General features: G+C 72.7%; 40 protein-coding genes (1 of these 40 running past the window's edge). 19 read left to right on the top strand and 21 right to left on the bottom strand.

All coding sequences use genetic code 11. From position 1 onward, the window contains the following. The coding region (locus I3F54_RS17605) for an AAA family ATPase (RefSeq protein WP_240119756.1) at positions 1–2,719 on the top strand (2,719 nt) is incomplete at its 5' end. A gap of 19 nt (positions 2,720–2,738) precedes the next feature. Here I3F54_RS17605 and I3F54_RS17610 read toward each other — a convergent pair. The 5 genes from I3F54_RS17610 to I3F54_RS17630 all read right to left on the bottom strand — a co-directional run bounded on the left by I3F54_RS17610 (position 2,739) and on the right by I3F54_RS17630 (position 8,280). After that, a complete protein-coding gene (locus tag I3F54_RS17610; RefSeq protein WP_240119757.1) occupies positions 2,739–3,566 on the bottom strand; it encodes an ABC transporter permease in 828 nt (275 codons plus the stop codon). Then, positions 3,563–4,588, bottom strand: coding sequence for an ATP-binding cassette domain-containing protein (locus I3F54_RS17615; protein ID WP_240119758.1), 1,026 nt, complete (start codon positions 4,586–4,588; stop codon positions 3,563–3,565). Before I3F54_RS17615 ends, I3F54_RS17610 begins: the two co-directional genes overlap by 4 nt. A gap of 182 nt (positions 4,589–4,770) precedes the next feature. Then, the gene (locus I3F54_RS17620) at positions 4,771–5,817 is read right to left on the bottom strand and encodes an endonuclease/exonuclease/phosphatase family protein (protein ID WP_240119759.1); all 1,047 of its coding nucleotides are present in this window, start codon (positions 5,815–5,817) and stop codon (positions 4,771–4,773) included. A gap of 184 nt (positions 5,818–6,001) precedes the next feature. Beyond that, positions 6,002–6,637, bottom strand: coding sequence for a TetR/AcrR family transcriptional regulator (locus I3F54_RS17625; protein WP_240119760.1), 636 nt, complete (start codon positions 6,635–6,637; stop codon positions 6,002–6,004). 53 nt (positions 6,638–6,690) lie between these two features. Beyond that, entirely contained in the window at positions 6,691–8,280 is a 1,590-nt protein-coding gene (locus I3F54_RS17630) for an MFS transporter (protein WP_240119761.1), read from the bottom strand. A gap of 165 nt (positions 8,281–8,445) precedes the next feature. Between I3F54_RS17630 and panB the strand changes: the two genes are divergently transcribed. The 3 genes from panB to I3F54_RS17645 all read left to right on the top strand — a co-directional run bounded on the left by panB (position 8,446) and on the right by I3F54_RS17645 (position 13,708). Continuing rightward, positions 8,446–9,321 carry a 3-methyl-2-oxobutanoate hydroxymethyltransferase gene (gene panB / locus I3F54_RS17635; protein ID WP_240119762.1) on the top strand — a complete coding sequence of 292 codons (876 nt, stop codon included), beginning with the start codon at positions 8,446–8,448 and terminating at the stop codon, positions 9,319–9,321. Positions 9,322–9,879: 558 nt separating this feature from the next. Continuing rightward, positions 9,880–11,820, top strand: coding sequence for a protease pro-enzyme activation domain-containing protein (locus tag I3F54_RS17640; RefSeq protein WP_240119763.1), 1,941 nt, complete (start codon positions 9,880–9,882; stop codon positions 11,818–11,820). 133 nt (positions 11,821–11,953) lie between these two features. Beyond that, positions 11,954–13,708 (top strand): NAD+ synthase, encoded by a 1,755-nt coding sequence (locus I3F54_RS17645; RefSeq protein ID WP_240119764.1) that lies wholly within the window; start codon positions 11,954–11,956, stop codon positions 13,706–13,708. A 23-nt stretch (positions 13,709–13,731) separates the two neighbouring features. Here I3F54_RS17645 and I3F54_RS17650 read toward each other — a convergent pair whose 3' ends face one another. Beyond that, positions 13,732–14,355, bottom strand: coding sequence for a DUF305 domain-containing protein (locus I3F54_RS17650; RefSeq protein WP_240119765.1), 624 nt, complete (start codon positions 14,353–14,355; stop codon positions 13,732–13,734). After that, positions 14,352–15,059 (bottom strand): DUF3105 domain-containing protein, encoded by a 708-nt coding sequence (locus I3F54_RS17655; protein ID WP_240119766.1) that lies wholly within the window; start codon positions 15,057–15,059, stop codon positions 14,352–14,354. The genes I3F54_RS17650 and I3F54_RS17655 overlap by 4 nt, the downstream gene beginning before the upstream one ends. 145 nt (positions 15,060–15,204) lie before the next feature. On the opposite strand from I3F54_RS17655, the gene I3F54_RS17660 reads away from it, so the two are divergent. Beyond that, a complete protein-coding gene (locus I3F54_RS17660) occupies positions 15,205–15,639 on the top strand; it encodes an Rrf2 family transcriptional regulator (RefSeq protein WP_240119767.1) in 435 nt (144 codons plus the stop codon). A gap of 34 nt (positions 15,640–15,673) precedes the next feature. Here the strand turns inward: I3F54_RS17660 and I3F54_RS17665 are convergent, their stop codons facing one another. Next, on the bottom strand, positions 15,674–16,867 hold the full coding sequence (locus tag I3F54_RS17665; protein ID WP_240119768.1) for a globin domain-containing protein: 1,194 nt from the start codon (positions 16,865–16,867) through the stop codon (positions 15,674–15,676). Between the two features lie 301 nt (positions 16,868–17,168). Here I3F54_RS17665 and glnA point away from each other — a divergent pair, with 301 nt between their 5' ends. Beyond that, positions 17,169–18,530 carry a type I glutamate--ammonia ligase gene (glnA, locus tag I3F54_RS17670; protein ID WP_240119769.1) on the top strand — a complete coding sequence of 454 codons (1,362 nt, stop codon included), beginning with the start codon at positions 17,169–17,171 and terminating at the stop codon, positions 18,528–18,530. A gap of 466 nt (positions 18,531–18,996) precedes the next feature. On the opposite strand, the gene I3F54_RS17675 is transcribed toward glnA, so the two are convergent. The 5 genes from I3F54_RS17675 to I3F54_RS17695 all read right to left on the bottom strand — a co-directional run bounded on the left by I3F54_RS17675 (position 18,997) and on the right by I3F54_RS17695 (position 24,597). After that, a complete protein-coding gene (locus tag I3F54_RS17675) occupies positions 18,997–20,016 on the bottom strand; it encodes a TolB-like translocation protein (RefSeq protein ID WP_240119770.1) in 1,020 nt (339 codons plus the stop codon). After that, on the bottom strand, positions 20,013–21,329 hold the full coding sequence (locus I3F54_RS17680; RefSeq protein ID WP_240119771.1) for an MFS transporter: 1,317 nt from the start codon (positions 21,327–21,329) through the stop codon (positions 20,013–20,015). The genes I3F54_RS17675 and I3F54_RS17680 overlap by 4 nt, the downstream gene beginning before the upstream one ends. Before the next feature lies 1 nt (position 21,330). Further along, on the bottom strand, positions 21,331–22,221 hold the full coding sequence (locus I3F54_RS17685; RefSeq protein ID WP_240119772.1) for an alkaline phosphatase family protein: 891 nt from the start codon (positions 22,219–22,221) through the stop codon (positions 21,331–21,333). 411 nt (positions 22,222–22,632) lie between these two features. Next, a complete protein-coding gene (locus I3F54_RS17690; protein ID WP_240119773.1) occupies positions 22,633–23,106 on the bottom strand; it encodes a carboxymuconolactone decarboxylase family protein in 474 nt (157 codons plus the stop codon). 99 nt (positions 23,107–23,205) lie between these two features. Continuing rightward, positions 23,206–24,597 carry an aminopeptidase P family protein gene (locus I3F54_RS17695; protein WP_240119774.1) on the bottom strand — a complete coding sequence of 464 codons (1,392 nt, stop codon included), beginning with the start codon at positions 24,595–24,597 and terminating at the stop codon, positions 23,206–23,208. A 154-nt stretch (positions 24,598–24,751) separates the two neighbouring features. Here I3F54_RS17695 and I3F54_RS17700 point away from each other — a divergent pair, with 154 nt between their 5' ends. From I3F54_RS17700 to I3F54_RS17735, 8 genes are all read left to right on the top strand, one after another. After that, positions 24,752–27,118: a collagenase gene (locus tag I3F54_RS17700; protein ID WP_240119775.1), complete on the top strand. Its 2,367-nt coding sequence runs from the start codon at positions 24,752–24,754 to the stop codon at positions 27,116–27,118. Between the two features lie 62 nt (positions 27,119–27,180). Further along, entirely contained in the window at positions 27,181–28,380 is a 1,200-nt protein-coding gene (locus I3F54_RS17705) for an FAD-binding oxidoreductase (protein ID WP_240119776.1), read from the top strand. Further along, complete coding sequence (locus I3F54_RS17710) at positions 28,377–28,712, top strand: (2Fe-2S)-binding protein (RefSeq protein ID WP_240119777.1); 336 nt, start codon at positions 28,377–28,379, stop codon at positions 28,710–28,712. The genes I3F54_RS17705 and I3F54_RS17710 overlap by 4 nt, the downstream gene beginning before the upstream one ends. Continuing rightward, entirely contained in the window at positions 28,709–30,145 is a 1,437-nt protein-coding gene (locus I3F54_RS17715) for an NAD(P)/FAD-dependent oxidoreductase (protein WP_240119778.1), read from the top strand. Before I3F54_RS17710 ends, I3F54_RS17715 begins: the two co-directional genes overlap by 4 nt. Continuing rightward, on the top strand, positions 30,142–31,047 hold the full coding sequence (locus I3F54_RS17720) for a dihydrodipicolinate synthase family protein (RefSeq protein ID WP_240119779.1): 906 nt from the start codon (positions 30,142–30,144) through the stop codon (positions 31,045–31,047). The genes I3F54_RS17715 and I3F54_RS17720 overlap by 4 nt, the downstream gene beginning before the upstream one ends. Positions 31,048–31,064: 17 nt before the next feature. Continuing rightward, the gene (locus I3F54_RS17725) at positions 31,065–32,066 is read left to right on the top strand and encodes a proline racemase family protein (RefSeq protein WP_240119780.1); all 1,002 of its coding nucleotides are present in this window, start codon (positions 31,065–31,067) and stop codon (positions 32,064–32,066) included. Positions 32,067–32,117: 51 nt separating this feature from the next. Next, positions 32,118–32,789, top strand: coding sequence for a GntR family transcriptional regulator (locus I3F54_RS17730; protein WP_240119845.1), 672 nt, complete (start codon positions 32,118–32,120; stop codon positions 32,787–32,789). 507 nt (positions 32,790–33,296) lie between these two features. Further along, positions 33,297–36,302, top strand: coding sequence for a bifunctional [glutamine synthetase] adenylyltransferase/[glutamine synthetase]-adenylyl-L-tyrosine phosphorylase (locus tag I3F54_RS17735; RefSeq protein ID WP_240119781.1), 3,006 nt, complete (start codon positions 33,297–33,299; stop codon positions 36,300–36,302). 132 nt (positions 36,303–36,434) lie between these two features. On the opposite strand, the gene I3F54_RS17740 is transcribed toward I3F54_RS17735, so the two are convergent. The 3 genes from I3F54_RS17740 to I3F54_RS17750 all read right to left on the bottom strand — a co-directional run bounded on the left by I3F54_RS17740 (position 36,435) and on the right by I3F54_RS17750 (position 39,492). Continuing rightward, a protein-coding gene (locus tag I3F54_RS17740; RefSeq protein ID WP_374205936.1) for an IS5 family transposase occupies positions 36,435–37,309 on the bottom strand; the annotation gives its coding sequence in 2 pieces (ribosomal slippage) (positions 36,435–36,916 and positions 36,916–37,309; 876 coding nt in all). A gap of 43 nt (positions 37,310–37,352) precedes the next feature. Next, positions 37,353–38,258: a phosphatase PAP2 family protein gene (locus I3F54_RS17745; protein ID WP_240119782.1), complete on the bottom strand. Its 906-nt coding sequence runs from the start codon at positions 38,256–38,258 to the stop codon at positions 37,353–37,355. 199 nt (positions 38,259–38,457) lie between these two features. Next, positions 38,458–39,492, bottom strand: coding sequence for a LacI family DNA-binding transcriptional regulator (locus I3F54_RS17750; protein WP_240119783.1), 1,035 nt, complete (start codon positions 39,490–39,492; stop codon positions 38,458–38,460). A gap of 394 nt (positions 39,493–39,886) precedes the next feature. On the opposite strand from I3F54_RS17750, the gene I3F54_RS17755 reads away from it, so the two are divergent. The 4 genes from I3F54_RS17755 (at position 39,887) to I3F54_RS17770 (ending at position 44,972) form a co-directional block, all read left to right on the top strand. Then, the gene (locus I3F54_RS17755; protein WP_240119784.1) at positions 39,887–41,167 is read left to right on the top strand and encodes an extracellular solute-binding protein; all 1,281 of its coding nucleotides are present in this window, start codon (positions 39,887–39,889) and stop codon (positions 41,165–41,167) included. A 100-nt stretch (positions 41,168–41,267) separates the two neighbouring features. Then, positions 41,268–42,218, top strand: a complete 951-nt coding sequence (locus I3F54_RS17760; RefSeq protein WP_240119785.1) for a carbohydrate ABC transporter permease — start codon at positions 41,268–41,270, stop codon at positions 42,216–42,218. Positions 42,219–42,234: 16 nt separating this feature from the next. Beyond that, positions 42,235–43,143, top strand: a complete 909-nt coding sequence (locus I3F54_RS17765) for a sugar ABC transporter permease (RefSeq protein ID WP_240119786.1) — start codon at positions 42,235–42,237, stop codon at positions 43,141–43,143. 149 nt (positions 43,144–43,292) lie between these two features. Then, positions 43,293–44,972 (top strand): alpha-amylase family glycosyl hydrolase, encoded by a 1,680-nt coding sequence (locus I3F54_RS17770; RefSeq protein ID WP_240119787.1) that lies wholly within the window; start codon positions 43,293–43,295, stop codon positions 44,970–44,972. A gap of 191 nt (positions 44,973–45,163) precedes the next feature. On the opposite strand, the gene I3F54_RS17775 is transcribed toward I3F54_RS17770, so the two are convergent. After that, complete coding sequence (locus I3F54_RS17775) at positions 45,164–47,239, bottom strand: carbohydrate-binding module family 20 domain-containing protein (RefSeq protein WP_240119788.1); 2,076 nt, start codon at positions 47,237–47,239, stop codon at positions 45,164–45,166. A gap of 246 nt (positions 47,240–47,485) precedes the next feature. On the opposite strand from I3F54_RS17775, the gene pulA reads away from it, so the two are divergent. After that, entirely contained in the window at positions 47,486–52,888 is a 5,403-nt protein-coding gene (pulA, locus tag I3F54_RS17780) for a pullulanase-type alpha-1,6-glucosidase (protein WP_240119789.1), read from the top strand. 222 nt (positions 52,889–53,110) lie between these two features. On the opposite strand, the gene I3F54_RS17785 is transcribed toward pulA, so the two are convergent. The 4 genes from I3F54_RS17785 to I3F54_RS17800 all read right to left on the bottom strand — a co-directional run. Then, a complete protein-coding gene (locus tag I3F54_RS17785) occupies positions 53,111–53,800 on the bottom strand; it encodes a TetR/AcrR family transcriptional regulator (protein WP_240119790.1) in 690 nt (229 codons plus the stop codon). A gap of 56 nt (positions 53,801–53,856) precedes the next feature. After that, the gene (locus tag I3F54_RS17790; RefSeq protein ID WP_240119791.1) at positions 53,857–54,906 is read right to left on the bottom strand and encodes a PDR/VanB family oxidoreductase; all 1,050 of its coding nucleotides are present in this window, start codon (positions 54,904–54,906) and stop codon (positions 53,857–53,859) included. Further along, positions 54,906–55,826 carry a metal-dependent hydrolase gene (locus I3F54_RS17795; protein ID WP_240119792.1) on the bottom strand — a complete coding sequence of 307 codons (921 nt, stop codon included), beginning with the start codon at positions 55,824–55,826 and terminating at the stop codon, positions 54,906–54,908. The genes I3F54_RS17790 and I3F54_RS17795 overlap by 1 nt, the downstream gene beginning before the upstream one ends. Before the next feature lie 156 nt (positions 55,827–55,982). Further along, positions 55,983–57,671, bottom strand: the 3' portion of a protein-coding gene (locus tag I3F54_RS17800) for a hypothetical protein (protein ID WP_240119793.1). Its footprint extends 228 nt past the window's final position; 1,689 of the gene's 1,917 nt are visible here — the last part of the coding sequence; its start codon lies beyond the right edge, outside the window; it ends in the stop codon at positions 55,983–55,985.

A 57,671-nucleotide genomic window follows, 5' to 3' on the forward strand; every position in this document is an offset into this window, starting at 1 on the left:
CCCCGGCGGCGGCCCCCGCCCGCCCGGTGGGCCGCGGGCCCTCCCCGCCGACCGGCACCACGGCACCGGTCCGGACACCGCCGGTCATCCGCCCGACCACCACGCCCCCGGCGCGGCGGCCGGCCCCCCGGCCCCGCACACCACCCCCCGGGACCCGCACCACGCCGCCGCGCCCCGGGACCCGCGCACCCTCGCGCCCGCCTCCGCGTCCGCGCCCCTGGGCAACCTCCGTGCCCGGCTCACCTCCTTCGTCGGGCGGGAGGACGACATCGAGGCGATCCGGCGGGATCTGGCCGGGGCCCGGCTCGTGACGCTGCTGGGCCCGGGCGGGTCCGGCAAGACGCGGTTGTCGCAGGAGGCGGCCGAGACCGTGGGGGAGGCTGCCCGCGACGGGGTCTGGCTGGCAGAGCTGGCACCCGTCGACGACCCCGAGGCGGTGCCCGAGGCCGTGCTGACCGCCGTGGGTGCCCGCGAGACCGTGCTGCGCGGTGCCGGTGCGGAGGAACTGAGAGCGGTGGCCGAGCGCCACGACGACCCCGTCGTGCGCCTGGCCGAGCACTGCGCGCGCCGCCGGATGCTGCTGATCCTCGACAACTGCGAGCACGTCGTCGACGCGGCGGCCCGCCTGGTGGCGGAGCTGCTGGCCCGCTGTCCCGGCCTGACCGTGCTCGCCACCAGCCGCGAACCCCTCGGCGTGCCCGGCGAGGTGCTGCGCCCGGTGGAGCCGCTGCCGGAACCGGTGGCGCTGCGGCTGCTCGCCGACCGGGGTGCCGCGGCCCGGCCCGCGTTCCAGGCCGACGACGACCCCGACGCCTGTGCCGAGATCTGCCGCCGCCTCGACGGCCTGCCGCTGGCCATCGAACTCGCGGCGGCCCGGCTGCGGATGCTGACCCCCCGGCAGATCGCCGACCGCCTCGACGACCGCTTCCGCCTCCTCACCTCCGGCAGCCGCACGGCGCTGCCCCGTCAGCAGACCCTGCGGGCCGTCGTCGACTGGTCCTGGGACCTGCTCGACGAGGACGAACGCGACGTGCTGAGCCGCCTGTCGGTCTTCGCCGGCGGCTGCGACCTCCGCGCCGCGGAAGCCGTGTGCGGGCCCACCGCCTTCGACGCGCTCGGCCAGCTCGTCGACAAGTCCCTCGTCCAGGCCGCTCCTTCGGGCGGCGGCGAGATGCGCTACCGGCTCCTGGAGACCGTCGCGGAGTACGCCGCCCAACGACTCCACGAGGCCGGCCGGCGGCAGGCCGCGCAGCGCGCGCATCTGACGTACTACCGTGAACTCGCCCGCACCACCGACCCGTTGCTGCTGGGCCCGGAGCAACGCACCGCCATCGAACGGATCGAGCGCGAGTACGAGAACCTGCGCACCGCGCTGCGGCACGCGGTCGCGGAACGCGACGAGCAGGAGGCCCTGTGCCTGGTGCTGTCGCTCGGCTGGTACTGGCAGATGCGCGACCTGCGCATGGAGGCCCGCCACTGGTCGGCGGAGACCATGGCACTCGGCCCCGACCCCTTCAGCCGCCCGGTGCGTCCCGCCGAGCCGGTGTGGGAACGCTGCACCTCCGTGCCGCCGCCGCTGACCGGTGAACTCCTCGCCGAGGCCCGGCGCGGCATCCACCTGATCCACGTCACCTGCATGGACACCGAGCTGGACACCTGGCAGACCCCGCAGGCGCAGGACAAGCTGCGCATCATCGGCGAGACCTACCGCCCCGGCCTGCCGCAGACCTGCCGTGCCCCGGGCTCCGCCTGGTTCTACGCGGTGCTGCTGACCGGCGACATGGAACGCGTCCGCGAGATCTTCGAGGCCTCCATCCGCACCTGCCGCAGCCGCCCCGACTTCGAGTGGGAGCTGGCGGTCTGCCTCGGGCTCCGCGCCAACATCACGGCCAATCGGACCGACTGGGCGGGCGACGCGACCCGCGACGCCGACGAGGCCCTGGAGATCTTCCGCCGGCTAGGTGACGCCTGGGGCACCGCCGAGGCCCTGTCGGCGCGCGGCGAGGTCCGGGAGCGGCGCGGCGAGTACCGCGCGGCCGCCGCCGACTACGAGGAGGCCATCGCACAGGCCGACCGCCTCGGCGCCCGCGCCCAGACGACGGTGCTCACCGCCCGGCTGGGCACCGCCCTGCTGGAGGCCGGCGACGCGGAGCGCGGCGAGGCGCTGCTGCGGCACGTCGTGGAGCAGCGAGACATCGCGCACAACGAGGCCATGCCCGCCGCACGCCTCTTCCTCGCCGGCTGGCTCAGCACCACCGGCCGCACCGCGGAGGCCCGCGAGCACCTCAGGCGGCTGCGGAAGGACTTCAGCGCCGCGACCTTCGCCGTCTTCGACGGCTTCATCCTGGGCTCGGAGGCCTGGCTGGACGTGGTCGACGGCGACCACGAGGAGGCCCTGGCCAAGACCCGCCGGGCGCTGGAGCGGGCCGAGGAGCCGCTGACACGGGTGATCGTGCCGCACATGCGGGCCGTCTGCCTGACCCTCGCCGCGACCGCCCTGGCCGGCGTCGACGGTGGCTCGCGCGCCCGGGACGCCGCCCGCTGCCTCGGCGCCGCCGACGCGGCACTGCCGTCCGGTCACGTCCCCGGCTACCAGGAGCGCGCGGCCCGTGAGCGTGCCGTGGCCGCGGTGCGGGCCGTCCTCGACGGCGAGCAGTACGCCGCCGCCCACGCCGAGGGCGGCGGTCTCACCCCCGAGGAGGCCGCCGCCCTCGTCTGAACCCCGCGGCGGAGCGGCGTCAGTGCTTGGTGCGGAACCTGTGGATGGCGATCGGTGCCATCACGGCGGTGATCCCCACCGACCAGGCCACCGTCACCCACAGGTCGTGGGCGACCGGGCCGCCGATCATCAGGCCGCGTGCCGAGTCCGCGAGCGTGGACAGCGGGTTGTAGTCGGTGAAGGCCCGGAGCCAGTCCGGCATCGAGTCCGTCGGCGCGAAGATCGACGAGCCGAACTGGAGGGGGAACAGCACCAGGAACCCCATCGCCTGCACGGACTGCGCGTTCTTCAGCACGACGCCCAGGGTGAGGAACACCCACATGACCGAGGAGGCGAACAGCGCGGACAGGCCGACGGTGGCGAACAGGCCGGGCCAGTCGTGGATCTCGAAACCGACCAGTGTGGCGACGGCCATCAGCACGGCCGTCGCGAACAGCATCCGCGCCAGCTCCACGGTGATCTTCGCGAACAGCACCGAGCCCCGCCCGATCGGCAGGGACCGGAAGCGGTCCATGACCCCGCTGTTGAAGTCCTGGCTGAAGCCGGTACCGACGCCCTGGGACAGGGTCATGCTCATCATCGCGACCATGCCGGGGATGACGTACTGCACGTACTGGTCCTGGCCGCCGCCCAGCGCCTGCCCGATGGAGCCGCCGAAGACGTACACGAACAGCAGGGTGAAGACGACCGGCATCAGCAGCGCGTCGAACATCGACTCGGGGTCCTGCCGGATCCACAGCAGGTTCCGGCGGACGAGTGCGCCCGTGTGCCGGAAGTGCCCCCGCAGCGGAATGCGGGCGTCGGAGGGGCCGGAAACGTGGGCGGAAGGGGCGGTGGCGGCGCTCATACGGCGACCTCCTGACGGTCGTCGGCGGTCCTGGTGCCCTGCGGGGCGCCGGCGTGGTGGCCGGTGAGGGAGAGGAACACCTCGTCGAGGCTGGGCAGTTCGGTGGAGATGGAGGCGAGCGTGATGCCGCGTGCGGTGACGGCGCCGACGACGGCGGTCAGCTGCTCGTCACCCAGGACCGGCACCAGCACGGCCCCGCGCTCGGTGTCCACGGTGGTCGCGGCGAGCCCGGTGATGCCGAGATCGTCGAGCCACCCGGCGAGCGGCCGCAGCTGGAGCGGATCGGCCGGCCTGACCCGCAGGGTCCGTCCGCCGACCCTGGCCTTCAGCTCGTCGACCCTTCCGCCGGCGATGACCTTGCCCCGGTCGACGACGGTCAGCTCGGACGCCAGTTGCTCGGCCTCCTCCATGTACTGCGTGGTCAGCAGGACGGTCACTCCGTCCCCGACCATCCGTATGACCTCGGACCACACCTCGTTGCGGGTGCGCGGGTCGAGGCCGGTGGTGGGCTCGTCGAGGTAGAGCACGGCCGGTCGCCCGATCATCGAGGCGGCCAGGTCGAGCCGCCGCCGCATGCCGCCGGAGTAGGTGCTCGCCGGGCGCTTGGCCGCCTCGGTCAGCGAGAACCGCTCCAGCAGCTCGTCGGCCCGCGCCCGGGCGTCCTTGCGGGACAGGTCGAGCAGCCGCCCGATCATGTAGAGGTTCTCCCAGCCGGGGAGCTTCTCGTCCACGGAGGCGTACTGCCCGGTGAGCCCGATCGCCCGGCGCAGCTGCCGCGGCTGCCGTACCACGTCGTACCCGGCCACGGTCGCCTGCCCGGCGTCGGGCTCGATCAGGGTGGACAGGATCCGCACGAGGGTGGTCTTGCCGGCCCCGTTCGGTCCGAGCACCCCCCTCACGGTGCCCTCGCGGACGTCCAGGTCCACCCCGTCCAGCGCCTTGGTCTCGCCGTAGTGCTTGACCAGCCCCCGCACGGTCACGGCGTTCCCCGCACCGCTGGGCTCGTTGTCGATTCGCGTCATGACCACGACGCTGCCAGGTGCCGCCGACAAACCACCGACAGGACGCCGACAGCAGGCTGATCGGCACTACAACGCACCGACAACGCACCGGCAGCCTCCCGGCACCGGTCCCGTCCGGTCCCGCCGGCCCGGCCCTGCTCCCGGCCCGGGCCGGCGGGCTCCGCCCGCGGGGTCGTCTCCCCCTACGACCGCGTCACGTCGACCCGGGCGGCGATCGGCAGGTGGTCGCTGCCGGTCGCCGGCAGTGTCCACGAGCTCTCCGGCTCGACGCCCTTGACCATGATCTGGTCGATCCGGGCCATCGGGAACGACGCGGGCCAGCTGAAGCCGAAGCCGCTGCCGGCGGCCCCCTGTGTCGAACGCATCTGGGAGGTCACGGCATTGAGCGAGCGGTCGTTCATGGTGCCGTTGAGGTCGCCGAGCAGGACCACCTTGCCGAGGGGTTCCTGGGCGATGGCCTCGCCCAGCGCGTCCGCGCTCTTGTCGCGCTGCCGGGCGGTGAACCCGGCCTCGATCTTCACCCGCACCGAGGGAAGATGGGCGACGTACACGGCGACCTTCCCGGCCGGCGTGGCGACGGTGGCCCGCATGGCTCGCGTCCAGCCCAGCTCGATGTCGACGGCCCGCACGTCGTCGAGCGGGTACTTGCTCCACAGCCCGACCGTGCCCTGTACCGAGTGGTACCGGAAGGCCGTCGCCAGTGCCTGTTCGTACGTCGGGACCGCCGAGGCCTTCAGCTCCTCCAGGGCGACCACGTCCGCGCCCGAGGCGGCGACGTCGCGGGCGGTGCCGGAGGGGTCGGGGTTGTCGGCGTTGACGTTGTGCGTGGCCACCGTCAGGTCGCCGCCGGCGCCGGTCCTGTCGGTGATCAGCCCGCCGAAGAGGTTCAGCCAGACCACGGCCGGCAGCACCAGCGCGATCAGCGCGGTCGCGGACCGGCGCAGCAGCGCGACGCCCAGCAGCACCGGGATCAGCACACCGCACCAGGGCAGGAACGTCTCGGTGAGGCTGCCGAGGTTGCCGATCGTGTTGGGGATGTGCGAGTGCATCAGCATCACCAGCGCGAGGAGCACCGCGAGCGCCGCCGCCACGATGCCTCGCCGCCAGATCCTCGGGTCGCCGCGCCACGGGCCGGTCAGACGGGCCACCAGGCGCCGGAGGCGGGATCCAGGTCGCTCGTCGCCCGAGCCGCCGTCGTCCTTCTCCGTCATGTACGCCTGCTGCGCCATACTGTCGCCTCACAACCTGCCGTGCACACCGTCGCCCCCCTGTGCCCTTGACCCTAGGGGATGAACGGCTCCCGTCCCGCCGTCCCGCGGCGGCCGTACGAGCAGGAGGACGTCCGAGGCGGTGCGGTGAGTTCCGGATGGACCGTCAACAGGCGTGTTCTGTGACGAAACCCGCACATCCGGGCTATGAACCGGACGGGCCGCCGGGCCGCAGACCGGTCAGGACGGCGTCGACGATCTGCTCCGACAGCCCTTCGGGCAGGTCCGCGTCGGGGCGCAGGACGGACCGGATCAGCATGGGGCCGACGAACATGTCGTTGGCCAGCTCCAGATCGACGTCGGCGCGCAGTTCGCCGTTCAACTGCCCGCGGCGCAGCACCTCCAGACCCAGCCGGCGGCGCGGGGCGATGACGCAGGCGTGGTAGGTGGCCCAGATCTTCGGGCTGCTCTTCATCTGGGTGTGCACGTTGTGCAGGATCGTCGAGGTCCGGCTGGCGACGCCGCGCTGCCGCATCGACTCCAGCAGGACGACCAGGTCGTCCCGCATGGAGGTGCCGGGCAGCTCGGGGTCGTCGGGTTCGGCGGCCCGCAGCACGTCGACGAAGAGTTCCTCCTTGCCGCTCCAGCGGCGGTAGATCGTGGCCTTGCCGACGCCCGCGGTGCGGGCGATGCGCTCGATGGACAGCTCGGCCAGCGGTACGCCGTCCTCCAGCAGCTTCATCGCGCCCTCCAGGATGGCGCGTTCCACCGCTTCGCTGCGGGGCCGACCCCGGGCGGGGGTCGGTACCGCCGCCAGACCCTGGTTGTCGGCGAGGCTCACGTCTGTCGGTCCCTTCGTCGGACGCCGAGTACCATTCTCCCCCGGCTTCGGGGCTACTCCCCGGTGGTCACCAGCTCCGGTTCCCCCTCTCCCGTCTGCGGCTCGGCCAGCCGCCCCGGCATCACCAGCGCGACGACGACCGCTCCGGCCACGGCGACCGCGGCGGCCCCGAGCGCGGTGACGTGCATCGCGTGCAGGAAGGCGTCGTTGGCCGGGCCGATCAGGGCCCTGCCCTGCGGGCCGAGCTTCGCGGCGACGCCGAGGGTGGCCTCGATGGACTCGCCCGCCGACTCCCGCAGGCCCGGCGGCAGCGTGCCGAGCTTGTCCTCGATGCCGCCCCGGTACGCGGCCGAGAGCACCGAGCCCAGGACGGCGATGCCGAGGGCGCCGCCGACCTGGCGGAAGGTGTTGCTCAGCGCGGAGGCGGAGCCGGCCTTCTCGCGGGGCAGGGCCTGCATGATGACGACGCTGACCGGGGTCATGATGTGCGCCATGCCGGTGCCCATGAGGAAGAAGACGACCTCCAGCACCCAGATCGGGGTGCCCGTGTCCAGCACGGCGAACGCGGCCAGCGTCGCGGCGACCAGGAGCATGCCCCCGGTGGTCGTGACCCTGTTGCCGAAGCGGTCGACGAGCAGCCGGGCGCGCGGCGCGAAGATCATCTGGGCGGCGGCCAGCGGCAGCAGGAGCAGGCCGGTCTGCAGGGGTGAGTAGCCGCGCACGCTCTGGGTGTAGAAGACCGAGAAGAAGGTCACGCCCATCAGGGCGAAGAAGACCAGCGCGATGGCGGCGATCGCGGCCGAGAAGACCTTGTTCCTGAAGTAGGCGATGTCGATGGACGGGTGGTCGCTGCGCTTCTCGAACACGACGAAGGCGACCAGCGCCGCGAGACCGGCTCCGATGGTGGCGAGCACCGTCGTGTCGGTGAAGTCGGCGAGTTCGCCGCCCTTGATGATGCCGTAGACGAGCAGGACCAGGCCGACGATGGAGAGCACGACGCCGACCGGATCGATGCGGCCGGGGCTCGGGTCGCGGGAGTCGGGCACCAGCCACAGCATGAGCGCGAGCGCGATCAGCACGATCGGCACGTTGACCAGGAAGACCGACCCCCACCAGAAGTGGTCCAGCAGCACTCCGCCGGTGATCGGGCCGATGGCGATGGCCAGACCCACGCCGCCCGCCCAGATGCCGATGGCCTTGGGCTGCTCGTCGCGCTCGAAGACGTTCATCAGCACCGCCAGGGTGGCGGGCATCACGAAGGCCGCCCCGAGGCCCATCACGGCGCGGAAGGCGATCAGCTGGGCCGGGGAGCCGGACTGGGCGGCGAGCGCGGAGCCGATGCCGAAGACGGCGAGCCCGCCGAGGAGGATCTTCTTGCGGCCCAGCCGGTCGCCGAGCAGGCCCGAGGTGAACAGCAGGCCCGCGAAGACGAGGGTGTAGGCGTTGATCGCCCATTCCAGCTCGCTCTGGGTGGCGCCCAGGCCGGTGGGTGCGGGCGTCGAGATGGTCTTGATGGCGACGTTCAGGATCGAGTTGTCGAGGACGACGATCAGCAGGCTGAGCATCAGCACGCCGAGGATCGCCCAGCGGCGCCGGTGCACCGCTTCCGGTGTGCGGCCGGAGGAGACGGCTGGAGTGGTCATGACGTCGAGTCTAGGGTAATTCCGATACGGAACCGTATCGTATCGAAATCCTTTACTGAGGCCTTACCCGAAGGGGGGGCTGGCCCCGCCTGGCACGAAGTGCCACCATGGACTCGGTCCGGGGACGCCGTCAGGGCGCCTCGAGATGACGTGAGGAGCGTTGCCATGACGCAGCTTCCGGCTGCCCAGACTGCGCAGCACAAGCCACAGGACGGCAGCAAGGCGCTGTACGGGGGGAAGGGCACCCGCCGCATCACCGTCCGTGACATCGCCCTCGCCAAGGAACGCGGCGAGAAGTGGCCCATGCTCACCGCCTACGACGCGATGACCGCGTCCGTCTTCGACGAGGCCGGCATCCCGGTGATCCTCGTCGGGGACTCGGCGGGCAACTGCCACCTGGGGTACGACACGACCGTGCCCGTGACGCTCGACGAGATGACCGTGCTGTCGGCGGCCGTCGTACGCGGCACCGGCCGCTCGCTCATCGTCGGCGACCTGCCCTTCGGCTCCTACCAGGAGGGTCCGGTGCAGGCGCTGCGCTCGGCGACCCGGCTGGTGAAGGAGGCCGGGGTCCAGGCGGTGAAGCTGGAGGGCGGCGAACGGTCCCACGAGCAGATCCGGCTGCTGGTCGAGTCCGGCATCCCGGTCATGGCCCACATCGGGCTCACCCCGCAGTCCGTCAACGCCATGGGCTACCGCGTGCAGGGCCGCGGCGAGGAGGCGGCCCAGCAGTTGCTGCGCGACGCCAAGGCGGTCCAGGACGCCGGCGCCTTCGCGGTCGTCCTGGAACTGGTCCCGGCCGAACTGGCGGCCGAGGTGACGCGCACGCTGCACATCCCGACGGTCGGGATCGGCGCCGGCGCGGCCACGGACGCGCAGGTGCTGGTGTGGACCGACATGCTCGGTCTGACCCGGGGCCGGGTGCCGAAGTTCGTCAAGCAGTACGCCGACCTGCGCCAGGTCATGGGCGATGCCGCGAAGGCGTTCGCCGAGGACGTCGTCGGCGGGGAGTTCCCGGCGGCGGAGCACTCCGTCCACTGAGCCACTGCGGCACCGGGCAGCCCGCCGATCGTCCCCCGTCGGCGGGCTGCCCCCTTTCCGGCGGCCGCGCCCGGCGCGTGCCCGGTCGCCGGGCGCCCCGGGAGCGCAGCGGCCCTGCACCATTGCATGTCACCGGGAACGACGAGGGCCGCGCGCTTCGTCGGGCCGCTTGATCGGTCTCGGCGCGCCGGACGTGCCCCAAAGGGGTTTCCAAGGCCGGAGCGCGGCGAACGCCCCCGGTGGCGCGGGCGACCGCGTGACGGACCGGGTCGCACCCCCTCGACCTGCCCCGATGCACCCCCTGTGTTCCCCGCGTCCGCTGTGTCCCCTGGTTCCGTGTTCCCTCCGCCGGCCGTCCCCGACGGCCTTCCCCCGCCCCGCCGTCGCCGGCCGCGGTCGGTCCTGCGTGCCAAGTCGTCTTCAGGCAAACACTCTTGACGCCCTTTTGGTCAAGGAAGAACTCTTTTTGATCTCCCTATTCCCCTGACATGAACTGTTCATCGAGAGAGTGGCCCCCGTCGAGTGATCACTCGCGACGAACCGCACACAGGGGGTTCTATGAGATCCAACCGCGCCAGGATGCGCGCCGGAGTGAGCCTGGCAGCCACCCTGCCCATGCTCGCGGGCGCGCTGGCGGTCGGGATACCCGCGGCGCACGCCGCGGAGGGAGTACACCGGAACACGCTGGCCGGGACCAAGCCGGCGTGGGCCACCGCCGGGGCGGACAAGGGCGCCACCTCGAACAGCGCCCAGGTCTCCGCCCGGGTCTACCTCGCCGGCCGGGACGCGGCCGGGCTCGCGGCGTACGCCCGGGCCGTCTCCGACCCGTCCTCGCCCGAGTACGGCAGGTTCCTCACCGCCGACCGGGCCCGGGCCCGTTTCGGCGCCTCCAAGGCCCAGATCGACGCCGTCAAGTCGTGGCTGACGTCGGCCGGCCTGAAGGTGACCGGCGTGACGCAGCACTACGTCTCCGTCCGCGGCGACGTGGCCGCCGCGGAGCGGGCCTTCGGCACCCAGATGCACAACTACGCCAAGAGCGGCCGGACCTACCGCGCGCCGGCCGCCTCGGCCACCGTCCCGGCCGACCTCGCCGGTGCCGTGCTGACCGTCACCGGCCTGGACAACGCCCCGCACAAGGCGGACCACAAGGACCAGCTGCCGCCGCCGGACTCCGTGTTCCGCAACTCCGGGCCGTTCTCCTCCTTCTACGGTTCCCGTACGGCGCGTGCGCTGCCCGACGCCTACGGCCGGAAGATCCCGTACGCGGTGAAGGGCTACACCGGCCGGCAGCTGCGGTCCGCGTACGGCGCGGGCCGCTACACCGGCAAGGGGGTGCGCATCGCGATCACCGACGCGTACGCCTCACCGACCATCGCCTTCGACGCGGCCTCCTACGCCAAGAAGCACCGCGACGCCCGCTGGACCACCGGCCAGCTGCGCCAGTCCCTGCCCGGCGGCTACACCCACACCGAGGAGTGCGGGGCGGCCGGCTGGTACGGCGAGGAGACCCTGGACGTCGAGGCCGTGCACGCGGTCGCACCCGCGGCCCAGGTGACGTACGTCGGCGCCGCGTCCTGCTACGACGACGACCTGCTCGACTCGCTCGGCAAGATCGTCGACAACCACCTGGCCGACATCGTCTCCAACTCCTGGGGCGACATCGAGGCCAACCAGACGCCGGACCTCGCCGCCGCCTACGACCAGGTCTTCCAGTTCGGCGCGGTCGAGGGCATCGGTTTCTACTTCTCCTCCGGCGACAACGGCGACGAGGTCGCCCACACGGGCACCAAGCAGGTGGACACCCCGGCCAACTCCGCCTGGGTGACCGCGGTCGGCGGCACCTCACTGGCCGTCGGCAAGCACAACAAGTACCTGTGGGAGACCGGCTGGGGCACCGAGCGGGCCGCTCTCGCCGCCGACGGCAAGAGCTGGACCGACTTCCCCGGCGCCTTCACCTCCGGCGCCGGCGGCGGCACCAGCCGGACCGTCGCGCAGCCCTCCTACCAGAAGGGTGTCGTCCCGGACGCGCTGGCCAAGGCCAACAACGCCGCCGGCAACCGCGTCGTCCCGGACATCGCGGCGATCGCCGACCCGAACACCGGGTTCCTCGTCGGGCAGACCCAGACCTTCCCCGACGGCAGCCAGAGGTACAGCGAGTACCGCATCGGCGGCACGTCGCTGGCCGCGCCGGTCATCGCCGCCGTCCAGGCCCTCGCCCAGCAGGCCCACGGCGGCAAGGCCCTCGGCTTCGCCAACCCGGCGATCTACGCCCGGTACGGCTCGAAGGCGTACCACGACGTCACCGACAACCCGACCGGCACCGGCCTCGCCGTGGCCCGCGTGGACTACGCCAACGGCTACAACGCCGCCGACGGCCTGATCACCTCGGTGCGCAGCCTCGGCAAGGACAGTTCCCTGAAGGCTGTCAAGGGCTACGACGACGTCACCGGCGTCGGCTCGCCCGACCGCGGCTACGTGCAGTCCTACCGCAGGCACTGAGCCCGCACGCGTACGGGGGTGGGCGCCGGCCCGCCCCCGTACCGCGTGCGCCCGGAGGGCACACCGGGGGGCGTGGGGTGGCCCACACTCCGCGCCACCCCATCGCGTCGCTCTGACGATTACACTGGGCGGCGTGCCTCAACTACGTCTCGCCCTGAACCAGATCGACTCGCGCGTCGGCGACCTCGCCCGGAACACCGAGACGATCGTCCGCTGGACCCGGCACTCCGCCGAGCAGGGGGCGCATCTCGCGGCCTTCCCCGAGATGGCGCTGACCGGCTACCCCGTGGAGGACCTGGCCCTGCGGCCGTCCTTCGTCGAGGCCTCGCGCGCCGCCCTGCACGCCCTCGCCGCCCGCCTCGCCGAGGAGGGGCTGGGCGACCTGCCGGTGGTCGTCGGCTACCTCGACCGCAGCGAGGCCGCCCAGCCGAAGTACGGCCAGCCGGCCGGCGCCCCGCAGAACGCCGCCGCGGTGCTGCACCGCGGCGAGGTCGTGCTGACCTTCGCCAAGCACCACCTGCCGAACTACGGCGTCTTCGACGAGTTCCGCTACTTCGTCCCCGGCGACACCATGCCCGTCGTACGGGTGCACGGCGTGGACGTGGCCCTGGCGATCTGCGAGGACCTCTGGCAGGACGGCGGCCGGGTCCCGGCGGCCCGCTCCGCCCGGGCCGGCCTGCTGCTGTCGATCAACGCCTCCCCCTACGAGCGCAACAAGGACGACACCCGCCTCGACCTGGTCCGCAAGCGCGCCCAGGAGGCCGGCTGCACCACCGCCTACCTGGCCATGATCGGCGGCCAGGACGAGCTGGTGTTCGACGGCGACTCGATCGTCGTCGACGCGAGCGGCGACGTCGTCGCCCGTGCGCCGCAGTTCTCCGAGGGCTGCGTGCTGCTCGACCTGGACCTGCCGGCCGCCGCCCCGAACGCCCCCGAGGGCATGGTCGACGACGGGCTGCGCATCGAGCGCACGGTGCTCTCCGCGGACCCACTGCCCGCCTACGAGCCGCAGCACACCGGCGGCTACGCCGAGCGGCTGGACGATGCGGAGGAGGTCTACTCCGCGCTGGTCGTGGGAGTGCGCGCGTACGTGCAGAAGAACGGCTTCCGCTCCGTCCTGATCGGCCTGTCCGGCGGTATCGACTCCGCGCTCGTCGCGGCGATCGCCTGCGACGCGATCGGCGCCGAGAACGTCTACGGCGTGTCCATGCCGTCGAAGTACTCCTCGGAGCACTCCCGCGACGACGCGGCCGAACTGGCCCGCCGGACCGGGCTGAACTTCCGCACCGTGCCGATCGCCCCCATGGTCGACGCCTACATGGCGGCCACCGAGCTGACCGGGCTGGCCGAGGAGAACCTCCAGTCCCGGCTGCGCGGCACCCTGCTGATGGCCATCTCCAACCAGGAGGGCCACATCGTCCTCGCCCCCGGCAACAAGTCCGAGCTGGCGGTCGGCTACTCCACGCTCTACGGGGACTCGGTGGGCGCCTACGGCCCCATCAAGGACGTGTACAAGACCTGGATCTGGCGGCTGGCCGAGTGGCGCAACGAGGCGGCCCGCGACCGCGGCACGACCCCGCCGATCCCGGAGAACTCCATCACCAAGCCGCCGAGCGCCGAACTGCGCCCCGGCCAGGTGGACACCGACTCCCTGCCCGACTACCCGGTGCTGGACGCGATCCTGGAGCTGTACGTCGACCGGGACCAGGGAGCCGACACGATCGTGGCGGCCGGCTTCGACCCGGAGCTGGTGACCAGGACCCTGCGCATGGTGGACACGGCCGAGTACAAGCGACGCCAGTACCCGCCGGGCACCAAGATCTCCGCGAAGGGCTTCGGCAAGGACCGCCGCCTGCCGATCACCAACGGCTGGCGCGAGACGGCGTGAGGGGGGAGGGCCTGCGCCCGGGGCTACGGCCCCGGCGCTGCCCCGCGCTCCCTCAGCATGTCGGACATGAGCTGGATCTCCGACCGCTGCGCGTCGACCATGCGCTGGGCGAGCCGCTTCTCCGCCCCGACCGTGCACCGCGCGACACAGCCCTCGGCCATGTGCACGCCGCCCTGGTGATGGGCCGTCATCAGCTGGAGGTACAGCACCTCGGCCCGCCGGTCGCCGAGCGACCCGAGCCGCTCCAGATCGGCGTCGGTCGCCATGCCCGGCATCAGCGCTCCCTCCCCACCCGCGGGCAGGGAGCGCATGCCCATCCAGGCCATCGGCGGCTGCGGTGACACCTTCGGCAGGCCCCACAGGTCCAGCCACCCCAGCAGCATGCCGCGCTGGTTCGCCTGCGTCTGGGCGATGTCGTAGGCGAGCCGCCGCACCTCCGTGTCCCGGGTGCGGTCGCGCACGAGGTACGACATCTCCACCGCCTGCTGGTGGTGGATCGCCATGTCCCGCGCGAACCCGGCGTCCGCGGATTCCGCGGTGGGCGTCCCCGGCGCGCCGCCGCCCTCCGCGACCGCGTAGGTGAGCGCGCCGGTCGCGACGAGCGCCGCCGCGGCGGCGCCGGCCACCCAGCCGACGGCCCGGCTCACCGCATCATCCCGCCGCTGCACGTGGCACCCGGCTCGGGCGTCTGCTCCCCCTGCACGTAGGCGGCGAGGAACGCGTCCACGGCCGGGTCGCCGGCGCTCTTCACGGACCGCTGGTGGCCCCACGCGGTGAGCACGATCGGGTCCCGCTGGTCCGGGTAGGGACTCATCATCGTGTACGGCGTCCGCTCGACCTTGGCGGCGAGGGCCTCCACGTCGGATCCGGCCGCCTCGCCGTTGTACGTCACCCAGACCGCGCCGTGCTCCAGCGAGTGCACGGCGTTCCCGTTCTTCAGGGCCTTGGTGTAGACGGTGCCGTCGCACTCCGCCCACACCGGGTCGTGGTCGCCGCCGACCGGCGGCTCCATCGGGTAGTGCACGGGCGCGGTGACGTGTTTGCGGGACAGCTCGCCCTGCCAGGTCCGCACGCCGTCCGCGCCGGTGACGAAATGCCCCGCCCCGGCGGAGTCCCCGTCGCCGGCCGTCGCCGGCCCCGAGTTCTTCCCGGCGCCCCCCGCCGCGTCCGCGCCCTTGCCGCCCGCGGACGTCACCAGCAGCACCCCGCCGACGACGAGAGCGGCGGCCACCAGGGCGCCCACCGTCACGGCGAGGACGCGTCGCCGCCGCCCGGGGGCCTGTCCGGCACGCCGTGCCTCCTCGATGCGCGCCCTGCGCGCCGCACTGCTGCTGTCGTTGGCGGATCCCACGGGGGAGTGTCCTTTGTGAGGGGAGGGTCACGGACGAGTGTGCCGATGGTAGTGGGGCGGCGGACCGTGGTGTGGGGCGGGTCCGGCCGCGGGCTGCGGCGCACGATAAGTGGTATCCGTGATGCGCATTACCTAGGCTGCCGGTATGCGGCTCCTGCGCTCCACCGACCTCGCCCTGCGCTTCCTGATGCGGCTCGCCGTCGTCGAGACGTCCACCCCGACGACCCGCGACGTCGCCGCGGACATGGGCGTCCCCTACACGCACGCCGCCAAGGTCGTCGCCGAGCTCCAGCGGCTGGGACTGGTCGACGCCCGCCGCGGGCGGGGCGGGGGGCTGTCGCTGACCGAGAAGGGCCGCACGGCTTCCGTGGGCGCCGTCGTGCGCAGCTTCGAGGGCGAGGGCGACGTCGTCGACTGCGAGGGCGCCACGCCCTGCCCCCTGAGCCCGGGCTGCCGGCTGCGCGGCGAGCTGCGCCGGGCCCAGGAGGCGTTCTACGCGGCGCTGGACCCGGTGACCGTGGCGGACGTCGTCGCCGAGCCGACCGGGCCGCTGCTCCTGGGGCTGCCCAAGGTCCCCTGACCGTCCGGGGGCCGGGCGGTCAGGGGACGACGGGTCAGGGCTGGGCCAGCCAGAGGTCCGGGCCGAAGACCTCGTAGTGGATGTCGGCTGGGGCGACACCCTTCTCGATCAGTTGAGCACGCACCGTGCGCATGAAGGGCAGCGGGCCGCACAGGTACGCGCGCGTGCCCGCCGGGACGTCGACGCCGGCGAGGTCCACCAGCCCGGTGTGGGCACCGGCCGGGGCGTCCTGCTCGTACCACAGGTGCAGCGCCGCGTCCGCCAGCTTGCCGGTGCGGGCCTCGTGCTCGGCACGCAGGGCGTGGTGGCCGGGGGAGCGGTCGCCGTGCACGACGGTGACCGGGGCGCGGTGCCCGTCCTCCGCCAGCTGCGCCAGCATGGCGATCATCGGGGTCACGCCGATGCCGGCCGAGGCCAGCAGCACGGGCGCGTCCGGGGCGTCGTCGAGGACGAGGTCGCCGTACGGGGCGGACAGCTCCAGGACGTCGCCCACCCGTACCCGCGTGTGCAGGTGGTGGGAGACCTCGCCGTCCGGGGTGCCGTCGCCCAGCACCCGCTTGACGCTGATCTGCCGGACGGTGCCGGTGGGCGCGCCGGAGAGGCTGTACTGCCGTATCTGCCGGGCGCCGTCCGGCAGCTGCACGCGCACCGAGACGTACTGACCGGCCCGGAAGGGCGGCACCGGGTCGCCGTCGAGGGGACGGAGCCGGAAGGTGGTGACGTCGGTGGTCTCCGGGACGCGCTCGACGACCTCCCACCGGCGCCGGCCGTTCTCGCCGCTCTCGCCGCTTTCCCGGTACAGCCGCTTCTCGATGGCCACCAGGGCGTTGGCCATCAGCCAGTACACCTCGTCCCAGGCCGCCGCGACCTCGGGGGTGACGGCCTCGCCGAGGACGCCGGCGATGGCGGCGAAGAGGTGCTCGTGGACGATCGCGTACTGCTCGGGCGCCACGCCCAGGGAGGCGTGCTTGTGGGCGATCCGGCCCAGCATCGCGTCCGGCCGCTGCCCGGGGTGGTCCAGCAGGTGGGTGGCGAAGGCGGCGATGGAACCGGCCAGGGCCTGGCGCTGGGTGCCGGCGGCCTGGTTGCCGCGGTTGAACAGGTCGCGCAGCAGTTCGGGGTGGGCGGTGAACATACCGGCGTAGAAGCGCTCGGTGATCTCGTCGAGGTGCGCGCCGACGGCGGGCAGGGTCGCACGGATCACGGCGGCGGACGGGTCGGACAGCATCAGGGCCTCCTTCGGGCTCGGCTGGCCCCGGCACCGTATTAAAACTTGCATCTGAGATGCAAATTAAGGGTGGTGGGGGGAGCCACCCCGGACCGGCCGTTACAGATGGCGGTCCGAGCAGGCAAGATGGGCGCAGAGCGGTGCACGTGCCGCACCCGGGGCGTCCGCGCCCGGGTCGGCCGGCCGATCATGGTCCGCAACGCGCATGAAATGGTGTTGTGGTGGGATGCTCAGGTGCCCGACCGCCCGCCCGCGGGACATGGGACAGGCGGCCTGACCGGCAAGGATGGGGAAGCGGAAGATGGACAAGCAGCAGGAGTTCGTGCTCCGGACCTTGGAGGAGCGCGACATCCGGTTCGTACGCCTGTGGTTCACGGACGTGCTGGGCTTCCTCAAGTCCGTTGCCGTGGCCCCGGCCGAACTGGAGCAGGCCTTCGACGAGGGCATCGGCTTCGACGGCTCCGCCATCGAGGGTTTCGCCCGCGTCTACGAGTCCGACATGATCGCCAAGCCGGACCCCTCGACCTTCCAGGTCCTGCCCTGGCGTGCGGAGGCACCCGGCACCGCGCGCATGTTCTGCGACATCCTCATGCCGGACGGCTCCCCCTCCTTCGCCGACCCGCGCTACGTGCTCAAGCGGGCCCTGGCCCGCACCTCCGACCTCGGCTTCACCTTCTACACCCACCCCGAGATCGAGTTCTTCCTGCTGAAGGACCGCCCGCTGGACGGCTCCCGGCCCACCCCCGCCGACAACTCGGGCTACTTCGACCACACCCCGCAGAACGTCGGCATGGACTTCCGCCGCCAGGCCATCACCATGCTGGAGTCGATGGGCATCTCGGTGGAGTTCTCCCACCACGAGGGCGCCCCCGGCCAGCAGGAGATCGACCTGCGCTACGCCGACGCGCTGTCCACCGCCGACAACGTCATGACCTTCCGCCTGGTGATGAAGCAGGTGGCGCTGGAACAGGGCGTGCAGGCGACGTTCATGCCCAAGCCGTTCAGCGAGCACCCGGGCTCCGGCATGCACACCCACCTCTCCCTGTTCGAGGGCGACCGCAACGCGTTCTACGAGTCCGGCTCCGAGTACCAGCTCTCCAAGGTCGGCCGCTCCTTCATCGCGGGCCTGCTGCGGCACGCGGCCGAGATCTCCGCCGTCACCAACCAGTGGGTCAACTCCTACAAGCGCATCTGGGGCGGCACCGAGCGCACCGCCGGCGCCGGCGGCGAGGCACCCTCGTACATCTGCTGGGGCCACAACAACCGCTCGGCCCTCGTCCGCGTCCCGATGTACAAGCCCGGCAAGACCGGCTCCGCGCGCGTGGAGGTCCGCTCCATCGACTCCGGTGCCAACCCCTACCTCACCTACGCCGTCCTGCTCGCGGCCGGGCTGAAGGGCATCGAGGAGGGCTACGAGCTCCCGCCGGGCGCCGAGGACGACGTGTGGGCCCTGTCGGACGCCGAGCGCCGCGCGATGGGCATCGAGCCCCTCCCGCAGAACCTCGGTGAGGCCCTGACCCTCATGGAGCGCAGCGACCTGGTCGCCGAGACCCTCGGCGAGCACGTCTTCGACTTCTTCCTCCGCAACAAGAAGCAGGAGTGGGAGGAGTACCGCTCCGAGGTCACCGCGTTCGAGCTGCGGAAGAACCTGCCGGTGCTGTAGGGGCGGGGTCGGGGCGGGTTTCCCGCTGATGACGCGGGTGGGCCCCGGCCGCCTCCGGGTGCGGGGACTCGCGCGGTCGGCGGCGCCGGGACCGACGTGCCCCGTCCGCCGAGGTGCCGCCGCGCGGGTGCGGGGGCGCCGGACGGGTGCCGTGCGGCCGCCGCCTGGGGGCCCTGGCCCGTCCGACTCGCCGGCGGGGCGGGCGACGTCGGCGGGGCGGCGGTTCCCGCCCGGGCGTCGTGCCCCCGGGGGTCCGCCACGCCCCTGAACCGCAGCCTGCGGAAGCCTTGCCTCCGGCCCTTGACCCGGAGCGTCCCGGCGGCCACCGTGGAAGGTAAGGCGACAGTCCGGTACAACGCTCTGCCGCACCCCGGGAGCAGGAGGGGAGGCGAGTGGATGACGACCAGACCCAACGCACGGCGGATGGCGGAGGCCCTCGGCCCCGTACCGCCGTGCGCGGGTTCGCCTACGGAAGGAAGGCGGGCGACACCGCCGCGGTGCTGAGGCGCCGCGGCGCTCCCGTGCCGTCGGACGGGACCGCGTACAGGTCCGCGCCGTAGTCGCCGGGCAGGGCGTACACGAGGGTGCGGGCGTCCTTCCACACCGCCTGGTCGTCCACGCTGCGCGGCTCGGCCAGCGGGGTCTCGTGCAGGGTACGCAGGTTGAGGACGTACAGCCGCCAGGGGGCGTCCGCGGGCAGTCCCGGTACGCGTTTCTTGAAGGCGATCCGCGTCCCGTCGGGGGACAGGGAGGGACACTCCACGTTCGCGCGCAGCACGGTGACCGTACGGGTGCGAAGGTCGCCGCGGACCAGGTGGGTCAGGCCCCCGGTCGCCAGCGTGGCGTAGAACGTCCGGTCGTCCGCCGCGAACGTCACGCCCCAGAAGTTCATGTCCGCCGCGTGACGGGTGCGGCCGTCCTCGACGACCCGGAAGGACTCCAGGGACGGGATCAGCTCGCCCGTGAGGACGTTCACGATCGCCGCGCGTGTGGAGAAGCCGGTGCCCGCGTAGGAGTCGCCGCCCACGAACGCCGTCCAGGCCGCCCAGTGCCCGCTCGGGGAGACCCGGGCGCGCGAGGGGATGCCCCGGACGTCGTACCGCCGGGTCACGTGCAGGCGCGCGTCCAGGATCACCGCGCGGTAGGTGTCGGAGACCGGGCCGTGCACTGCCTGGAGGCAGATGCCGGTGCCGGACGCGGCGTGGAAGCGCAGGCACTTCACCCCCGACGCGGTCCGTGGGCCGGAGGGGTCCGCCGCGGGGACCGCGGTCAGCTCGTCGCGGTGCGGCCCCCACGCCATGGACCGGAAGACCATGGTGCCGTGCGCGGTGAGCGTGACCCGGCCGGAGGCGATCCCGGGGCCGCCCGGCTGCGCCCGGTCGCGGCGGTCCGCGCGGGCGGAGGCGTGCAGCACCGACGCCAGTGCCACGGCGGCCAGGGCGACGACGGCCGCCGCCAGGACCAGGACGCGCAGCCGGAGGGTCATCGGGTGGCCTCCCGGACCGGGCGCAGGGACACGAAGCACCAGGCGGCGCACACGGCCAGCGCCGCCGTCGACGCCAGCAGCGCCGTGCGGTCGCCCCACAGCGTCCACGCCGCCCCGAACAGCAGTGAGCAGGTGAAGCGGGCCAGTGCCTGCCCGGTCTGCACGACGGCCAGACCGGAGGAGCGCAGGTTCTCGGGTACGGTCTCCGAGGCCGCCGCCATCAGCACGCCGTCGGTCGCCGCGTAGAAGCCGCCGTGCAGCAGAAGGACGGCGTACGGCAGCGCCGGGCCGTGCCAGGAGGCGAGCAGCAGGGCGTAGGCCGCGAGGAGCGCGCCGTGGCCCGCCAGGAACACCCGCCACCGGCCGACCCGGTCCGCGAGTCTGCCCAGTGGCACCGCCAGCAGCAGGAACGCCGCGGCCGTGCCCAGCGGCAGCAGGGGGAACCAGCGGTCGGCGACGCCGAGGCGGCGCTGCAGCAGCAGGTAGACGAAGGCGTCGCTGACCGTGGCCAGGCCCAGGAGCAGCGCGCAGACGGTGATCCTGCGCAGTTCCCGCCCGCGCAGCAGGCCGGCCGCCGCCCGCAGGGTCGGCCGCGCGGCCGGGGCCGGGGCCGAGGTCGGGGCCGGGGAGGGGGCCGGGGCCGGGGTGGCCGCGGCGCGGGCCGGCCCGCCGGGTACGAACAGCACCAGCACCAGGACACCCGCGGCCGCTACGCAGAAACTCACCGTGAACACCGCGTCGTAGCCGTCCACGGTCGCGCGCAGGATCCAGAACGCGGCCAGCGGGCCGAGCAGCGCGCCCGCCGTGTCCATCGCGCGGTGCACACCGAACGCCCGGCCGCGTGCCTCCGGCGCGGACGACAGGGAGATCAGCGCGTCGCGGGGTGCCGTGCGCAGGCCCTTGCCGGTGCGGTCGGCGGCCAGGACCAGGCCGATGGGGGTGAGGGTGTGCGCCACCAGCAGCAGGGGCTTGCACAGGGCCGAGAGGCCGTAGCCGAACCCCGCCACCCACTTGTGCCGGCCGCCGCCCCGGTCGGCGAGGTGCCCGCCGGCCAGGCGCACCGCGGCGGAGAACCCGTTGTAGACGCCGTCCAGGAGCCCGAACCCCAGCGGCGACAGGCCGAGTCCCGCCACCAGGTACAGCGGGAGCACCGCCGTCACCATCTCCGACGACACGTCGGTGATCAGGCTGACCGTGCCGAGCGCCAGCACCGTCGGCGCGACCGCGGCGCGGCGCCGCCCGGCGGGGTGCCGGACGGCGCCGTCCGCGGACGCCGGCGCCGGGTCTCCGGCGCGGCTGTCCGCCACGTACATCTCAGGACGCCCAGATTCCGGTGATGTCCTGCGCGGAGGCCGCGTTGCCGGCGTGGGTCGTCAGCCCCGCCATGTCCTCCAGGGTGCGCAGCAGGTCGTAGTGGTCGTAGGCCGTGGAGGTGGACGAGCCGGCCGTGACCGGCTGGCCGTAGAGGACGGTCGCGATGCGGTTGCCGCTGAGCCGGTTGTCCTCGTCGAAGGTGACCACGAGCAGGCTGTTGTGGGTCCGGGCCCAGGTGGCGTAGGCGCCGAGGTTGTTCTTCAGCCAGGTGTCGCCGGTCTTGACCGAGCAGTCGTGCATGTCGTGGCACAGGTCCGGGATGACGAACGAGACGTCGGGGAGGGTGGAGTAGTCGGTGGGGAACTGGGCGAGGGTGTACGCGGACGAGGTCGGCACGTTGCTGAAGCCGAACCACGGGTTGTGCTTGCGCGCGTACCTGCCGCTGCTGCACGTGGTCGAGCCCTGGCCCGGCAGGCCCTCGTTGTAGCTCGCCCAGGTCTTCTGGGCCGCGAGCAGCTCGGAGGCCAGGTTGGGGGCAGAGGAGAAGCCCGGAGTGAAGCAGCTGTCGTCGGTGATGCCCTGGGTGGAGCCGGAGAACAGGGCGAAGTAGTTCGGCTGGCTCGGGTGCGTCTCGGCGTAGGACTGGGTCAGGTTGGCGCCGCCGGACTTGAGCGAGTTGATGTACGGGGCGCGGGAGGAGCCGATGACCTGGCTGTAGGCGTGGTTCTCGAAGACCACGACGACCACGTGGTCCGGGGCCGGTACCCCGTTCGCCGCCTGGGCGGGGGAGGAGCCGCCGAGACCGGTCCACAGGCCGACGGCGGCGACCGCGAGGGCGAGCGCGGACGCCGCGGCGGTACGGCCGCGGCGGAACACGGAACTGCCGGACACATCTACCTCCGGTGAGGATGGACGGGGGTGACGGTGCGAACAGATCATGCTCACGCCAACAAGCTGCCGCCCCACGCCGTCCGGCCCGATGGATGAACAGGTCGTGAACTGCTCGCGCCGGCACACCCGGGTGCCCGGCCGGTCGGCGCCCGGTGCGGCGGCGCGCGGAGCCCCGTCGGATCACGGCACCGCCCGGCGGCGCGCCGTCCGGCACCGTGACCGCCGCCGGTCCGCCCCGTACGGGCCGGTGACGCCGTCGCCCCTCTCCACCGAAGCGGACATCCGCGTCGCGCGCCACCCGTCCACCGCTGCCGCGCCCGGCGCCGGGCACACCCCCGTTCCTGCCGCGCCCGGCGCCGGGCACACCCCGTTCACCGCCGCCGCGCCCCGCGCCGGCCGCCCGCGGGCGCGTCAGGCGAACATGCCCGGCTGGTACCAGCCGGCCGGCTGACGAACGGTGACGTTCAGGCGGTTGAAGGCGTTGATCACGGCGACCAGGCCGACGAGGGCGACGAGTTGGTCCTCGTCGTGGTGCTCGGCGGCGTTCTCCCAGACGCCGTCCGGGACGCCGCCCGCGGCGTCGGCGATGCGGGTGGCCTCCTCGGTCAGCTCCAGGGCGGCGCGCTCGGCCTCGGTGAACACGGTCGCCTCCCGCCAGGCCGCGACCAGGGCCAGGCGCACGGCGTCCTCGCCGGCCGCCGCGGCGTCCTTGCTGTGCATGTCGGTGCAGAAGCCGCAGCCGTTGATCTGGCTGGCGCGCAGCAGCACCAGGTTCTGGGTCGCCTGGGGCAGCGCCGAGTCCGCGATCGCCTTGCCGGCCGAGTTGAAGTGCCTCAGCAGCCGGCCGGCGAAGGCGTTGTCCATGAGGTTCAGGCGGGCGTCCATGCGGTGTTCCTCCGTCGTCGTGCTGGCGTGTACACCTGGGTGACGGAACGGCCCGGCGCGGTGTGACGGCTTCTCGCTGTGACGCCGGTCACCTGCGGCTCAACGGCCCTCCAGCAGGGCGCCCATCCACTCCTCGACGGCGTCCGGCGTCCGGGGCAGCGCGGAGGACATCAGGCGGGCGCCGCCGGCGGTGACGACCAGGTCGTCCTCGATGCGGACGCCGATGCCGCGCAGCTCGGGCGGCAGGGTGAGGTCGTCGGGCTGGAGGTACAGGCCGGGCTCGACGGTCAGGACCTGACCCTCCTCCAGGACGCCGTCCAGGTACGCACCGGCCCGCGCCCGGGCGCAGTCGTGCACGTCGAGGCCGAGCATGTGGCCGCTGCTGCACAGCGTGTAGCGGCGGTGCAGGTCGCCTTCGGCGTCCTTCAGGACGCCCCACTCGGCCAGTCCTTCGGCGACCACCCGCATCGCGGCGGCATGGAAGTCGCGGAACCGGGCGCCCGGCCTCAGCGCGGCGATGCCCGCCTCCTGCGCGGCGAGGACCAGTTCGTACACCTGGCGCTGGAGGGGGGTGAAGCGGCCGGAGAGCGGCAGGGTGCGCGTGATGTCGGCGGTGTAGAGGGTGTCGGTCTCCACGCCCGCGTCGAGCAGCAGCAACTCGGCCGGGTCCAGGGCACCGTCGTTGCGGGTCCAGTGCAGGACGCAGGCATGGGCGCCGGATGCGGCGATCGTCTCGTAGCCGGTGCCGTTGCCCTCGGCCCGGGCGCGCAGCCCGAAGACCCCCTCGATCCAGCGCTCGCCGCGCGGGTGGGCGAGCGCGCGCGGCAGGGCCCGCACGACGTCCTCGAAGCCGGCCGTCGTGCGGTCGACCGCCAGCTGCAGCTGGGCCGTCTCCCAGTCGTCCTTGATCAGGCGCAACTCCGACAGCGCCGAGGCCAGTTCGGGGTCGGTGGACGGCTCGCGGCCGGGCGGCAGGCGCTCGCCCAGCTCGGCGAGGTCGGCGCAGCGGATCCCGGTGAGGCGCTCGGCCTCGGTCAGGTCGGGGCGCCGGCCGACCCAGAACTCCCCGTGCCGCCGGTCCCGGTAGAAGGCGTCGGCAGGCCGCCCGGCCCGGCCGGTGCGCGGTGAACGGGGGCGTGTGTACAGCACGGCCTCGTGGTCGTGCGCCCCGGACGGTTCCAGCACCAGCACATTTCCCGGCTGGTCCTCGCCGGTGAGTCCGGTCAGCCAGGCGTAGGCGCTGTACGGCCGGAAGCGGTGGTCGCAGTCGTTGGAGCGCACCTTCAACTCGCCTGCGGGGACGACCAGCCGCTCGCCGGGGAACCGCGCCGACAGCCGGGCGCGGCGGGCCGGGGTGACGGCGCGGGCGGGGACCCGGGCGTCGGCCGGCAGCGGCGAAGGATCCCAGTCGCCGCTCATGGAGCGGGCCAACTCGGTGGAGACGGACAGGTCGTGACTGCCGACGCGCAGGCGCGTGGTGCTGTCGGGCATGACGGCTCCCGGAAGTGAGAATTGCTGAGGGGTTGTCAGTGCAATTTCACATTACTATGTTACAGCTCACATGGCAGTGGCATGCACGCCTCAAACTGGCCGATCGGCGTGCGTGCCCCACATCGAGCCACTCCCCACACACGAGGAGCCGCAGGTGTTCCATCGACCACGCCTGTCCGTCCCATCCCGGCGCAGATCCCTGCGCACCGCCCTGGCCGCCGCCGCGGTCACCGCCGCACTGCTCGGCACGGCCGGCGCGCCCGCCGCAGCACCGCACGACCGCACCGGAACCGCGCAACCCGGACCGGGCGGCAGCGCCGGAGCCGCGCAGGCCGCGCCGGCGGGAGCCCCGGGCCGCTCACCGCACGACGAGGTGGCCCGCCTCGACACGGCGCCGACCGCCGTCAGCCTGGTCGCCCAGGCCCCCGGCGGGAGACGCCCCGGTGGGCGCGTCCCGGGGCAGACGCCGCACCCCGCCGCTCTGAACGCCTCCGCGGCCTGCACGCTCGACGGCGTCACCGGCCTGGACCCCGAGCGCTTCGCCGACTTCCTGGCCGATCCCGCCGTCACCGCCGACGGATGCCTGGGCGGCATCCTGTGGACCTGGGACGCCCGCCTCGCGCCCGTCATGGACGACGCCCACGTCCAGGCCGTCGCCCACCGGATCACCGGGCTGGCCGACCGGCACGACGGCCGCGACTCCAGCCACCTGCTGGAGATGTTCACCTACCTGCACGCGGTCGTGTACCACGACTTCTCCCGCGACGAGATCGACGTCACCGACGCCCCGACCCTGGAGGCCGTGCGGCGGGCCGTGTACTACTTCGGCACCGCGGCGCACACCTTCGACGCCACCCGCAGCAACGCCCAGACCCTCCGCGAGGCCCTCTACACCGGCAGCGCGCCCGGCCTGCGCCAGTCCCAGCTCGGCCTGATCCGCAAGGTGCTGGCCACCCTGAACCGCTACCACACCGACACCTACGCCGACCCCTCCTGGGGCGGCGCCGCGCTCGCCGCGCTCAGCGTCAACTACCTCGGCCTGTACGCGGGCAACCACGACACCGCCTTCCGGGCCCTCGTCGCCCGTGACGGCGCCTACCGGGACGCCTTCCGCCGCTTCGCCGGCCACACCCACCTCAAGGGCACGCCGAACGCGTGGGCCGTCCGGGACGCCCTGTCGGAGTACGCCCGCTTCGGCGAGATCGGCTCCCTGCGCAGCGGCATCGTCTCCGACCTCGGCACCCTCCTGCCCGCCGTCACCCGCGACTGGGGCCGGGGCAGCGCCCCCTGGGCCAAGGTCGTGTCCTGGCTCATCCACTACGAGGCCTGCGCGCCGTACGCGGTGTGCAAGGACGACATCGAACGGCGGCTGTTCCCGCACACCTTCACCTACGACAACGGTGCCCTGAAGGTCCGCACCGCCCTCGACCGGGCCACCGTCGACCAGCTCTACTACGCGAGCAAGCAGGTCAAGGCACAGTTCCACCGCGTGCTCGGCACCCGGGAGCCGCTCGCGGGCGACACCAACCGCGTGCTGACGGTCGTGCTGTACGCCTCCCGCGCCGACTACGAGAACTACCACCCCCTGCTCACCGGCATGGGCACCAGCAACGGCGGCATCTACATCGAGCGCGGCGCGACCTTCTACACCTATCAGCGGCGCGTGCCCCAGGACTCCCGGCTGACGCTGGAGGAACTGTTCCGGCACGAGTACGTGCACTACCTCAACGGCCGCTGGGCGGTGCCCGGCTACTTCGGAGAGGGCCCCTGGTACCAGGACGACCGCACCACCGCCATGGACGAGGGCACCGCCGAGTTCTTCGACGGCTCCACCCGCGACGACGGGGTCGCCGTCCGCAGGTCCCTGGTGCAGGGCGTGATCCGGGACACCGCCGGCGGCGGCCCCCGCATGAGCGTCGACCGGCTGCTGCACGCCACCTACGACGGCGACGGCTTCCGCTTCTACGACTACGCGGGCACGTTCTTCGAGTACCTGTGGAGCGAACACCCCTCCCTGCTGCGGGAGATGTACCGGTACCTGCGGGCCGACGACCCGGCCTCGTTCGACGCCTGGCGCGACCGCGTGGGCGGCGACGCCGCGCTCCAGCAGGGCTACGACGCCTTCCTGGACCGGCAGATCGCCCGCGTCGACGACCTGTACGTGCCCGACACCGCCCACGTTCCCGAGGCCCGGTTGCGGGAGACCACCGCGGACGCCGTGCGCGCCACCTTCGCCGGGGCGACCTACACCGACCCGGCCTGCACGGCGAACGGGGACGCGGCCATGCCCCGCTTCGTCTGCACCGGCCGGATCACGGCCCGGCTCGGTGACGCGGGCAGTGCCGACCGGGTCTTCCGGGACATGTCGGAGACCGTCGACGGCTTCCTGCTCGACCGGGCCGCTCCCGCCTCGCCCAACCTGGCCGACATGAACTGCTCCTTCGGGGAGGTCGAGATCTGGACCGACGGCAGGGGCGGGACGTCGGACTACCGCTGCGAGGGGCCGTTGCGCCGGTCGTAGCGGTCGGCGAGGAGCCGCGGGAGGTCTTGTGGAGGGTCAGTACCATGTGAAATATTACTGACGTGCCCACGAAACAGCCCGCACCCCTGGACGCCGTGATCATCGGCGCCGGAGTGGTCGGAGCGGCGTGCGCGTACTACGCCACCCGCGCCGGCCTCTCCGTCGCGGTCGTCGACCGCGGCCCCGTCGCCGGCGGCACCACCGGAGCCGGCGAGGGGAACCTCCTCGTCTCCGACAAGGAGGCGGGACCCGAACTCGGCCTCGCCCTGCTCTCCCTCCGGCTCTGGCGTGAACTCGCCACCCGCCTCCCGCCCGAGGACGCGATCGAACACGAACCCAAGGGCGGTCTCGTCGTCGCGCCCGACGAGACCGCCCTCACCGCGCTCCGCGCCTTCGCCGCCGGCCAGCGCGCGGCCGGCGTCGAGACGCACGAGCTGGCCGCCGGCGAACTGACCGCACTCGAACCACAGTTGGCCCCCGGACCGGCCGGAGGCTTCCACTATCCCCAGGACGCCCAGGTGCAGCCCGCCCGTGCCGCCGCGGCCCTGCTGCGCGCCGCCCGCCGCGCCGGCGCCCTCGTCCGGCTCGGCGAACAGGTCACCGCCGTCCTCACCGACGCGCACGGCGCCGCACGCGGTGTGCGCACCCCGCGCGGCGACCTCCACGCCGGTGCCGTCGTCAACGCCGCGGGTACCTGGGGCGGTCGCATCGCCGCCCTCGCCGGCACCCACCTGCCGGTCCTGCCGCGCCGCGGCTTCGTCCTCGTCACCGAACCCCTTCCGCCCGGCCTGATCCGCCACAAGGTCTACGCCGCCGACTACATCGCGGACGTCGCCAGCGGCTCGGCCGGCCTGCAGTCCTCCGCCGTCGTCGAGGGAACCCCCGCGGGCCCCGTCCTCATCGGTGCCACCCGCGAACGCGTCGGCTTCGACCGCACCCTCTCGCCCGAGGCCCTGCGCCGCCTCGCCCGCCAGGCCACGGCCCTCTTCCCCGTCCTGGCCGACACCCACGCGATCCGCGCCTACTGCGGCTTCCGCCCCTACCTGCCCGATCACCTGCCCGCCATCGGCCCCGACCCCCGCGTCCCCGGCCTCCACCACGCCTGCGGCCACGAGGGCGCCGGCATCGGCCTCGCCCCGGCCACGGGCCTGCTCGTCACCGCCGCGCTGACCGGCGCCCGGCCCCCGGTGCCCGCCGAACCGTTCAGCCCCGGCCGCTTCCCGCCACCGGACGACGCCCCGACCCCAGGAGCCCCCTCATGAGCCGCGCGCCGCGCACCCCGCTCCGCCTGGTGCGGGCCCAGCCCGAACCGCCGTACACCTTCACCTTCGACGGCCGCACCCTGACCGCCCTGCCTGGCCAGACGCTGGCCGCCGCCCTGTGGGCCGCCGGGATCACCTCCTGGCGCACCACCCGCGGCGGCGGGGCACCGCGCGGGGCGTTCTGCGCGATCGGCGTCTGCCACGACTGCCTGGCGACCGTCAACGGCCGCCCCAACCAGCGTGCGTGCCTGGTCGCCGTACGGCCCGGGGACACGGTCACCACCCAGCAGGGCACGGGACACCACCCGGCCGGGGAGGGCGGCCGCTCATGACGCCCCCCGCCGACCTCGCGGTCGTCGGCGCCGGCCCCGCCGGGCTCGCCGCCGCCGTCACCGCCGCCGGCCTCGGCCTGACCGTCACCCTCCTCGACGCCGGGGAGCGGCCGGGCGGCCAGTTCCACCGCCACCCCGCACCCGGCCTGGGCGCCGCCCGGCCCGCCGCCCTGCACCACGGCTGGCGGCACTTCACCGACCGGCTCGGCCGCCTGCAGGCCCAGCGGGACGCCGGGCGCGTCACCCACCTGCCCGGCCACCACGTGTGGACCGTCGGACGGGCGGACGGGCACTGGCATCTGCACGCCGTCGCCGGCCCCGACGAGGCGCCCGCCACCGTGCACGCCCGGACCGTGCTGCTCGCCACCGGCGCCTTCGAGCGCCAACTCCCCTTCCCCGGCTGGACCCTGCCCGGCGTCGTCGGGGCGGGCGGCGCGCAGGCCATGCTCAAGTCCGGGCTCGTGCTGCCCGGCCGGCGGGTCGTCGTCGCGGGCAGCGGACCGCTGCTGCTCGCCGTCGCCGGCTCGCTCGCCGCCGCCGGGGCCCGCGTCCCGGTCGTCGCCGAGGCCGCCGCCTACACCGCCTACGCCCGCGCCCTGCCCACCCTGCTGCGCAATCCCGCCAAGCTCGCCGAAGGCGCCCGGCACCAGGCCGCCCTGCTGCACCGCACCACCCGGCTGCTCACCCGGCACGCCGTCACCGCCGCCCACGGCACCACCCGCGTCGAGGCCGTCACCGTCACCCGCCTCGACCGCGACTGGCGGCCCGTGCCCGGCACCGGCCGCCGCATCCCCTGCGACGCGCTCGCCGTCGGCCACGGCCTCGTCCCCCAACTGGACCTCGCCACCGGCCTCGGCTGCACCACCCGCCGCACTCCCGACGACACCCGCGCCCTCACCGTCGACGCCGGCCAGGCCACCTCCGTGCCCGGCGTCTGGGCCGCCGGGGAGTCCTGCGGTGTCGGCGGCGCCGACCTCGCGGTGACCGAGGGCGAGATCGCCGCCGGGGCCGTCGCCCACGCCCTGCGGGGCACACCGCGCGACCCGCGCCGCACCGCCGACCTCGCCCGCCGCCGGGACCGGCTGCGCGCGTTCGCCGACGCGATGGCCACCGTCCACCGGCCCGGCCCCGGCTGGGCCGGCTGGCTCGACGACCCCACCGAGGTGTGCCGCTGTGAGGAGGTCACCGCCCGGCAGATCCGCACCGCGGTCACCGAGTACGGCGCCCACGACACCCGCACCGTCAAGCTGCTCACCCGCGCCGGTATGGGCTGGTGCCAGGGACGCGTGTGCGGCCCCGCCGTCGCCCGCCTCGCCGGGGGCCCTCCGGCCGCCGACCGCCGACCGCTGTCCTGCCCCGTTCCCCTGCGCCACCTGGCCGCCCTGCCCGTCGACCACGATCCCACCGCACCGACCGAGGAGCCCTCAGCATGACCTCCGCAGACACCCGCCGGCACCCCTGGCACGGCGTCATGGTCGCCACCACGCTGCCGCTGCGCGACGACCTCACCATCGACTACGACGCCTACGCCGGGCATGTCGCCCGCCTGATCGCCGCCGGCTGCGACGGCGTCGTGCCCAACGGTTCCCTGGGCGAGTACCAGACCCTCACCGACGACGAGCGCGCCCGTGTCGTCCGCGTCGCCGTCGAGGCGGCAGGCGACGGCGCCCGGGTGATGCCCGGCGTCTCCGCCTACGGCAGCGCCGAGTCCCGGCGGTGGGCCGAGCAGGCCGCCGAGGCCGGCTGCGGCTCCGTGCTGCTGCTGCCGCCCAACGCCTACCGCGCCGACGACGCCACCGTGCGCGCCCACTACGCCGCCGTCGCCGCGGCCGGTCTGCCCGTCGTCGCCTACAACAACCCCTACGACACCAAGGTCGACCTGATGCCCGGACTGCTCGCCCGGCTGCACGCCGACGGGCACATCGTGGCCGTCAAGGAGTTCAGCGGCGACGTGCGCCGCGCCTACCAGCTCGCCGAACTGGCCCCCGGCCTCGACCTGCTCATCGGCGCCGACGACGTGGCCCTCGAACTCGCCCTCGCCGGCGCCGTCGGCTGGATCGCCGGTTACCCCAACGCCCTGCCCGGAGCCTGCCTCGCCCTGTACCGGGCCGCCGTCGACCACGACCTCGACCTCGCGCTGCCGCTGTACCGGGCCCTGCACCCGCTGTTGCGCTGGGACTCCAGGACGGAGTTCGTGCAGGCCATCAAGATGTCCATGGAGATCGCCGGATTCCCGGCCGGCCCCACCCGGCCGCCGCGCTCCCCACTCGCCGAAGAGCAGGCCGCCGCCGTCCGATCCGCCACCGAGAAGGCCCTCGCCGAGGGTCTCGACTGACCGCCCGGGAACCGGCGATGCGCACCCGACACGTCTACCACGCCGTCGACTCGCACACCGAGGGCATGCCCACCCGGGTGATCACCGGCGGCATCGGTGTGCTGCCCGGCGCCACCATGGCCGAGCGGCGCCGCCATCTCGTCGACCACCTCGACCACGTGCGCACCCTCCTCATGTACGAGCCGCGCGGCCATTCCGCGATGAGCGGCGCCATCCTCCAGCCGCCCACCCGGCCCGACGCCGACTACGGCGTCCTGTACATCGAGGTGTCCGGTGCGCTGCCGATGTGCGGGCACGGCACCATCGGCGTCGCCACCGTCCTCGTCGAGACCGGCATGGTGCCGGTCGTCGAACCCGTCACCACGGTCCGCCTGGACACGCCCGCCGGGCTGGTGACGGTCGACGTCCGGGTGGCGGACGGTGCGGCGCGGGAGGTCACCCTCACCAACGTGCCCGCCTTCAGCGTGGCCCTGGACCGCACGGTGGAGGTGCCCGGCCACGGCGAGGTCGCCTACGACCTCGCCTACGGCGGCAACTTCTACGCCTTCGTCGACCTCGACGCGCTGGGCCTGCCCTTCGACCGTGCCCGGAAGGACGACCTGCTGGCCGCCGGACTCGCGATCATGGCGGCGATCGACGCCGCCGACCGGCCGGCGCACCCCGGCAACCCCCAGATCGCCGGACTCAAGCACGTGTACCTGACCGCGCCCGGCTCCGACGCCACGCACTCCCGGCACGCGATGGCGATCCACCCGGGCTGGTTCGACCGCTCGCCGTGCGGTACCGGCACCTCGGCGCGCATGGCCCAGCTGCACGCGCGCGGCGAACTCCCGCTCGGCGCCGACTTCGTGAACGAGTCCTTCATCGGCACGCGGTTCGTCGGCCGACTCGTGGGGGAGACATCCGTCGCCGGGCTGCCGGCCGTCGTCCCGACGGTCACCGGGCGGGCCTGGATCACGGGCACCGCCCAGTACTTCCTGGACCCGGACGATCCGTTCCCCGCCGGTTTCCTACTCTGAGGTGCCCGCGAAGTGAACCCACGCAACACCCCAGCCCCGGAGGCAGACACCATGGGTGGCCACCTGAAACATGCCAACCTCATCACCGCGCAGCAACGCCTGCGCGACCAGGTGGCCCACGCCCTGCGCGCCGCGCTGATCTCCGGGGAACTCCAGCCGGGCCGGGTCTACTCGGCTCCGGCGCTCGCGGCCGACTTCGGCATCTCCGCGACGCCGGTGCGGGAGGCGATGCTCGACCTGGTCAGGGAGGGGCTGGTCGAGCCGGTCCGCAACAAGGGCTTCCGGGTGACCGAGGTCAGCGAACGGGACCTCGACCAGTACAGCGAGCTGCGGGCGCTGATCGAGGTGCCGACGGTGGGCGCGGTCACCCGCTCGGCGGCGCGGGAGCAGCTCCAGGCGCTGCGTCCGGTCGCGCAGGAGATCGTGGCCGCGGCGCGGGAGCACGACCTGATCGGCTACCTCGACGCCGACCGCCGCTTCCACCTGGCCCTGCTGGCCCTGCACGGCAACGACCGCCTGGTCGAGACGGTCGGGGACCTGCGCAAGCGGTCCCGTCTGTACGGACTGACCGCCCTGGACGAACGTGGCCTGCTCGTCGCCTCCGCCGGGGAGCACCTGGAACTGCTGGACGTGATGCTGGCGGGCGACGCACCGGCGGCGGAGGCCCTGATGTCCCGCCACCTCGGCCACGTGCGCTCCATCTGGGCGTCCGAGGACTCCTGACCGCCCCGGAGTCCCGGAGTCCCGGAGCCCCGGCGCCGGGACGACGGCACCCGCGGCTGCCGGGGCGGGGATGCCGCGCCCGGGCCGTATGTTCCGCCGGATGCCCGGGGACAGGGCACCGAAGCCGCACCCCGGACCGGTGCCGGTGGTGCCCGTGTGGCCCGGCAGGTGCCGGATCCGTCCGCACCGTGAGCGGCCACCCGCGCGGTTCCGCCTCCGCCTCCTTCGCCCGCCGGGCGGCCCCCGCGGTTGCGTTGGTCGCTCCCCGCATCCGGGCTCTGGCACTCCGCCCCGGTCCGCCGCGCGGCCGTGCGACCACCGCGGCGCGAAACCGCAGGCCGGAGGAGGGCAGGCCCCCGTGGCACCGGGTGACGCGCCCGGTCCTGCGGCCCGGCCGGATCCGGGCACCGTCCGCCCCGCCGTCCGCCTGCTGAACTCGGCAGTACCTGCCGGAGCCCCTCCGGATAGGCTCTGGCCAGGACGACCTCGACGAACGGGAGGCCGGGGATGACGGCGCCGGGGCGCAGAAGCAGTACGTTCACACGGCTGCTGCGGCACGGATTCACCGATCCCTCGGCCGCCGAGCGGCTGCTGGACAGCGTGGAGCTGGCCCTCGTCCGCAACGACCCGGTGCTGCTGGAGGCCCTGGGCGCCACCGCCGACCCCGATCTCGCCCTGCACGGCCTGGTCCGGCTGCTGGAGGCCCAGCCCGGCCCCACCGCCCGGCGCGAACTCCTCGACACGGTGATAGCGGCCAAACCGCTGCGGGACCGGCTCCTCGGCGTGCTCGGCGCCTCCGCCGCGCTCGCCGACCACCTCGCCCGGCACCCGCAGGACTGGCAGGCGCTGGTGATGTACGAGCCGTACGACCTGCATCCCGGGGTGGAGGAGTTCGAACGGGGCCTGGCGGAGGCCGGCGACCCGGTGGGCCTGCGCATCGCCTACCGGCGCTGCCTGCTGTCCGTGGCCGCGCGCGACGTGTGCGGCACCACCGACGTCGCCCAGACCGCCGCCGAACTCGCCGACCTGGCCACCGCGACCCTGCGCGCCGCCCTCGCCCTCGCCCGGGCCGGAGCGCCCGAGGACGCCGCGCTGTGCCGGCTCGCCGTCATCGCCATGGGCAAGTGCGGCGGACACGAGCTGAACTACGTCTCCGACGTGGACGTCGTCTTCGTCGCCGAGGTCGTCGAGGGCGCGGACGAGCTCAAGGCGCTCCGGGCCGCGACCCGGCTCGCCTCGCACATGATGCGGATCTGCTCGGAGACGACGGTGGAGGGCTCCATCTGGCCGGTCGACGCCAACCTGCGGCCCGAGGGCCGGAACGGGCCGCTTGTCCGCACCCTCTCCAGCCACCTCGCCTACTACCAGCGCTGGGCCAAGACCTGGGAGTTCCAGGCCCTGCTCAAGGCCCGCCCGGTCGCGGGCGACCCGGAGCTGGGCGAGGAGTACGTCGCCGCCGTGGAGCCGATGGTGTGGAAGGCCGCCGAGCGGGAGAACTTCGTCTCCGACGTGCAGAAGATGCGTCGCCGCGTGGTGGAGAACATCCCCGCCTCCGAGGTCGAGCGCGAGCTGAAACTCGGCCCGGGCGGCCTGCGGGACGTCGAGTTCGCCGTGCAGCTGCTGCAGCTGGTGCACGGGCGGACGGACGCCTCGCTCCGGAGCGGCACCACCCTGGACGCGCTCCAGGCCCTCGCCGCCGGCGGCTACGTCGGCCGCGCGGACGCCGTCCAGCTCGACGACGCCTACCGCTTCCTGCGCTCCATGGAGCACCGCATCCAGCTTCACCGGCTGCGCCGCACCCACCTGGTCCCGGAGAGCGAAGCGGACCGGCGCCGCATCGGCCGCTCCCTCGGCCTGCGCACCGACCCGGTCAAGGAGCTGACCCGCGAGTGGAAGCGGCACACCTCCGCCGTGCGGCGCCTGCACGAGAAGATCTTCTACCGGCCGTTGCTGGACGCCGTCGCCCAGCTCCCGTCCGGTGAGGCCAGGCTGAGCGCCGCGGCGGCCCGCGAACGCCTGGTGGCGCTCGGCTACGCCGACCCGGCCGCCGCCCTGCGGCACCTGGAGGCACTGGCCTCCGGCGTGACCCGCAAGGCCGCCATCCAGCGCACCCTGCTGCCCGTGCTGCTCGGCTGGTTCGCCGACTCCGCCGACCCCGACGCCGGACTGCTCAACTTCCGCAAGGTCTCCGACGCGCTGGGCAAGACCCCCTGGTACCTGCGGCTGCTGCGGGACGAGGGCGCCGCCGCCGAGAACCTGGCACGGGTGCTGTCGGCCGGCCGCCTCGCGCCCGACCTGCTGATGCGCGCACCGGAGGCGGTCGCCCTGCTCGGCGACGGCGACGGAGGGGGCCTCGAACCGCGTTCCCGGGTCCACCTGGAGCAGGAGATCCTCGCAGCGGTGGGGCGCGCCGACGACGCGGCGCAGGGCGTCACGGCCGCCCGCGGTGTGCGCCGCCGGGAACTGTTCCGCACGGCCGCCGCCGACATCGTCGGCTCCTACGGCACCGAGACCCAGCCCGCCGAGGCCGACCAGGGCGCCTTGGTGCACCGGGTGGGCGGCGCCGTCTCCAACCTCACCGCGGCGACCCTCGCCGGCACCCTGCGCGCCGTGGTCCGGGGCGGCTGGGGCGACACCCTGCCCACCCGGTTCGCGATCATCGGCATGGGCCGTTTCGGCGGGCACGAGCTCGGCTACGGCTCGGACGCCGACGTGCTGTTCGTGCACGAGCCGCGCGACGGTGTCGACGAGCGGGAGGCCGCCGAGGCCGCGAACAGGGTCGTCGCCGAGATGCGCCGTCTGCTGCAGATCCCCAGCTCCGACCCGCCGCTGCTGATCGACGCCGACCTGCGTCCGGAGGGCAGGACCGGCCCGCTGGTGCGCACCCTGAGGTCGTACGAGGCCTACTACCGCCGCTGGTCCCTGATCTGGGAGTCGCACGCCCTGCTGCGGGCCGAGCCGGTGGCCGGCGACGAGGACCTGGGACGCCGCTTCATCGAGCTGATCGACCCGCTGCGCTACCGGCCCGGCGGCCTGGAGGAGGAGGCCGTTCGGGAGATCCGGCGGCTCAAGGCGCGGATGGAGTCCGAGCGGTTGCCGCGCGGTGCCGACCCCAAACTGCACACCAAGCTCGGACCGGGCGGCCTGTCCGACGTGGAGTGGACCGTGCAGCTGCTCCAGCTGCGGCACGCCGCCGAGGTGCCCGGACTGCGCACCACCCGGACCCGCGAGGCCCTGGCCGCCGCCCGCGCGGCCGGGCTCATCGGCGACGAGGACGCGGCTACCCTCGACGAGGCCTGGGTGCTGGCCACCCGCGTGCGCAACGCGGTGATGCTGGTCCGCGGCCGGGCCGGCGACACCTTTCCCACCGACGGCCGCGAACTCGCCGCGGTCGGCCGCTGCCTGGGCCACGGTCCCGGGCACGCCGGCGACATGCTGGACGCCTACCGGCGCACGGCGCGCCGCGCGCGGAGCGTGGTGGAGACGCTGTTCTACGGGGCCGGGGACCGGTAGGCGGCCCGGCAGCCGTCACCCGGACGTGGTCGTGCGGGAGGACCGGGACCCGGTCCCGGTCCGCGCGATCCAGGCGGCGGTCCGTGAGCCGGCACCGCCGCAGCACCCTAGGGCGTGTTTCGAAAGTGCTGGTCACAGCCACTCGTTGATGGCTGCGACCAGCACAGTCGCTTCGTAGCGAACGGCGAGCTTGTCGTACCTCGTTGCCACCGCACGGTGACGCTTGAGGCGATTGATCCCGCACTCAACCGCGTGGCGCTCCTTGTAATCCGCGGCGTCGAACTTCGGCGGCCGGCCGCCGCGGGAACCGCGCTTCTTGCGGTTGGCGATCTGGTCGCGCTTCTCCGGGATCGTGCAGCGGATACCGCGCTTGCGCAGGTAAGCACGGTTCGCGCGGGAGCCGTACGCCTTGTCGGCACGAACCTTGTCCGGCCGGGTACGCGGGCGGCCCGGGCCGAGCCTGGGCACCCGGATACGGCCCAGGACCACCTGGAACTGCGGGGAGTCACCGCGCTGCCCGGCCGTGATCACCAGCGACATCGGCTTCTGGGCCTGCTCAACGGCCAGGTGGAGTTTGGTCGTCAGCCCGCCCCGGGATCGTCCGAGGCCGTGGTCGTCGGGCTCGGTGAAGACACCGCCCGGCGGTTCGACCTGCAGATCCCCTTTTTGCGGGCACCCGCCGCGTGCTGGTGGGCTCGGGCGATGGTCGAGTCCACCGAGACGTCCCAGGTGATCAGTCCCTCGGCGTCTGTCCGGACCTGCAACTGCTCGAAGATGCGGTGCCACGTGCCGTCCCGCTGCCAGCGCCGGAACAAGCCGTACACCGTCTGCCACGGGCCGTACCGCTCGGGCACGTCCCGCCAGGGAGCACCAGCGCGGGTACGCCAGCGTATGCCGTCTATCAACTGCCGCCTGGTGTGCACCGGCGGCCGTCCAGGCTTCTTCCCCACCGGCAGCAGCGGCGCCAGCTTCGCCCACTGCGCATTCGTCAGATCGTGCCTCCCCATGAAGTGGATCATGACACATCAAGATCCACTTCTGAAACACGCCCTAGGGGCGTTCCTGCGGGCCCTGGGGGAGGCGGCGGCGCAGGGAGAGGCCGGGGGAGGGGCGGCGGTCGGCCGGGCCGGGCCGCCTGGTCACCGAGCGGGGCAGCGCGTACGGCAGCGCCCCGTACCACAGCCATGCCACCGCGAACCCGAACGCCAGGCACAGGATGCCGCCCACCGCGTCCAGCCAGAAGTGGTTGGCGGTGGCGACGATCACCAGCAGGGTCGCCACCGGGTACAGCAGCCCCAGCACGCGGACCCACGGCACCGACGCCAGGGCGAAGATCGTCAGGCCGCACCACAGGGACCAGCCGATGTGCATCGACGGCATCGCCGCGTACTGGTTGGACATGTGCTTCAGATCGCCCGAGGCCATCGAGCCCCAGGTCTGGTGGACCAGCACGGTGTCGATGAAGTGGCTGCCGGTCATCAGCCGCGGGGGCGCGAGTGGATACAGGTAGTAACCGACCAGGGCCACGACCGTCGTCGCGAAGAGGGCCAGCCGGGTCGCGGCGTAGCGGCCGGGATGGCTGCGGAACAGCCACACCAGGACACTCAGCGTCACCACGAAGTGCAGTGTGGCGTAGTAGTAGTTCATGCCCACGATCAGCCACGACACGGAGTTGACCGCGTGGTTGACGGGCTGCTCCACCGCGATGCCCAGGTGGTGCTCGACCTTCCAGATCCAGTCGGCGTTGCGCAGGGCCTGACCCCGCTGCTCGGGTACCGCGTTGCGGATGAGCGAGTACGTCCAGTAACTGACGCCGATCAGCAGGATCTCGAACCACAGCCGCGGCGCCCGCGGTGTGCGCAGCCGGGTCATCAGTCGTCGCTGCGGCTCGGCCGCGACGGACCGCCGAACGGCCTCTTCGCGGCCCTCCGCAGTCGTCACGGTCGTCTCACCCATGAGCACAGAGTCTGCCAGAAAAGCCTTCTGTCACCGATCATCCTCTGGTCGGGTCCGTACCGCACCTTCTGCATGTTATGGGGGAGTTAGGGCCTGCCGCGCAAGTCCCCCGACTCCGTGACACGGCGAGGGGACGGGACGGGGCGGGGCGCGTCAGGGACCTGCCACCGACGTGGCGCCCGCCGCGCGGCGCCCGGCCCTAGGGACGGTTGCGGTCCCCGGGTGCCGCCGCCGTCGACCCGCGCACCACCAGCTCCGGCATGAACACGAACTCGCTGTGCGGGGCGGGCGTCCCGCCGATCTCCTCCAGCAGGGTGCGCACCGCGGCCTGTCCCATCGCCGGCACCGGCTTGCGGATCGTCGTCAGGGGCGGGTCGGTGAAAGCGATCAGCGGGGAGTCGTCGAAGCCCACGACGGAGACGTCCCGGGGGACCTCCAGGCCCCGCTGCCGGGCCGCCCGTATCGCGCCCAGCGCCATCATGTCGCTGGCGCAGACCACCGCCGTGCAGTTCCGCTCGATGAGCGCCAACGTGGCGGCCTGCCCGCCCTCCAGGGTGTACAGCGAGTGCTGGATCAGCTCCGCCTCGATCGTCTCCGGGGCCAGGCCGAGCTGGTCCTGCACGGCGCGCACGAAGCCCTCGATCTTGCGCTGGACCGGCACGAACCGCTTGGGGCCCAGCGCCAGGCCGATGCGGGTGTGCCCCAGGGAGGCCAGATGCGTGACCGCCAGCGTCATGGCCGCGCGGTCGTCGGGGGAGATGAAGGGGGCCTGCACCTTCGGGGAGAAGCCGTCGACCAGGACGAAGGGCACGCCCTGGGCCCGCAGCTGCTCGTAGCGCTGCATGTCGGCGGTGGTGTCGGCATGCAGCCCGGAGACGTAGATGATGCCGGACACCCCGCGGTCGACGAGCATCTCCGTCAGCTCGTCCTCCGTCGACCCGCCGGGCGGCTGGGAGGCCAGTACGGGGGTGTAGCCCTGGCGGGTCAGTGCCTGGCCGATGACCTGTGCCAGGGCCGGGAATATGGGGTTCTCCAGGTCGGGGATGATCAGCCCGACCAGGTCGGTGCTGCGCTGGCGCAGCCGTACGGGGCGCTCGTAGCCGAGTATGTCGAGCGCGGCCAGCACGGACTGGCGGGTGGTGGCGGCGACGCCCGGCTTCCCGTTGAGGACCCGGCTGACGGTCGCTTCGCTCACCCCCGCCTGCGCAGCGATGTCGGCAAGCCGTGTGGTCACGGCACCGGACTGTACCGGCCGGACGGCTCCTCGCGCACCAATCGGGCGCCGGGTGCGGGCGGTCGGACGGCCCGCGGCGGGCTGCTGCGGCATTGCACTCCCTAGTGCAATCGACGGCAAGAACTTGCAGGACCTTGCACAAGCCTGTTCTGCCTGCGCGATCCATCGGATACCACAGTCTCACAGTGGTCTCGCGCTGGTCGAGGCCCGATCACGCCCGGGTAACTTCCGAGATAACTTGCGTTTTTTTTCTGCAAGGTCTTTCGCGCCGCTTACATGGCTGTTACGTTCCGAGTCGCCCGACGGCGGCGAAGACGCGGTCGGCAAGTCGGCAGGGACGGCACAACGGGATGGCCCCCCTGCACCACTCGGGCTTCACCCTCAAGGAGAACTCATGCGGCGTGGCATAGCGGCCTCCGCGCTCGTGGCGTCCCTCGCCCTGGCGGCGACGGCCTGCGGCGGCAGTGACAGCGGCGACAAGGGCGACCAGGCCGACGGACCGGTCACGATCACCTGGTGGGACACCTCGAACGCGACCAACGAGGCGCCGACCTACCAGGCTCTGATCAAGGAGTTCGAGGCCGCCAACAAGGACGTCAGGGTCAAGTACGTCAACGTCCAGTTCGACCAGGCCCAGAACAAGTTCGACACCGCCGCCGGCGCCTCGGGGGCGCCGGACGTGTTGCGCTCGGAGGTGGGCTGGACGCCCGCCTTCGCCAAGAAGGGCTACTTCCTGCCGCTGGACGGCACCGAGGCGCTGGCGGACAAGGACAAGTTCCAGCCCAACCTGATCGAGCAGGCCCAGTACGAGGGCAAGACCTACGGCGTGCCGCTGGTCACCGACACCCTCGCGCTGGTGTACAACAAGGCGCTCTTCGCCAAGGCGGGGATCACCGAGGCCCCCAAGACCTGGGACGAGCTGAAGAAGGACGCCGCCGCCGTCAAGGACAAGACGGGCGTCGACGGCTACTGGGGCTCCACCCAGGCCTACTACGCCCAGTCGTTCCTGTACGGCGAGGGCACCGACACGGTCGACGCGTCCGCCAAGAAGATCACCGTGAACTCGGACGCCGCGAAGAAGGCGTACGGCACCTGGCTGAGCACGTTCGACGGCAAGGGCCTGCACAAGGCCGACACCACCGCCGACGCCTACGCGCACATCCAGGACGCGTTCGTCAACGGCAAGGTCGCCGCGATCATCCAGGGCCCGTGGGAGATCACCAACTTCTACAAGGGCTCGGCGTTCCAGGACAAGAACAACCTGGGCATCGCCACCGTCCCGGCCGGTTCCAGCGGCAAGGCCGGCGCCCCGACCGGCGGCCACAACCTGTCGGTCTACGCCGGCTCGGACGCCGCCCACCAGAAGGCCGCGCTGAAGTTCGTCAACTTCATGACCTCCGCGAAGTCCCAGACGCAGATCGCGCTGAAGAACTCCACCCTGCCCACCCGCGACGACGCCTACACCGCCGAGGTCAAGGCCGACCCGGGCATCGCCGGCTACCAGACGGTCCTGCCCGCCGCCCAGCCGCGCCCGGCGCTGCCGGAGTACAGCTCGCTGTGGGGCCCGCTCGACACCGAGCTCCCGAAGATCGCCGGCGGCAAGGAGACCCTCGACAAGGGCCTGAGCAACGCCGAGGTCGCCATCGCCAAGCTGGTGCCGGACTACAGCAAGTGAGCCCGGGTGGCCGCCGGATCTCCCCGCGAGCAGGGGGAGGGGTCCGGCGGCCGCCGGCTGTGCGCCGTACTCCCTGATCTTTCCGAAGGTGCCGAGAACCATGACCGTGGTCCAACGTCTCAAGCACAGCTACCAGAAGAACTGGTACGCCTACGCCATGATCGCGCCTGTGGCCGTCGTGCTCGGCGTCCTCGTGCTGTATCCCCTGGTGTACGGCGTCTACCTCACGCTCACGGACGCCGACAGCCTCAACACCGCCCGCACGATCGGCGTCAACCACATCGACGCCACCTACAAGTTCATCGGTCTGGACAACTACAAGGACATCCTCTTCGGTCCGACCGCCTACGACCGCTTCTGGTCGCACTTCGTCTGGACCATCGTGTGGACGGCGCTCTGCGTCGCCCTGCACTACTCGATCGGCCTCGGCCTGGCCCTGCTGCTCAACCAGAAGCTGCGCGGCCGGACCTTCTACCGGCTCATGCTGATCGTCCCCTGGGCCGTGCCCACCTTCGTCACCGTCTTCGGCTGGCGCATCATGCTCGCCGACGGCGGCGTCATCAACGCCTTCCTGGACTTCCTGCACCTGCCCGCGCCGGGCTGGCTGGAGGACACGTTCTGGCAGCGGTTCGCCGCGATCATGGTCAACACCTGGTGCGGTGTCCCGTTCATGATGGTCTCGCTCCTCGGCGGCCTGCAGTCCATCGACGCCACGCTGTACGAGGCGGCCGAGATGGACGGCGCCAGCGCCTGGCAGCGGTTCCGCTACGTCACCCTGCCCGGCCTGCGGACCGTCAGCTCCACCGTCGTCCTGCTCGGCATCATCTGGACCTTCAACCAGTTCGCCGTCATCTTCCTGCTGTTCGGCAAGAACTCCGCACCGGACGCCCAGATCCTCGTCACCTGGGCCTACTTCCTCGGCTTCGGACAGCAGCCGCGTGAGTTCGCCGAATCCGCCAGTTACGGCATCCTGCTGTTGGCCATCCTCGTCGTCTTCACCTCCTTCTACCGCCGCTGGCTCAACCGCAACGAGCAGCAGCTCGCGATCTGAGGCAGGAGTTCCCCTCATGAGCACCACGACCGCCCCGAACTCCGCCGGCGTGGCCCCGACCGCCGCGGCGGCCCCGCCCCACAAGGCCCGTGAGCGCGGCCGGCGCGGACCCGCGCTGACCGTCGCCTCCCACGGCCTGCTGATCGTCGCGAGCATGATCGCCCTCTTCCCGGTCGCCTGGCTGGTCTTCCTCTCCCTCGGGCCGGACAAGGACGACTACCTGCACCCCGGGAAGATCTGGGGCAAGATGTCGCTGGACAACTACTCCTTCGTGCTCCAGCACACGAACTTCTTCGACTGGCTGAAGAGTTCGATGATCGTCTCGTTCGGTACCACCATCATCGGTGTCATGATCGCCGCCACCACCGGCTACGCCGTCTCGCGGATGCGCTTCGCCGGCTACCGCAAGTTCATGTGGATCCTGCTGATCACGCAGATGTTCCCGGTGGCCGTGCTGATGGTGCCGATGTACCAGATCCTGTCCGAGCTCCAGCTCGTCGACAGCTACCTCGGCCTCATCCTCATCTACTGCTCGACCGCGGTGCCGTACTGCGCCTGGCTGCTCAAGGGCTACTTCGACACCATCCCGTTCGAGATCGACGAGGCCGGACGCGTCGACGGACTCACCCCCTTCGGCACGTTCACACGGCTGATCCTGCCGCTGGCCCGCCCGGGCCTGGCCGTCGCCGGCTTCTACAGCTTCATCACGGCCTTCGGCGAGGTCGCCTTCGCGACCACGTTCATGCTGGACGACAGCAAGTACACGCTCGCCGTCGGCCTGCAGAGCTTCGTCAGCGAGCACGACGCCCAGCGCAACCTGATGGCCGCCACCGCGGTGCTGATCGCGATACCGGTCTCCGCCTTCTTCTACCTCGTGCAGAAGAACCTGGTGACCGGCCTCACCGCCGGCGGCACCAAGGGCTGACCGCCGTCAGCCGAGGGCTCCCGCGCGCCCCAACGCGCGGGTAGGCGGTCGCGGTGACCATCCGACCCCGCTGTCACCGCGACCGCCTCGTCTCCCGCCCCGCCCCCCACCGACCGATGACCGCGTTTCCCTTACGCACCAAGGAAGCCATGACCCAGCACTCCGCCGACCCGGCACCGAACTCCGCCCTCGCCACCGTGGCCCCGCGCCGTGACTGGTGGCGGGACGCGGTGATCTACCAGGTCTATCCGCGCAGCTTCGCCGACAGCAACGGCGACGGCATGGGCGACCTGGAGGGCGTCCGCTCCCGACTTCCCTACCTGCGCGACCTGGGCGTGGACGCCGTGTGGCTCAGTCCCTTCTACGCCTCCCCGCAGGCCGACGCCGGCTACGACGTCGCCGACTACCGGGCCGTCGACCCGATGTTCGGCAACCTGCTCGACGCCGACGCGCTGATCCGCGACGCCCACGAGAACGGCCTGCGGATCATCGTCGACCTGGTCCCCAACCACTCCTCCGACCAGCACGAGTGGTTCCGGCGTGCGATCGCCGAGGGCCCCGGCTCCCCACTGCGCGAGCGCTACCACTTCCGGCCCGGCAAGGGCGCGAACGGCGCGCTCCCGCCCAACGACTGGGAGTCCATCTTCGGCGGTCCGGCCTGGACCCGCGTCACCGAACCCGACGGCACGCCCGGCGAGTGGTACCTGCACCTGTTCGCCCCGGAGCAGCCCGACTTCAACTGGGACCACCCGGCGGTCGGCGACGAGTTCCGCTCCGTGCTGCGCTACTGGCTCGACATGGGCGTCGACGGCTTCCGCATCGACGTCGCCCACGGCCTGGTCAAGGCGGACGGCCTGCCCGACCTCGGCTCGCACGAACAGCTGAGACTGCTGGGCAACGATGTCATGCCGTTCTTCGACCAGGACGGCGTGCACGCCATCTACCGGCAGTGGCGCACCCTCCTCGACGAGTACGCCGGCGAGCGCATCTTCGTGGCGGAGGCCTGGACCCCGACGGTCGAGCGCACCGCCAACTACGTCCGCCCCGACGAGCTGCACCAGGCCTTCAACTTCCAGTACCTGTCGACGGGCTGGGACGCCGAGGAGCTGCGTACCGTGATCGACCGCACCCTGGAGGCGATGCGCCCGGTCGGCGCCCCCGCCACCTGGGTGCTCTCCAACCACGACGTGACCCGGCACGCCACCCGTTTCGCCAACCCGCCCGGCCTCGGCACCCAGATCCGCCTGGCCGGCGACCGCGAACTGGGCCTGCGCCGGGCCCGCGCGGCCACCCTGCTCATGCTCGCGCTGCCCGGCTCGGCCTACGTCTACCAGGGTGAGGAACTGGGCCTGCCGGACGTCGTCGACCTGCCCGACGAGGTCCGCCAGGACCCGGCCTACTTCCGCGGCGCGGGCCAGGACGGCTTCCGCGACGGCTGCCGGGTGCCGATCCCGTGGACCCGCGCCGGGTCCTCGTACGGCTTCGGCAGCGGAGGCAGCTGGCTGCCCCAGCCGGCCGAGTGGGCCGACCTGAGCGTCGAGGCGCAGACCGGCGTGCCCGGCTCGACGCTGGAGCTGTACCGCACGGCGCTCGCCGTGCGCCGCGCCGAGCGGGATCTCGGCGCGGGCGACTCGGTGGAGTGGCTGCGTGCACCCGAGGGCGTCCTCGCCTTCCGCCGGGGCGACTTCGTCTGCGTCACCAACACCACGGGCGAGGCGGTGACGAGCCCGGCGTACGGTCGTGTGCTGGTCGCCAGCGGTGAGGTCCTCGCCGGGGACGACGAGACGAAGGTGCCCGCCGACACCACGGTGTGGTTCGGCAGGGCCTGACGCCGGGCCGCACCAGGACGCAGGGCCCGTCACCGGGGAAGCGGTGGCGGGCCCTGCGCGTTGCCGGGACAGGTCCCGGTGGACGGTCCCCGGAAGGCCGGAGCCATCCCGTGATCGTCCGGGGCGCCGGCCGGGCGGGCACCCGTACCCAGCCGTGCCCCGCGCCCGCGGTCAGGAGGTGTCCCGCAGGATCACTTCCAGGTGTCGTTCACCGTGTAGCCCGACGCGCCGCCCGTGGTGTAGGAGCGGTTGGTGCCGGACTCCCAGGTCACGTTCCCGGAGGCGTCCTTCTTGACGTACTTGTACGCGAAGGTCGACTCGCGGGGGACGATGACCGTCCTGCTCCACGTCGGGTAGGCGGCGGAGGACAGCGGGATCGCGTCCGCGGTGTTCCAGGAGCCGAGTGAGGGGACGGAGCCGACGACGTAGACGCCGGTGCCCCAGCCGGTGGTGGCGTTCTCGTGGAAGGTGACGTCGGTGGCGTTCGCGTCGGCCAGGTTCCAGGAGCTGTCCACGGTGAGCGCGGAGGTCGTCGTCGACGCGGAGCGGTTGGCGTTGGACTCCCAGGTCACGTTCCCGGAGGCGTCCTTCCTGATGTACTTGAACTCGAACGACGTGTTGACCGGCACGCTCGCCCCGCCCGACCAGACGGGGTAGCCGGCCGACGACAGCGGGACCGCCTCCGCGGTGTTCCAGGAGCCGAGGGCCGGGATCGAGCCCACGACGTAGACGCCGGTCCCGGGGGTGGTCGGGGCGTACTCGTGGAAGGTGGCCGTCACCGTGGACGTGCCGCCTCCGTCACCGCCGCCGCAGGTGGTGCAGGGCGTGAACGCGCCGTCGTAGAAAGCGATCGCGCTCTTCGCGGGGATCGTCAGCGTCGCGTCGCCGCCGGAGACGGTCACGTTCGTCGCGCCGTTGTCGACGACGTTCGCGTAGCGGCCGTCCGCCATGCCCGTCGCGAAGGTGTAGGTCGCCGCGGAGGATCCGTTGTTGAGGGCGACGTAGCCCGCCGTTCCGCGCGCGAAGCCGATGACGTCCGACGACTTCGTCGCCCACCGGGAGACCGCCTGGGAGCCGACCGCGTCGTGCCACTTCACCATGCCGGCGACGGCGGGGTCGCGGTGCAGGCAGTACCAGCCCCGGGAGCAGTCGGTGTCCGTGACGAAGCCGCCCGAGTTCGGCGGGGACTGGTCCGACGAGGAGAACTCGAAGCCCGAGAAGATCGTCGGGGCCGACCATCTCCAGGCCAGCTCGAAGATGTTGGCCAGCCGGTAGGTGCCGCCGTCCTTGTAGGACAGGTGCAGTCCGTTGCGTTCGGTGTCGTGGTTGGTCACGAACGACACCGAGTCGGCGGCCGGCAGGATGCCGGAGGACGACAGGGACGCGAGGTCGCTGACGTTGCCCTGGAAGGCGGACTTGAGCCTGTCCGCGTAGGTGAAGTCCAGGACGTCGCCGGAGGCGTAGTAGTCGCCCGGCTGCGGGGTCGGGCCGGGGTAGACCTCCTGGAACACGTACGGGGCGCCGCCTGCCGCGGTGTTGTCCAGCTTGGCCTCGATGGCCGCGAGATCGGCCTCCGCGATGTGCTTGGCCGCATCGACACGGAAGCCGTCGACGCCGGCCGCCAGGAGCTTGTTGAGGTAGCCGGCGATCCGGCTGCGGACCGAGTCGTCGCCGGTCCTGAGGTCGGGCAGGCCGAGGAGTTCGCAGTTCTGCACCTCGGACAGGTTCGACCAGTCGTCGATGATCCCGTCCTCGTCGGAGCAGTAGCCGTCGCCGGGGTGGTGGTAGTCGGAGTAGTCGTAGTCGGGGGTGTCGTACTTGTCGGTGAGGGTCGTGCCGTCGTAGCCCGTGCCGGTCTGCGCGGAGGTGTGGTTGATGACGGCGTCGACGTACACCCTGACGCCGGCTGCGTGGCAGGCGGACACCATCGAGGTGAACTGGGCCGCTGTCCCGAAGCGGCTGTTCAGGTTGTAGGAGTACGGCTGGTAGACGTCCCACCAGGAGGAGTTCGGCTGCTTCAGCGATTCGGCGGGCGGTGCCACCTGCACCGCGCCGTAGCCGGTCGGGCCGAGCACGTCGGTGCACTCGGCGGCGATGGAGTTCCAGTTCCACTCCCAGAGGTTGGCGATCACATCGCCGGAGGTCGTGGTGTCGGCCTGTGCCGGGGAGGCGGGCAGGGCTATCGCGCCGGCGAGTGCCAGCGCCCCTGCGGCGGTGGCACTCGCGGCACGGCGCAACAGGCCGGTCGATAGGGCGGCCTTGGTCATCTGCGGCTCCAGATGGTGTGGGGAACGAAGCCTGACGACTGGTGAGGGTGCGGTAGTTGATCAAGCAACGTCAAGACACTTGTTGAAAGTTCTTTCTGTGGGTTTCAAGCCTCTTGCTGTAAAGCTTTCGTTGGCGGTACGGTCGCGCGGGCGCCCGGCATCGGAGCCGAGCCGCGGCGTAGGGGTCGGACCCTGTGGGCCTGTTGCAAGGTCCTTTCGAGCCGTTGTCGCAAGGAGTTCACGCCCGTGATACCCAGATGGCAGGCGCCCCCGAGGCGCCGTGTCCCCCAGGCCGGAAGGGTCGCTGCCGTCACCGCCGCAGCCCTCGCCGCCGCCCTGATCCAGCCGGTCGCCGCGCAGGCGTACACGCCGCCCGCACCTCCCTCGGACGCACGACTGGCGGCCCAGCCCACCCGGCACGACGACACGCGCGAACAGTTCTATTTCGTCATGCCGGACCGTTTCGCCGACGGCGACCGGTCCAACGACCGCGGCGGGCTCACCGGTTCGCGCCTGAGCACCGGATACGACCCCACCGACAAGGGCTTCTACCAGGGCGGCGACGTCAAAGGCCTCACCCAGCGCCTCGACTACATCAAGGGCCTCGGGACCACCGCCATCTGGATGGCACCCATCTTCAGGAACCGCCCGGTGCAGGGAACCGGCGACAACGCCTCCGCCGGCTACCACGGCTACTGGATCACCGACTTCACCCAGGTCGACCCGCACTTCGGTACCAACAAGGACCTCAAGTCCCTCATCTCCAAGGCACACGCCAAGGGCATGAAGGTCTTCTTCGACGTCATCACCAACCACACCGCAGACGTCGTCGACTACGACCCCGCCTCCTACGACTACCTCTCCAAGGGAGCCTTCCCCTACCTGACGAAGGACGGCAGGCCCTTCGACGACGCGGACTACGCCGACGGGACCCGCCGCTTCCCCGCCGTGGACGCCGACTCCTTCCCGCGCACCCCGCGGGCCACGAGCCAGGACAAGGTGCCGTCCTGGCTCAACGACCCGACGATGTACCACAACCGGGGTGACTCGACCTACGCCGGTGAGTCCGCCACCCACGGCGACTTCTCCGGTCTCGACGACCTGTGGACCGAGCGCCCCGAGGTCGTCAGGGGCATGGAGAAGATCTACCAGCGCTGGGTGCGCGACTTCGCCGTCGACGGCTTCCGGATCGACACCGTCAAGCACGTCGACATGGAGTTCTGGACCCAGTGGGCCACGGCACTCGACCGGTACGCCGCCCGCCACGGCCGCAAGGACTTCTTCATGTTCGGCGAGGTGTACTCCGCCGACACCTCCGTCACCGCCCCGTACGTCACCCAGGGCCGCCTCGACGCCACGCTCGACTTCCCCTTCCAGGAGGCCGCCCGCCAGTACGCCTCCCAGGGCGGCAGCGCCGCGAAGCTGTCGGCCGTCTTCGGTGACGACTACAAGTACACGACCGACAAGGCCAACGCGTACGAGCAGGTCACCTTCCTCGGCAACCACGACATGGGCCGCTTCGGGTACTTCCTCAAGCAGGACAACCCCGGCGCATCCGACGCCGAACTGCTGAAGAAGGACGAGTTCGCCAACGAGCTGATGTTCCTCAGCCGTGGCAACCCGGTCGTGTACTACGGCGACGAGCAGGGCTTCACCGGCTCCGGCGGCGACAAGGACGCCCGCCAGACGATGTTCGCCTCCCAGGTCGCCGACTACCTCGACGACGACGAGATCGGCACCGACCGTACCCACGCCGACGACGCCTACGACACCGGCGCCCCGCTCTACCGCCGGATCAGCGCCCTCGCCGCGCTGCGCAGGGCCAACCCGGCCCTGACCGACGGCGTCCAGACCGAGCGCTACGCCGCCGACGGACCCGGCGTCTACGCCTTCTCCCGCACGGACGCATGCACCGGCACCGAGTACGTCGTCGCCTTCAACAACGCCGACGGCGCCCGCACCGCCACCTTCGCCACCGGCTCGGCCGGTATGCGCTTCACCGGCATCCACGGCACCGAAGCGACCGTCACCTCCGGCGCCGACCGGAAGATCACCGTCACCGTCCCCGTGTCCTCGGCGATCGTGCTGAAGGCGGCCGGCCCGCTCGCCCCGCCGGCCACGAAGCCGACGATCACCCTCGACGCCCCGGCCGCCGGTGCCACCGGCACCGTGGAGATCGCCGCCGACGTCCACGGCGGCAGCCTCAACCGCGTCGTCTTCGCCGCCCAGACCGGCTCCGGCGCCTGGCGGGTCCTGGGCTCCGCCGACCACGCCCCCTACAAGGTCACCCAGGCCATCGGCGAGGACGTCCCGGCCGGAACCGCCCTGCGCTACAAGGCGGTCGTCGTCGACGCCGCCGGGCACACCGCGCGTGCGACCGCCACGTCCGTCACCGGCACCCCGCCCGCCGAGGAGCCGCCGAGCGCCTCCTCCCGCGACTACGCGGTCGTCCACTACAAGCGCACCGACGGCGACTACGCCGACTGGGGCCTGTACGCCTGGGGCGACCTCGCCGACGGCGAGGCCACCGACTGGCCCGACAGCCACCCCTTCGTCGGCCGGGACGCCTACGGCGCCTTCGCCTACGTCAAGCTGAAGCCCGGCGCCTCGAACGTCGGCTTCCTGGTCATCGACCACCAGGGCAACAAGGACGTCTCCGCGGACCGCAGCATCGACGTCACGAAGACGGGCGAGGTGTGGGTCGAGCAGGGCAAGGCCGACGTCCTCACCGAGCGGCCCGCCTACCCAGCCCCCGACACCACCAAGGCCGTGCTGCACTACCACCGCGCCGACGGGAACTACGACGGCTGGGGCCTGCACGTCTGGACGGGAGCCGCGAACCCCACCGAGTGGTCCGCCCCGCTGAAGCCGGTGCGCACCGACGCCTTCGGCGCCGTCTTCGAGGTGCCGCTCGCCGGTGGCGCGACCAGCCTCAGCTACATCGTCCACAAGGGCGACGAGAAGGACCTCCCCGCCGACCAGTCCCTCGACCTCAAGGCCGACGGCCACGAGGTGTGGCTGCTCGCCGGGCAGGAGACGTACCTGCTGCCGCAGCCGCAGGGCTCCTCCGCGGCGCTCGACCTGACCACCGCCAAGGCGATCTGGATCGACCGCGACACCGTCGCCTGGAACGGCGCGGAGGGCGCCGCCTCCACCCAGCTGCTGTACTCCCACGACGGCTCGATCACCGTCGACGATTCCCGGCTGACCAGCGACGACGAGCGCTGGCTGCGTCTGACGAGGACGACGCTCACCGCCGCCCAGAAGGCGAAGTTCCCGCACCTGAAGGACTACACCGCCTGGTCCGTCGACCCGCGCGACCGCGACCGCGTGCGCCGGGCCCTGCGCGGCCAGATCGTCGCGACCCAGCGCGCCGCGAACGGCGCCGTCCTCTCCGCGACCGGCGTGCAGATCGCCGGCGTCCTGGACGACCTGTACCCGGGGGCGACGAAGGCGAAGCTCGGGCCCGTCTTCCACCACGGCCGCCCCACGCTCTCCGTGTGGGCGCCGACCGCGCAGTCGGTGCGGCTGGAGATCGGCGGCCGCACGGTCGCCATGCGCCGTCACGCCGCCACCGGCGTCTGGTCCGTCACCGGCCCCGCCTCCTGGAAGAACAAGCCCTACCGCTACGTGGTGAAGGTCTGGGCGCCCAGCGTGCGCAAGATCGTCACCAACAGGGTCACCGACCCCTATTCCCTCGCCCTCACCACGGACTCCGAGCGCAGCCTCGTCGTCGACCTGGACGACCGGTCCCTGGCGCCGCGCGGCTGGTCGACGTACCGCAAGCCGCCGGCCGTGCCGCTGAAGGACGCCGAGATCCAGGAACTGCACATCCGGGACTTCTCGGTGGCCGACGGCACCGTACCGGCGCGGGACCGGGGCACCTACCTCGCGTTCACCGACACCGGCAGCGACGGATCGAAGCACCTGCGCGAGCTGGCGCGGGCGGGCACCTCCTACGTCCACCTGCTCCCGGCCTTCGACATCGCGACGATCCCCGAGGACAAGGCCGACCGGGCGACCCCCGGCTGCGACCTCGCCGCCCTGCCCGCGGACTCCGACCGGCAGCAGGAGTGCATCGCGGCCGTCGCCGCCAAGGACGCCTACAACTGGGGCTACGACCCGTACCACTACACGGTCCCCGAGGGCTCCTACGCCACCGACCCCGACGGAACCGCCCGCACGGCCGAGTTCCGCAGGATGGTGAAAGCGCTCAACGACGAGGGCCTGCGCGTCGTCATGGACGTCGTCTACAACCACACGGCCGCCGCCGGGCAGGCGGACACCAGCGTGCTCGACCAGGTCGTGCCCGGCTACTACCAGCGGCTGCTGGCCGACGGTTCGGTGGCGAACAGCACCTGCTGCGCCAACACCGCGACCGAGAACGCGATGATGGGCAAGCTGGTCGTCGACTCGATCGTCACCTGGGCCAGGGAGTACAAGGCCGACGGCTTCCGCTTCGACCTCATGGGCCACCACCCGAAGGCCAACATCCTCGCCGTCCGCAAGGCCCTCGACGCGCTGACCCCGAAGAAGGACGGCGTCGACGGCAAGAAGATCATCCTGTACGGCGAGGGCTGGAACTTCGGCGAGGTCGCGAACGACGCCCGCTTCGAGCAGGCCACGCAGCAGAACATGGCCGGCACCGGCATCGCCACCTTCTCCGACCGGGCCCGCGACGCCGTCCGCGGGGGCGGCCCCTTCGACGCCGACCCCGGCATCCAGGGCTTCGCCTCCGGCCTCTACACCGAGCCCAACACCTCCACCGCCAACGGCACCCCGGCCGAGCAGAAGGCCCGGCTGCTGCACTACCAGGACCTCATCAAGGTCGGGCTCACGGGCAATCTGGCCGGATACCGGTTCACCGACACCAGCGGCAAGGAGGTCACCGGCGCCCAGGTCGACTACAACGGCGCCCCCGCCGGCTACGCGGCGGCCCCCGGCGACGCCCTCGCCTACGCCGACGCCCACGACAACGAGTCGCTCTTCGACGCCCTGACCTACAAGCTGCCCACGTCGGTGAGCGCGGCCGACCGCGCCCGGATGCAGGTCCTGGCCATGGCCACGGCCACCCTGTCGCAGGGCCCGGCACTCTCCCAGGCCGGCTCCGACCTGCTGCGCTCGAAGTCCCTCGACCGCAACTCCTACGACAGCGGTGACTGGTTCAACGCCATCCACTGGAACTGCGCCGACGGCAACGGCTTCGGCCGGGGCCTGCCCATGGCCGCCGACAACGCCTCCAAGTGGCCGTACGCCAAGCCGCTGCTCACCGGCGTCTCCGTCGGCTGCCCGCAGATCGAAGGCGCCTCGGCCGCCTACCGGGACCTGCTGCGGATCCGCTCCACCGAGCCGGCCTTCTCCCTCGGCACGGCCGGGCTGGTGCAGCGGCAGCTCTCCTTCCCGCTGTCCGGCCAGGACGAGACGCCCGGCGTCATCACCATGCGCCTGGGCGACCTGGTGGTCGTGTTCAACGCGACGCCGCAGCGGCAGGAGCAGCGGATCGGTTCCCTGGCGGGTACGCCGTTCCGCCTGCACCCGGTGCAGGCGGCGGGCTCGGACTCCGTCGTGGCGACGTCGTCCTACGCCCGGGGCTCGGGCACGTTCACCGTCCCGGCCCGCACGGTGGCCGTCTTCACCCGCGCCGGCTGACCGAGCGGAACGGGGCCGCCGAGACCGGAGAGGTCCGCCCGTGGACCTCTCCGGTCACGGCACCAGGGTGCCGGTGTCCCCATGTGAACCAGGTGCAGGAGCACCCGTGCCGCAGATCACCGTCGACTACTCCACCCGGCTCGACTTCCTGCACGCCTCCGTCGAGGTGCGCGAACCCGACCCGTCCTACCGGAAGTTCCGGCGCTGAGCCGTCCGGCGTGGTCAGCCGGCCAGCGTGGTCAGCCGGGCCACCAGGTCGACGAACGGGCCGTCGGCCGTCTCGTCCTGCAGGATACGGTGCAGCAGGGCGGCCATCTCCGTGTCGTAGGCAGCGCTCACGGCGGCCAGCGCGGCGAAGTCGTGCACGAGCTGCCGCTCCAGCTCGGCCCGCGGGATGCGCCGGCCGTCCAGCCAGATCAGTGCCGTCGACTCGGCGAGCGAGATCCACGAGCGCACCACCAGCTCCAGTTGCGGGGACGGTTCCCGCACGCCCAGATGCGACAGGATCTGGTCGTGGGCGGCCTGCCGCACCGCGTCGATGAGGGCGTTGGTGGTCGAGGAGCCGACCGCCGGGCCGCCCCGCATCAGTGCCGAGAAACCGGGGCCGTGCTCGTCCACGAAGTCGAAGTAGCGGCCCATCACCCGTAGCAGCCGCGCGCCCAGCGGGCCCTCGTGCGGTTCCGCGAAGCGCGCGGCGAGATCGTCCGAGGCTCGCTTCAACGCTGCTTCGTACAGGCTGAGTTTGCCGGGAAAATAGTGGTAGACCAGTGGGCGCGAGATGCCCGCGGCAGACGCTATCTCGTCGATGGAGACCTCGTCGGGCGAGCGGCGGCTGAACAGTTCGAGGGCGACGCCGATCAACTGCTGCCGCCGCTCCTCGACTCCCATTCTGCGGCGAACCCCGGTAGTCATGCGAACACCTTACCGATCGGATCCGGCCGCGAACGGGCCCGGACTGCCTCGGATGTTCACATGTCGAGCACCAGACGGTCACATCGCGCGCGTGAGACACAGATCAGCATCGAGTCGTCGCGCTCCGCGTCCGTCAGCAACTCGTCCCGGTGGTCGACCTCGCCCTCCAGCACCCGCTGCTGGCAGGTCCCGCAGAAGCCCTGCGCGCACGAGTAGGCGGTGTCCGGCAGTTCGGCGCGGACCGCGTCCAGGACGGTGGAGTCGGCCGGCACGGTCACCACCCGGCCGCTGCGCCGCAACTCGACCTCGAAGGCGACGTCGCCGCCGGCCGCGGCGCGGGGCGCGAACCGCTCCAGGTGGACCTGCGGCACCCGCTCCTTCACCGCGGCCATCAGCCCCTCGGGCCCGCAGCAGTAGACGGCCGCGCCCTCCGGCAGGTCGCCGAGCCACGCCGCCAGGTCCGGCCGCCCGGACTCGTCCCCGGCGACGAGGGTGACCCGGCCCCGGCCCGCGTCCAGCTTCTCGATCTCCTCCAGGAACGGCATGGACGCCCGCGTACGGCCGCCGTACAGCAGCCGCCACTCGGCGTCCCGCTCCGCGAGGGACCGCAGCATCGGCAGGACGGGCGTGATGCCGATGCCGCCGGCGACGAAGACGTACGACGGCGCCTGGACGAGCGGGAAGCGGTTGCGTGGACCGCGCACCTGGAGGTCCGTGCCCGGCCGCACCTGCTCGTGCACCTCGCGGGAGCCTCCCCGGCCGTCCTGCACCAGCCGCGTGGCGACCGTGTACGAGGAAGAGTCCTCCGGGTCGCCGCACAGCGAGTACTGCCGCACCAGCCCCGAGGGCAGCACCAGGTCCAGGTGTGCGCCGGGCTCCCAGCGCGGCAGGTCGTGCCCCTCCAGGCGCAGGTGCACCACGCCGTCGGCGATCTCCTCGTGCGCGCTCACCGTCACCGTCAGCGCCCGCGACCGCGGCCGGCCGCTGATCGGCTCCGCGAGCGCGGGCATCGGCCACAGCGGCGAGGCCTGGATCCGGTGCCGCAGCGCCCTTCGGGCCAGCAGCGCGGCACCCGCGACGACCACGGCGGTCCGCAGTCTCGGCATCACGCGGCTCCCTTTTCGGCGGCGACCGCGGCGACCGCGGCGGGCGAGGAGGCCAGGTAGGCCACCGCCTGCTCGGTGGAGCCCTCCTGGGAAGGGTGGTACGTGCGGCTGAGATAGGCGGGGACGGACTTCAGCATCGCTCCCGTCGACGGCAGCAGGCCCCGCCGGCCGCGCAGGTGGAAGTCCCGGAAGGAGGCCCTGCCGTCGATCAGGGTCGGGTCGTTCTCCATGAAGAAGCGTGCACCGCGCTGCCACAGGAACACCAGCGTCGTGAACGCGGTCGCCCAGGTCCGCGCCCGCCGCCGGTAGCTGCCGTCGATGTGCTGGAACAGGTCGAAGGCGACCGAGCGGTGCTCGACCTCCTCCGCGCCGTGCCAGCGCAGCAGGTCCAGCATGACCGGGTCGGCACCGCGCCGGTCCAGTTCCTCGGCGTTGAGCACCCAGTCGCCCAGGAAGGCGGTGTAGTGCTCGATCGCCGCGATCAGCGCCACCCGCTCCTTCAGCCACCAGCGGGTGGCCCGCCCGGGCGGCAGTGTGCGGTCGCCCAGCAGCTTCTCGAACATCCAGTCCACCTGCGCGGTGTACGGCGTCGGGTCAAGCCCCTGCTCCCGCAGGTGCGGCAGGACCTCGTCGTGGGCCTGGGAGTGCATCGCCTCCTGCCCGATGAAGCCGATGACGTCCTCGCGCAGCCGCTCGTCCCGGATGTACGGCAGGACCTGCTTGTAGACGTGCACGAACCACCGCTCGCCCGCGGGGAGCAGCAGATGCAGCACGTTGATGGTGTGCGCGGTGAACGGATCACCGGGCACCCAGTGCAGCGGGGTGTCCTCCCAGGAGAAGGACACCTTCCGCGCCTTGAGCGCGATCCGCTCGGTCTCGACCGGCTGGGGCCCGCGGACGGCGGCCTGCTTGTTAGACATGGCGTCAATGTACTGACGGGTAGACGGGAGCGGAACCCCTCCCGCGCCACCTTGTTGACACAGCTGTCAGCGAGCCCCGCGCGGTGGCACCAGAGGTACACGCCGTGCTGTCCGAGACGGCCGGTGCGGAGGACGACCCGCGGCCGGACGGCCGGCTCACCCGAGGCCGCTGATCGACCGCCCGTCCTTCAGCGTGCCCTCCAGCTTCGCCTGCGCCCCCTCCTCGGCCCGCACCGCCAGCACGGGCCCTCGCGCGGATCCGCTCACGCCGCCCTCCGCCCGCACCGACGCCACGTCCCGGCTGCCCGCGGCGAGCAGATACCAGGAACCCGTCCCCGACTTCCACAGCACCCCGGCCAGCGCATGCGGATCGCGCGGACCGCACGCCGGCCCGTCCTGCGACATCGCCGCGACCGCGCCGTACGTCCCGCCCGGCGTGCGGAACTGAGCCAGCGCGCGGGAACCGCCACCGCGCCAGGTCTCCGCCCGCGTGCACACCCAGTCGGCGGTGCCTGCGGCATCCGGCAGCGACTGCTCGGCGAACGCCCACGCGTTCACCGACCGCACCCCCTGCGACCGCACCGTACCCAGCGAGCAGGCGTACGGGGCCCAGGCGTGCAGCGCCTTCGACCCGGACACGTCCCGCGCCGTGCCCGGGCTGCCCGACGTGAGCCGGGCCGGGACGAGTTCACCGAGGTCGGACAGCAGACGCGTGCCGGTGCCGTCGGTCAGCCGCAGCACGTTCCACGAGGTGCAGGCGCCCGTCCGGGTGGCCGGACTGGCCAGCGGCGCGGTGATCCCGTCGGTCAGCGTGAGGTCCATCGCTCCCGCACCCGGCTTCAGCAGATCCCGCTCGGCGGCCGTCTTCACCCACGGCGCGGTCAGGAAGCGGACGTTGCCGTCGGCCCGGTCCAGGACGATCGCCGACGCCTCGGCGTCGGCCGCCCCGTCCACCCGGGCGAAGTCGAGGGCCGCGCCGGCCGTGCCGTCCTTCGGCTCGGCGTAGCGCACGATGCGCAGCCCGTCGTAGAGGATCACCACGCGCGCGTTGTCGACGGCACCGGCGTACAGCAGTTGCGGTGGACCGGCCGGGCCGCCGGTCGGGGTGCCGGTGGTGAAGGAGACGCGGACCTTCTCACCCGGCCGGGCCCACACCGCCAGGGCACGGCGCAGCAGCGCGCTGTCGCCGGCCAGGCCGCCACGCGCGGGCCACACCGAGAAGCCGGTGCGGGCGGCCGACTTCCACGCGGCCGGGGAGACGCGGACCACCCGGCCGGGGTCCAGGGCCGCCTCGGCGGCCGGGTTCTGCGCGTACACCGGGGCGGCGGCCCCGTCCGGGCCCCAGCCGCCGCCGGGCAGCACGACCAGCGCCCCGCACACCGCGACGGCCGCCGCGGCGGCGAGCGCGGCCTTGGTGTGCTGGCGCCGCCGCATCAGATCGGTGGGCCGCGCCTGGAGCGTGCACGCGTCGAACTCGGGGGAGGCCAGCAACGCGTACCGCTCCTCCGCGCCGTCCGCCTCCCGCAGCGCGGCGGCCGCGTCCGCGACCCCGGCGGAGGTGAGGATCCGCCGTACGTCGCCGTCGGCGAGCTTCTCCAGACCGCGCAGCACGTACGCCGCACGCGCCGGGCCGGACAGCGCCGACAGCTCCTGCTCCAGGGCCAGTTCGTCAGCACCGCCCGAGCGCGGGAACAGCTTCAGCCCCCACACCCGGGGCAGCGGCGACGGCAGCTGCGAACGCCGGGGCCAGACCCGGCGCCGGAGCGGCAGCCCCGACTCCAGCACCGCCCGCAGCACCCGACCGCGCAGGAAGGCGTAGCCGGGGTCGCCGTCCCGGCCGGTGGA

Origin of the sequence: Streptomyces sp. MUM 2J, assembly GCF_022414535.1 — a bacterium.
Taxonomy (GTDB): domain Bacteria; phylum Actinomycetota; class Actinomycetes; order Streptomycetales; family Streptomycetaceae; genus Streptomyces.

Bases quoted from the DNA above. Each gene is read 5' to 3' on its own strand.
- I3F54_RS17610 (WP_240119757.1), bottom strand. From the start codon at position 3,566: ATGAGCGCCGCCACCGCCCCTTCCGCCCACGTTTCCGGCCCCTCCGAC.
- I3F54_RS17615 (WP_240119758.1), bottom strand. From the start codon at position 4,588: ATGACGCGAATCGACAACGAGCCCAGCGGTGCGGGGAACGCCGTGACC.
- I3F54_RS17620 (WP_240119759.1), bottom strand. From the start codon at position 5,817: ATGGCGCAGCAGGCGTACATGACGGAGAAGGACGACGGCGGCTCGGGC.
- I3F54_RS17630 (WP_240119761.1), bottom strand. From the start codon at position 8,280: ATGACCACTCCAGCCGTCTCCTCCGGCCGCACACCGGAAGCGGTGCAC.
- panB (WP_240119762.1), top strand. From the start codon at position 8,446: ATGACGCAGCTTCCGGCTGCCCAGACTGCGCAGCACAAGCCACAGGAC.
- I3F54_RS17640 (WP_240119763.1), top strand. From the start codon at position 9,880: ATGAGATCCAACCGCGCCAGGATGCGCGCCGGAGTGAGCCTGGCAGCC.
- I3F54_RS17660 (WP_240119767.1), top strand. From the start codon at position 15,205: ATGCGGCTCCTGCGCTCCACCGACCTCGCCCTGCGCTTCCTGATGCGG.
- I3F54_RS17665 (WP_240119768.1), bottom strand. From the start codon at position 16,867: ATGCTGTCCGACCCGTCCGCCGCCGTGATCCGTGCGACCCTGCCCGCC.
- glnA (WP_240119769.1), top strand. From the start codon at position 17,169: ATGGACAAGCAGCAGGAGTTCGTGCTCCGGACCTTGGAGGAGCGCGAC.
- I3F54_RS17675 (WP_240119770.1), bottom strand. From the start codon at position 20,016: ATGACCCTCCGGCTGCGCGTCCTGGTCCTGGCGGCGGCCGTCGTCGCC.
- I3F54_RS17680 (WP_240119771.1), bottom strand. From the start codon at position 21,329: ATGTACGTGGCGGACAGCCGCGCCGGAGACCCGGCGCCGGCGTCCGCG.
- I3F54_RS17690 (WP_240119773.1), bottom strand. From the start codon at position 23,106: ATGGACGCCCGCCTGAACCTCATGGACAACGCCTTCGCCGGCCGGCTG.
- I3F54_RS17695 (WP_240119774.1), bottom strand. From the start codon at position 24,597: ATGCCCGACAGCACCACGCGCCTGCGCGTCGGCAGTCACGACCTGTCC.
- I3F54_RS17710 (WP_240119777.1), top strand. From the start codon at position 28,377: ATGAGCCGCGCGCCGCGCACCCCGCTCCGCCTGGTGCGGGCCCAGCCC.
- I3F54_RS17715 (WP_240119778.1), top strand. From the start codon at position 28,709: ATGACGCCCCCCGCCGACCTCGCGGTCGTCGGCGCCGGCCCCGCCGGG.
- I3F54_RS17720 (WP_240119779.1), top strand. From the start codon at position 30,142: ATGACCTCCGCAGACACCCGCCGGCACCCCTGGCACGGCGTCATGGTC.
- I3F54_RS17725 (WP_240119780.1), top strand. From the start codon at position 31,065: ATGCGCACCCGACACGTCTACCACGCCGTCGACTCGCACACCGAGGGC.
- I3F54_RS17730 (WP_240119845.1), top strand. From the start codon at position 32,118: ATGGGTGGCCACCTGAAACATGCCAACCTCATCACCGCGCAGCAACGC.
- I3F54_RS17735 (WP_240119781.1), top strand. From the start codon at position 33,297: ATGACGGCGCCGGGGCGCAGAAGCAGTACGTTCACACGGCTGCTGCGG.
- I3F54_RS17745 (WP_240119782.1), bottom strand. From the start codon at position 38,258: ATGGGTGAGACGACCGTGACGACTGCGGAGGGCCGCGAAGAGGCCGTT.
- I3F54_RS17755 (WP_240119784.1), top strand. From the start codon at position 39,887: ATGCGGCGTGGCATAGCGGCCTCCGCGCTCGTGGCGTCCCTCGCCCTG.
- I3F54_RS17760 (WP_240119785.1), top strand. From the start codon at position 41,268: ATGACCGTGGTCCAACGTCTCAAGCACAGCTACCAGAAGAACTGGTAC.
- I3F54_RS17765 (WP_240119786.1), top strand. From the start codon at position 42,235: ATGAGCACCACGACCGCCCCGAACTCCGCCGGCGTGGCCCCGACCGCC.
- I3F54_RS17770 (WP_240119787.1), top strand. From the start codon at position 43,293: ATGACCCAGCACTCCGCCGACCCGGCACCGAACTCCGCCCTCGCCACC.
- I3F54_RS17775 (WP_240119788.1), bottom strand. From the start codon at position 47,239: ATGACCAAGGCCGCCCTATCGACCGGCCTGTTGCGCCGTGCCGCGAGT.
- I3F54_RS17785 (WP_240119790.1), bottom strand. From the start codon at position 53,800: ATGACTACCGGGGTTCGCCGCAGAATGGGAGTCGAGGAGCGGCGGCAG.
- I3F54_RS17790 (WP_240119791.1), bottom strand. From the start codon at position 54,906: ATGCCGAGACTGCGGACCGCCGTGGTCGTCGCGGGTGCCGCGCTGCTG.
- I3F54_RS17795 (WP_240119792.1), bottom strand. From the start codon at position 55,826: ATGTCTAACAAGCAGGCCGCCGTCCGCGGGCCCCAGCCGGTCGAGACC.